General features: G+C 71.1%; 53 protein-coding genes and 1 pseudogene (2 of these 54 only partly in view). 26 read left to right on the top strand and 28 right to left on the bottom strand.

All coding sequences use genetic code 11. The annotated features are described in order from the left end of the window. A protein-coding gene (locus ACIQI8_RS08605) for a response regulator transcription factor (RefSeq protein WP_019073943.1) crosses the window boundary here: on the bottom strand, window positions 1-234 show its beginning. The gene continues 429 nt to the left of window position 1, outside the view; 234 of the gene's 663 nt are visible here — the first part of the coding sequence; its start codon is at window positions 232-234; its stop codon lies beyond the left edge, outside the window. Window positions 235-495: 261 nt separating this feature from the next. After that, the gene (locus ACIQI8_RS08600; RefSeq protein WP_123997094.1) at window positions 496-1,167 is read right to left on the bottom strand and encodes a DUF3000 domain-containing protein; all 672 of its coding nucleotides are present in this window, start codon (window positions 1,165-1,167) and stop codon (window positions 496-498) included. Between the two features lie 105 nt (window positions 1,168-1,272). Between ACIQI8_RS08600 and hemE the strand changes: the two genes are divergently transcribed. Beyond that, a complete protein-coding gene (gene hemE, locus ACIQI8_RS08595; RefSeq protein ID WP_123997093.1) occupies window positions 1,273-2,340 on the top strand; it encodes a uroporphyrinogen decarboxylase in 1,068 nt (355 codons plus the stop codon). Window positions 2,341-2,343: 3 nt separating this feature from the next. Here hemE and ACIQI8_RS08590 read toward each other — a convergent pair whose 3' ends face one another. Then, a complete protein-coding gene (locus tag ACIQI8_RS08590) occupies window positions 2,344-3,168 on the bottom strand; it encodes a rhomboid family intramembrane serine protease (protein WP_402346234.1) in 825 nt (274 codons plus the stop codon). 125 nt (window positions 3,169-3,293) lie between these two features. Here ACIQI8_RS08590 and ACIQI8_RS08585 point away from each other — a divergent pair, with 125 nt between their 5' ends. Beyond that, a complete protein-coding gene (locus ACIQI8_RS08585; protein WP_402346232.1) occupies window positions 3,294-3,617 on the top strand; it encodes a hypothetical protein in 324 nt (107 codons plus the stop codon). A 41-nt stretch (window positions 3,618-3,658) separates the two neighbouring features. Here the strand turns inward: ACIQI8_RS08585 and ACIQI8_RS08580 are convergent, their stop codons facing one another. Further along, complete coding sequence (locus ACIQI8_RS08580) at window positions 3,659-5,047, bottom strand: FAD-dependent oxidoreductase (RefSeq protein WP_402346230.1); 1,389 nt, start codon at window positions 5,045-5,047, stop codon at window positions 3,659-3,661. 27 nt (window positions 5,048-5,074) lie between these two features. Next, window positions 5,075-6,073, bottom strand: coding sequence for a DUF4349 domain-containing protein (locus ACIQI8_RS08575; protein ID WP_402346228.1), 999 nt, complete (start codon window positions 6,071-6,073; stop codon window positions 5,075-5,077). A 159-nt stretch (window positions 6,074-6,232) separates the two neighbouring features. Between ACIQI8_RS08575 and hemG the strand changes: the two genes are divergently transcribed. Both hemG and hemQ read left to right on the top strand, forming a co-directional pair. Next, on the top strand, window positions 6,233-7,687 hold the full coding sequence (gene hemG / locus ACIQI8_RS08570) for a protoporphyrinogen oxidase (RefSeq protein ID WP_402346226.1): 1,455 nt from the start codon (window positions 6,233-6,235) through the stop codon (window positions 7,685-7,687). A gap of 4 nt (window positions 7,688-7,691) precedes the next feature. Next, window positions 7,692-8,423, top strand: a complete 732-nt coding sequence (gene hemQ, locus ACIQI8_RS08565; protein ID WP_402346224.1) for a hydrogen peroxide-dependent heme synthase — start codon at window positions 7,692-7,694, stop codon at window positions 8,421-8,423. Here the strand turns inward: hemQ and ACIQI8_RS08560 are convergent, their stop codons facing one another. From ACIQI8_RS08560 to ACIQI8_RS08535, 6 genes are all read right to left on the bottom strand, one after another. Further along, complete coding sequence (locus ACIQI8_RS08560; RefSeq protein ID WP_402346222.1) at window positions 8,424-10,058, bottom strand: alpha/beta hydrolase; 1,635 nt, start codon at window positions 10,056-10,058, stop codon at window positions 8,424-8,426. It lies immediately after the preceding gene. A 97-nt stretch (window positions 10,059-10,155) separates the two neighbouring features. Next, entirely contained in the window at window positions 10,156-10,956 is an 801-nt protein-coding gene (locus ACIQI8_RS08555; RefSeq protein ID WP_402346219.1) for a TIGR04222 domain-containing membrane protein, read from the bottom strand. A gap of 112 nt (window positions 10,957-11,068) precedes the next feature. Continuing rightward, window positions 11,069-11,848, bottom strand: a complete 780-nt coding sequence (locus tag ACIQI8_RS08550; RefSeq protein WP_402346217.1) for a DUF4142 domain-containing protein — start codon at window positions 11,846-11,848, stop codon at window positions 11,069-11,071. 123 nt (window positions 11,849-11,971) lie between these two features. After that, on the bottom strand, window positions 11,972-13,573 hold the full coding sequence (locus tag ACIQI8_RS08545; protein ID WP_402346215.1) for a DUF692 family multinuclear iron-containing protein: 1,602 nt from the start codon (window positions 13,571-13,573) through the stop codon (window positions 11,972-11,974). A gap of 162 nt (window positions 13,574-13,735) precedes the next feature. After that, window positions 13,736-14,524 carry a DUF4142 domain-containing protein gene (locus ACIQI8_RS08540; RefSeq protein WP_402346213.1) on the bottom strand — a complete coding sequence of 263 codons (789 nt, stop codon included), beginning with the start codon at window positions 14,522-14,524 and terminating at the stop codon, window positions 13,736-13,738. 169 nt (window positions 14,525-14,693) lie between these two features. Then, window positions 14,694-15,278, bottom strand: a complete 585-nt coding sequence (locus ACIQI8_RS08535; protein WP_402346211.1) for a TetR/AcrR family transcriptional regulator — start codon at window positions 15,276-15,278, stop codon at window positions 14,694-14,696. 198 nt (window positions 15,279-15,476) lie between these two features. On the opposite strand from ACIQI8_RS08535, the gene ACIQI8_RS08530 reads away from it, so the two are divergent. Further along, window positions 15,477-16,364 carry an aldo/keto reductase gene (locus ACIQI8_RS08530; RefSeq protein WP_402346764.1) on the top strand — a complete coding sequence of 296 codons (888 nt, stop codon included), beginning with the start codon at window positions 15,477-15,479 and terminating at the stop codon, window positions 16,362-16,364. A 321-nt stretch (window positions 16,365-16,685) separates the two neighbouring features. On the opposite strand, the gene ACIQI8_RS08525 is transcribed toward ACIQI8_RS08530, so the two are convergent. Further along, entirely contained in the window at window positions 16,686-17,369 is a 684-nt protein-coding gene (locus ACIQI8_RS08525) for a TetR/AcrR family transcriptional regulator C-terminal domain-containing protein (RefSeq protein ID WP_402346209.1), read from the bottom strand. Between the two features lie 420 nt (window positions 17,370-17,789). Between ACIQI8_RS08525 and ACIQI8_RS08520 the strand changes: the two genes are divergently transcribed. Then, window positions 17,790-18,881, top strand: a complete 1,092-nt coding sequence (locus ACIQI8_RS08520; protein WP_402346207.1) for a polyprenyl synthetase family protein — start codon at window positions 17,790-17,792, stop codon at window positions 18,879-18,881. Window positions 18,882-18,926: 45 nt separating this feature from the next. On the opposite strand, the gene ACIQI8_RS08515 is transcribed toward ACIQI8_RS08520, so the two are convergent. Then, a complete protein-coding gene (locus tag ACIQI8_RS08515; protein WP_402346205.1) occupies window positions 18,927-19,328 on the bottom strand; it encodes a RidA family protein in 402 nt (133 codons plus the stop codon). 22 nt (window positions 19,329-19,350) lie between these two features. Beyond that, window positions 19,351-20,562, bottom strand: a complete 1,212-nt coding sequence (locus ACIQI8_RS08510; protein WP_402346203.1) for an FAD-dependent monooxygenase — start codon at window positions 20,560-20,562, stop codon at window positions 19,351-19,353. A 227-nt stretch (window positions 20,563-20,789) separates the two neighbouring features. Between ACIQI8_RS08510 and ACIQI8_RS08505 the strand changes: the two genes are divergently transcribed. Continuing rightward, window positions 20,790-21,758, top strand: coding sequence for an RNA polymerase sigma factor (locus tag ACIQI8_RS08505; RefSeq protein ID WP_402346201.1), 969 nt, complete (start codon window positions 20,790-20,792; stop codon window positions 21,756-21,758). A gap of 107 nt (window positions 21,759-21,865) precedes the next feature. Next, the gene (locus tag ACIQI8_RS08500; protein WP_402346199.1) at window positions 21,866-22,759 is read left to right on the top strand and encodes an alpha/beta fold hydrolase; all 894 of its coding nucleotides are present in this window, start codon (window positions 21,866-21,868) and stop codon (window positions 22,757-22,759) included. A gap of 221 nt (window positions 22,760-22,980) precedes the next feature. Here ACIQI8_RS08500 and ACIQI8_RS08495 read toward each other — a convergent pair whose 3' ends face one another. Continuing rightward, window positions 22,981-23,598, bottom strand: coding sequence for a PadR family transcriptional regulator (locus ACIQI8_RS08495; RefSeq protein ID WP_402346197.1), 618 nt, complete (start codon window positions 23,596-23,598; stop codon window positions 22,981-22,983). Window positions 23,599-23,805: 207 nt separating this feature from the next. Between ACIQI8_RS08495 and ACIQI8_RS08490 the strand changes: the two genes are divergently transcribed. From ACIQI8_RS08490 to ACIQI8_RS08475, 4 genes are all read left to right on the top strand, one after another. Continuing rightward, entirely contained in the window at window positions 23,806-24,381 is a 576-nt protein-coding gene (locus ACIQI8_RS08490; RefSeq protein WP_402346195.1) for a hypothetical protein, read from the top strand. A gap of 23 nt (window positions 24,382-24,404) precedes the next feature. Further along, entirely contained in the window at window positions 24,405-25,766 is a 1,362-nt protein-coding gene (locus tag ACIQI8_RS08485; protein WP_402346193.1) for a carotenoid oxygenase family protein, read from the top strand. A 168-nt stretch (window positions 25,767-25,934) separates the two neighbouring features. Further along, entirely contained in the window at window positions 25,935-26,618 is a 684-nt protein-coding gene (locus tag ACIQI8_RS08480) for an RNA polymerase sigma factor (RefSeq protein WP_402346191.1), read from the top strand. Window positions 26,619-26,723: 105 nt separating this feature from the next. After that, window positions 26,724-27,410, top strand: coding sequence for an alpha/beta fold hydrolase (locus ACIQI8_RS08475; RefSeq protein WP_402346189.1), 687 nt, complete (start codon window positions 26,724-26,726; stop codon window positions 27,408-27,410). Window positions 27,411-27,524: 114 nt separating this feature from the next. Here ACIQI8_RS08475 and ACIQI8_RS08470 read toward each other — a convergent pair whose 3' ends face one another. Then, window positions 27,525-30,362 carry an AAA family ATPase gene (locus ACIQI8_RS08470; RefSeq protein ID WP_402346187.1) on the bottom strand — a complete coding sequence of 946 codons (2,838 nt, stop codon included), beginning with the start codon at window positions 30,360-30,362 and terminating at the stop codon, window positions 27,525-27,527. A 201-nt stretch (window positions 30,363-30,563) separates the two neighbouring features. Between ACIQI8_RS08470 and ACIQI8_RS08465 the strand changes: the two genes are divergently transcribed. Beyond that, complete coding sequence (locus ACIQI8_RS08465; protein ID WP_402346185.1) at window positions 30,564-31,256, top strand: alpha/beta fold hydrolase; 693 nt, start codon at window positions 30,564-30,566, stop codon at window positions 31,254-31,256. 121 nt (window positions 31,257-31,377) lie between these two features. Here ACIQI8_RS08465 and ACIQI8_RS08460 read toward each other — a convergent pair. From ACIQI8_RS08460 to paaI, 4 genes and pseudogenes are all read right to left on the bottom strand, one after another. Continuing rightward, window positions 31,378-31,626, bottom strand: a pseudogene (locus ACIQI8_RS08460) (undecaprenyl diphosphate synthase family protein); the annotation flags it as partial. Then, on the bottom strand, window positions 31,586-32,872 hold the full coding sequence (locus tag ACIQI8_RS08455) for an amidohydrolase family protein (RefSeq protein ID WP_402346183.1): 1,287 nt from the start codon (window positions 32,870-32,872) through the stop codon (window positions 31,586-31,588). The pseudogene ACIQI8_RS08460 and the gene ACIQI8_RS08455, both read right to left, overlap by 41 nt. 211 nt (window positions 32,873-33,083) lie before the next feature. Continuing rightward, window positions 33,084-34,433: a phenylacetate--CoA ligase PaaK gene (gene paaK / locus ACIQI8_RS08450; RefSeq protein WP_402346181.1), complete on the bottom strand. Its 1,350-nt coding sequence runs from the start codon at window positions 34,431-34,433 to the stop codon at window positions 33,084-33,086. Continuing rightward, window positions 34,430-34,852, bottom strand: a complete 423-nt coding sequence (gene paaI, locus ACIQI8_RS08445) for a hydroxyphenylacetyl-CoA thioesterase PaaI (protein ID WP_402346179.1) — start codon at window positions 34,850-34,852, stop codon at window positions 34,430-34,432. The genes paaK and paaI overlap by 4 nt, the downstream gene beginning before the upstream one ends. A gap of 136 nt (window positions 34,853-34,988) precedes the next feature. On the opposite strand from paaI, the gene ACIQI8_RS08440 reads away from it, so the two are divergent. The 8 genes from ACIQI8_RS08440 (at window position 34,989) to paaE (ending at window position 41,775) form a co-directional block, all read left to right on the top strand. Beyond that, the gene (locus tag ACIQI8_RS08440; RefSeq protein ID WP_402346762.1) at window positions 34,989-36,212 is read left to right on the top strand and encodes a thiolase family protein; all 1,224 of its coding nucleotides are present in this window, start codon (window positions 34,989-34,991) and stop codon (window positions 36,210-36,212) included. Further along, complete coding sequence (locus ACIQI8_RS08435; protein WP_402346177.1) at window positions 36,209-37,078, top strand: enoyl-CoA hydratase/isomerase family protein; 870 nt, start codon at window positions 36,209-36,211, stop codon at window positions 37,076-37,078. The genes ACIQI8_RS08440 and ACIQI8_RS08435 overlap by 4 nt, the downstream gene beginning before the upstream one ends. Then, window positions 37,075-37,926, top strand: coding sequence for a 3-hydroxyacyl-CoA dehydrogenase family protein (locus ACIQI8_RS08430; protein ID WP_402346175.1), 852 nt, complete (start codon window positions 37,075-37,077; stop codon window positions 37,924-37,926). Before ACIQI8_RS08435 ends, ACIQI8_RS08430 begins: the two co-directional genes overlap by 4 nt. Window positions 37,927-38,028: 102 nt before the next feature. Continuing rightward, window positions 38,029-39,015: a 1,2-phenylacetyl-CoA epoxidase subunit PaaA gene (paaA, locus tag ACIQI8_RS08425; protein WP_402346173.1), complete on the top strand. Its 987-nt coding sequence runs from the start codon at window positions 38,029-38,031 to the stop codon at window positions 39,013-39,015. Beyond that, window positions 39,012-39,314: a 1,2-phenylacetyl-CoA epoxidase subunit PaaB gene (gene paaB, locus ACIQI8_RS08420; RefSeq protein WP_402346171.1), complete on the top strand. Its 303-nt coding sequence runs from the start codon at window positions 39,012-39,014 to the stop codon at window positions 39,312-39,314. The genes paaA and paaB overlap by 4 nt, the downstream gene beginning before the upstream one ends. A 9-nt stretch (window positions 39,315-39,323) precedes the next feature. Continuing rightward, window positions 39,324-40,154, top strand: coding sequence for a 1,2-phenylacetyl-CoA epoxidase subunit PaaC (gene paaC, locus ACIQI8_RS08415; protein WP_402346169.1), 831 nt, complete (start codon window positions 39,324-39,326; stop codon window positions 40,152-40,154). Then, window positions 40,148-40,663: a 1,2-phenylacetyl-CoA epoxidase subunit PaaD gene (paaD, locus tag ACIQI8_RS08410; RefSeq protein WP_402346167.1), complete on the top strand. Its 516-nt coding sequence runs from the start codon at window positions 40,148-40,150 to the stop codon at window positions 40,661-40,663. Before paaC ends, paaD begins: the two co-directional genes overlap by 7 nt. Window positions 40,664-40,674: 11 nt before the next feature. Then, complete coding sequence (paaE, locus tag ACIQI8_RS08405; protein ID WP_402346760.1) at window positions 40,675-41,775, top strand: 1,2-phenylacetyl-CoA epoxidase subunit PaaE; 1,101 nt, start codon at window positions 40,675-40,677, stop codon at window positions 41,773-41,775. A 22-nt stretch (window positions 41,776-41,797) separates the two neighbouring features. Here paaE and ACIQI8_RS08400 read toward each other — a convergent pair whose 3' ends face one another. Together ACIQI8_RS08400 and ACIQI8_RS08395 are read right to left on the bottom strand one after the other, a co-directional pair. Further along, window positions 41,798-42,967: an alpha/beta fold hydrolase gene (locus tag ACIQI8_RS08400; protein WP_402346165.1), complete on the bottom strand. Its 1,170-nt coding sequence runs from the start codon at window positions 42,965-42,967 to the stop codon at window positions 41,798-41,800. A 114-nt stretch (window positions 42,968-43,081) separates the two neighbouring features. Then, window positions 43,082-43,768, bottom strand: coding sequence for a TetR/AcrR family transcriptional regulator (locus tag ACIQI8_RS08395; RefSeq protein WP_402346163.1), 687 nt, complete (start codon window positions 43,766-43,768; stop codon window positions 43,082-43,084). A gap of 259 nt (window positions 43,769-44,027) precedes the next feature. On the opposite strand from ACIQI8_RS08395, the gene ACIQI8_RS08390 reads away from it, so the two are divergent. Continuing rightward, window positions 44,028-44,921: a M28 family peptidase gene (locus ACIQI8_RS08390; protein ID WP_402346161.1), complete on the top strand. Its 894-nt coding sequence runs from the start codon at window positions 44,028-44,030 to the stop codon at window positions 44,919-44,921. Between the two features lie 443 nt (window positions 44,922-45,364). Then, entirely contained in the window at window positions 45,365-46,672 is a 1,308-nt protein-coding gene (locus ACIQI8_RS08385; RefSeq protein ID WP_402346159.1) for an MFS transporter, read from the top strand. A gap of 50 nt (window positions 46,673-46,722) precedes the next feature. Here ACIQI8_RS08385 and ACIQI8_RS08380 read toward each other — a convergent pair whose 3' ends face one another. Next, window positions 46,723-47,352, bottom strand: a complete 630-nt coding sequence (locus tag ACIQI8_RS08380) for a TetR/AcrR family transcriptional regulator (RefSeq protein ID WP_402346157.1) — start codon at window positions 47,350-47,352, stop codon at window positions 46,723-46,725. Between the two features lie 93 nt (window positions 47,353-47,445). Between ACIQI8_RS08380 and ACIQI8_RS08375 the strand changes: the two genes are divergently transcribed. Further along, entirely contained in the window at window positions 47,446-49,080 is a 1,635-nt protein-coding gene (locus ACIQI8_RS08375; protein ID WP_402346155.1) for a CocE/NonD family hydrolase, read from the top strand. Here the strand turns inward: ACIQI8_RS08375 and ACIQI8_RS08370 are convergent. Further along, entirely contained in the window at window positions 49,049-49,597 is a 549-nt protein-coding gene (locus ACIQI8_RS08370; protein WP_402346153.1) for a hypothetical protein, read from the bottom strand. The two genes, ACIQI8_RS08375 and ACIQI8_RS08370, sit on opposite strands and share 32 nt — an antisense overlap. A gap of 439 nt (window positions 49,598-50,036) precedes the next feature. On the opposite strand from ACIQI8_RS08370, the gene ACIQI8_RS08365 reads away from it, so the two are divergent. Together ACIQI8_RS08365 and ACIQI8_RS08360 are read left to right on the top strand one after the other, a co-directional pair. Next, window positions 50,037-50,651 carry a LuxR C-terminal-related transcriptional regulator gene (locus tag ACIQI8_RS08365; RefSeq protein ID WP_402346151.1) on the top strand — a complete coding sequence of 205 codons (615 nt, stop codon included), beginning with the start codon at window positions 50,037-50,039 and terminating at the stop codon, window positions 50,649-50,651. 84 nt (window positions 50,652-50,735) lie between these two features. Next, window positions 50,736-51,503, top strand: coding sequence for a GNAT family N-acetyltransferase (locus ACIQI8_RS08360; protein ID WP_402346149.1), 768 nt, complete (start codon window positions 50,736-50,738; stop codon window positions 51,501-51,503). 276 nt (window positions 51,504-51,779) lie between these two features. On the opposite strand, the gene ACIQI8_RS08355 is transcribed toward ACIQI8_RS08360, so the two are convergent. The 4 genes from ACIQI8_RS08355 to ACIQI8_RS08340 all read right to left on the bottom strand — a co-directional run. Next, entirely contained in the window at window positions 51,780-52,556 is a 777-nt protein-coding gene (locus tag ACIQI8_RS08355; RefSeq protein ID WP_402346147.1) for a peptidyl-tRNA hydrolase, read from the bottom strand. Between the two features lie 106 nt (window positions 52,557-52,662). Continuing rightward, window positions 52,663-53,490, bottom strand: coding sequence for a polysaccharide deacetylase family protein (locus ACIQI8_RS08350; RefSeq protein WP_402346145.1), 828 nt, complete (start codon window positions 53,488-53,490; stop codon window positions 52,663-52,665). 101 nt (window positions 53,491-53,591) lie between these two features. Continuing rightward, window positions 53,592-54,485, bottom strand: a complete 894-nt coding sequence (locus ACIQI8_RS08345; protein ID WP_402346143.1) for a PPK2 family polyphosphate kinase — start codon at window positions 54,483-54,485, stop codon at window positions 53,592-53,594. A 117-nt stretch (window positions 54,486-54,602) separates the two neighbouring features. Continuing rightward, on the bottom strand, window positions 54,603-55,565 hold the 3' portion of the coding sequence (locus ACIQI8_RS08340) for a SulP family inorganic anion transporter (protein ID WP_402346141.1). 504 nt of this gene lie beyond the right edge of the window; 963 of the gene's 1,467 nt are visible here — the last part of the coding sequence; its start codon lies beyond the right edge, outside the window — the gene reads right to left on this strand; it ends in the stop codon at window positions 54,603-54,605.

Here is a 55,565-nt window from a genome sequence, read left to right as displayed (position 1 = left end):
GAGGCCGGAGCCGTCGGGCAGGTGGACGTCGGCGACGCAGATGTCGCGGGGGTTGCCGATGCGGGGACGAGCCTCCGCGACGGACGAGGCCTCGATGACGTCGCGCACACCGAGCGCCCACAGGTGGCGGGTGACGGTGGAACGGACGCGGGGGTCGGCCACGACCACCATGGCGGTGGGCTTGTTCGGGCGGTAGGCGACCAGGCTTGCGGGCTGCTCGAGGAGAACGGACACCAGGCCTCCTGGGGTGCGGGACGGCTTTGAAGGTCACAGACGTCTTCGGCACCCGGCAGGGAGTCCTTTAGAGAATGATCACGATCTAGTGAGTAACAATTAGTGCAATTCGGACGTGCGATCGATCATTCGGTGAATGAATCGGTTCGTTCGAGGGTTCACTCCTGACTGAAAGTGGCCGTATCGACAAAGAGACGGTCAATCGGCCACCCGTGGTGGAACCCATCGGAACTGCGTCGGAACCCGGCGCGACCCAGCGGATCAGCGGGACTGCTGCGGCCCCCGGCGCTGCGGCAGCGTGACCACCGACGCGTCGCCCGGCCCGGCCGGCGGGAGGCCCGCCACCTGCGCCAGCAGATCGCACCAGGAGGCCAGGTGCGCGGCCGTGTCCGGAACCCCGCCGAGGCCCTCACGGGGCGTCCAGGAGGCCCGGATCTCGATCTGCGAGGCGGCCGGCCGCTCGGACAGGCCACCGAAGTAGTGCGAACTCGCGCGCGTGACGGTGCCGCTCGGCTCCCCGTACGACAGCCCGCGCGCCTGGAGCGCGCCGGTCAGCCAGGACCAGCACACCTCCGGCAGCAGCGGATCGGCGGCCATCTCCGGCTCCAGCTCCGCGCGCACCAGCGTCACCAGCCGGAAGGCACCGTGCCAGGCGTCGTGCCCGGCCGGGTCGTGCAGCAGCACCAGCCGGCCGTCGGCCAGGTCCTGGTCGCCGTCGACGACCGCGGCCTCCAGCGCGTACGCGAACGGGGCGAGCCGCTGTGGCGCGCGCGTCGGCTCGATCTCGACCTGCGGCCTGAGCCGACTGTTCCGCAGGGCCTGGACCGCGGCCTGGAAAGCCGGCGGAGCCCCACCGCTACCGTCCCGGTCACCCTCCTTGGTGTCGTCCATTCCGTCAGCGCCGTCCGACAGTCGTCCTTGAGCCGCAGCCATGCGGGAAGGTTAAGGGGAACGGAGGGCTCGTGCGGGACTAGACACCCCCTCTTGGGCCCACCGGGCCGCGCGAAACGCCCTGCGCGGCCGTGCGAGACTTGCCCCGTGAGCGCCAACGAGACCCCCGCGGGGCAGCCGCCGACAGCCACGTACGACTCCGCCTTCCTCAAGGCGTGCAGGCGCGAGCCCGTGCCGCACACGCCCGTGTGGTTCATGCGGCAGGCCGGGCGCTCCCTGCCGGAGTACCGCAAGGTCCGCGAGGGCATCGCGATGCTGGACTCCTGCATGCGCCCCGACCTGGTCACCGAGATCACGCTCCAGCCGGTGCGCCGGCACGACGTGGACGCGGCGATCTACTTCAGCGACATCGTCGTCCCGCTCAAGGCCATCGGCGTCGACCTCGACATCAAGCCCGGCGTCGGACCGGTCGTCGCCCACCCCATCCGCACCCGCGCCGACCTGGCACAACTGCGCGCGCTCGAGCCCGAGGACGTCTCCTACGTCACCGAGGCGATCGGCCTGCTGACCCGCGAACTGGGCCCGACCCCGCTCATCGGCTTCGCGGGCGCGCCTTTCACCCTCGCGAGTTACCTCGTCGAGGGCGGTCCCTCTCGCACGTACGAGAACGCCAAGGCGATGATGTACGGCGACCCCGAGCTGTGGGCCGACCTCCTCGACCGGCTCGCCGACATCACGGCGGCCTTCCTCAAGGTGCAGATCGAGGCGGGCGCCAGCGCCGTCCAGCTCTTCGACTCCTGGGCCGGCGCGCTCGCCCCCGCCGACTACCGCCGCTCGGTGCTGCCCGCCTCCGCGAAGGTCTTCGACGCGGTCGCCGGGTACGGCGTCCCGCGCATCCACTTCGGCGTCGGCACCGGTGAACTCCTCGGGCTGATGGGCGAGGCCGGCGCGGACGTCGTCGGCGTCGACTGGCGCGTCCCCCTCGACGAGGCCGCCCGCCGGGTCGGCCCCGGCAAGGCGCTGCAGGGCAACATCGACCCGACCGTGCTGTTCGCCGGACCGCAGGCAGTCGAGACCAAGGCCCGCGAGGTGCTGGACGCCGCCGCCGGTCTCGAAGGTCACGTCTTCAACCTCGGCCACGGCGTCATGCCCTCCACCGACCCGGACGCGCTCACCCGGCTCGTGGAGTACGTCCACACGCAGACCGCCCGCTGACCCTCACCACGTGTGCCGGGGCCGGGCCCGCCTGCCGAACAGCAGGCCGCGCGGCTCCGGCGGCGGGGGCGTGCCGGCCTTGAGCGGCCAGGCCAGCACCATGCCGACGAGGAACCCGACCACGTGCGCCGCGTACGCCACCGTCCCCGCGGTGGAGACGCCCTCGCCGGACGAGTAGATCGCCTGCAGCACGAACCAGAAGCCCAGCACCATCCAGGCCGGCAGCCGCAGCGGCAGGAAGACCAGGAACGGGACGAGAACCCACACCCTGGCCTTCGGATACAGCACCAGATAGGCGCCCAGGACACCGGCGATGGCTCCCGAGGCACCGATCAGCGGGTCGCCGGAGTCGGCGTTGAGGAGCGCGAAGCCGTACGAGGCCGCGTAGCCGCAGACGACGTAGAAGAGCGTGAAGCGGATGTGGCCCATGCGGTCCTCGACGTTGTTGCCGAAGATCAGCAGGAACAGCATGTTGCCCAGCAGGTGCAGCCAGCCGCCGTGCAGGAACATCGCGGTGAACACCGACAGCGCGGGCGACTTGTCGTAGTCCGGCGGGGCCACCAGACAGCCGGCGCCGTTCGCGCCCACACCCACCTCGCCCGTCGGCACCAGCCGGGGCATCTGATGGTGGATCAACTCCTGCGGCACCGCCGCGTAGTGGTCCAGGAACGCCTGCAGATGACACAGCTGCGAGACGCTGCTGTCGCCCGCCACGGAGCCGGCGAGGCCGGGCGTGTACAGGAAGACAAGGAAGTTCGCGGCGATGAGCGCATACGTCACCCAGGGGGTGCGGCGCACCGGGTTCACGTCATGGACGGGGATGACCACAAGGGATAGGTGCCCGCGATGGGCCCCGCGAATCGGTGAACACGGGCGCGCGTGCGTGCGTATGTGTCCTCAACTGCCCGCGGCACGGGGAAGGCGGGTCGCGGGGACGACGTGAGGAACAGGCGATGAACGACCGAGTTACTCCTCCGATGCAGGCCACGCCGGACGGCGAGGCGGAGATCTCCCTGGTGATCCGGCTCCCCTGGGAGGACGTGGCCCGGCTGGGCCAGGAAGCGGGACGTCTTGCCGCGCAGATGCAGCGGCCGGTCACGCTCGACGAGGCGGTGAGCAACCGGTTGCGGTCCACCCGGCCCGCGGCCACGCACGCCAAGCCCTCCGGGGAGCAGCCGGTTGCCATGCCGGCGGCTGCGTCGGTGTCCTCGTTGCCGCCGAGGCCTCCGGTGGATCAGGCGCGTCAGGCTATTGAGCGGATCAACGGGACTGCCTGAGGGACATCGCCGTGGGCTGGTCGCGCAGTTCCCCGCGCCCCTTAGGTCGGCTGCTGTACGGCCCTTGTTGCTTTGCGGGCCGCTACCAGTACCGGGTCCCAGACTGGGCTGAACGGGGGTGCGTAGCCGAGGTCCAGAGCCGTCATTTGTTCCACCGTCATGCAGGCGGTGAGGGCTACGGCCGCGATGTCGACCCGCTTGCCGGCGCCCTCTCTGCCTACGATCTGGACGCCCAGGAGGCGGCCTGTTCGGCGTTCGGCGAGCATTTTCACTGTCATCAATGCCGCGTCGGGGTAGTAGCCGGCTCGGCTGGTGGATTCGATGGTGACCGTTTCGAACTGGAGGCCGGCTCGGCGGGCGTCCTTCTCGCGTAGGCCGGTGCGGGCGATCTCCAGGTCGCAGACCTTGGAGACGGCCGTGCCGACCACGCCGGGGAAGGTGGCGTAGCCGCCGCCGACGTTGGTGCCGATGACCTGGCCGTGTTTGTTGGCGTGGGTGCCGAGGGCGATGTGGCGTTCCTGGCCGGAGACCAGGTCGAGGACCTCGACGCAGTCCCCGCCCGCCCAGATGTTCTCGTGGCCGCGGACGCGCATCGCGAGGTCGGTGAGCAGGCCGTGGTGGGCGCCGAGGGGGAGGCCGGCGGCCGCGGCGAGGGTTGTCTCCGGGCGTACGCCGATGCCCAGGACCACCACGTCCGCCGGATATTCGGCGTCCTGGGTGGCGACCGCCCGGACCCGGCCGTCCTCGCCGGTCAGGACCTTGGTGACCTGGGTGTTGTTGACCATGGTGATGCCGAGGCCCTCCATGGCCTCGTGCACCAGGCGGCCCATGTCCGGGTCGAGCGTGGACATCGGCTCGCTGCCCCGGTTGACGACCGTCACCTCGTAGCCGCGGTTGATGAGCGCCTCGGCCATCTCGACGCCGATGTAACCGGCGCCGACGACCACCGCGCGTCGCCCACGCGTGCGTGCCAGCGAGTCGAGCAGGGCCTGGCCGTCGTCGAGCGTCTGGACCCCGTGCACACCCGGCGCGTCGGCGCCCGGCATGTCAGGACGGATCGGGCGGGCGCCGGTCGCGATCACGAGTTTGTCGTACGACGTCCAGGACTCGGCGCCGGAATCGACGTCACGCGCGCGTACGCGTCCGCCGGCCACGTCGATCTCCGTGACCTCGGTGCGCATGCGCAGATCGATGCCCCGCGCGCGGTGCTCCTCGGGCGTACGGGCGATCAGTTCCTCGGGAGCCGAGACGTCGCCGCCCACCCAGTACGGGATGCCGCAGGCCGAGTACGAGGTGAAGTGGCCGCGTTCGAACGCGACGATCTCCAGCTCGTCCGGACCCTTCAGGCGGCGGGCCTGCGACGCTGCGGACATTCCCGCGGCGTCGCCGCCGATCACTACCAGTCGTTCGCGCGCAGGGCTCGTGTCCATGCGAACACGCTACGGGCAGACGGCACTTCAGTCCTGCTCGTCGCCCTTCCGAGGGGCGGTGGTGTCGGGGACGGGCGGGGCCGCCGGCAGCGGGCCCAGCGCGGTCGTCAGGGGCGCGGTGGCCGGGCGGCGCGGCAGCCGGGGCCGGATCAGCCGCAGCCAGGCCAGCACGAGCAGTCCCGCCACCGCGAGGAACGGCAGCACCGCGCCGAACGCCACCGCCAGCCAGCGCAGCATCGTCACGAACGCGTCCCAGCCGCCGGCCAGCGCGTCCATGAACCCGGTGTCGTCGTCCTTCGCGACCGCCTTCACGGGCGTCTGGGTCAGCGAGAGCGTGATGGTGGCCAGGCTCGTGCGGTCCTTCAGGGACGCCTGCTGGGCCAGCAGCGCCTCCAGGTCCGACTCCCGGCTGCTCAACTCGCCCTCCAGCTGGACCACATCGCTCAGCCTGGTGGCCTGGTCCATCAGCTCCCTCACCCGGGCCACGCTGACGCGCTGGGTCTTGATGCGGCTCTCGACGTCGACGACCTGATCGGTGACGTCCTGGGCCTTCGCGGTGCGCTCCAGGAGCTTGCCCGCGCCCTGCAGGTCGGCGAGGACCTCGTCGTATTTCTCGACCGGCACCCGCAACGTCACGCGCGTGTGCTCGCTGCCCTCCTCGCCCCTGTCGGTGGTCTCGTTGCCGACGTAGCCGCCCGCGTTCTCGGTGGTGGTGCGGGCCTCGTCGAGCGCCTTCGGTACGTCCTTGACCTGCACGGTCAGCGAGGCGGTGCGGATGATGTGGCTCGCGGAGAGCTTGGGCGCGGTCGACGACTTGCTGCCGCTCGCGCTCTTGTCGCCCGAGGTGTCCTGCTCGCCGCCCGGAGCAGCCTCGGCCGCGTGCGGGGCACCCTTCGCGTCGCCGCCGGCGTCACTGGCGGTGCTGTCGTCGCCGTCCGGGCCGCCGCAGCCGGCGAGTGCGAGCGTCGCGGCGAGCAGGATCCCGGTCAGGGCGTGGACCGGCCGTACGGAATGTCGTGTGCGCATGAGGCGTACCCCCGAGTGTCATGACCGACTGATGCTCCTTCGACGCCGGGAGGGGTCAGGACGTTGGGGTGGATCGGTTCCGATGAGGTCACGGTCGGGACTCGCGGCGGACACCGGGGCCCGGCGGGAGTGTCAGTGGGGTCTGCGAGAGTGGAGGGCATGAGCGCAACGGGTAGGAGTGCGGGGCACGTCGTCGTCATCGGAGCCGGCATCGCGGGTCTCGCCGCGGCCCACCGGCTGCTGGAGCGCGGCGCGACGGTGACCGTGCTGGAGGCGTCGGACAGGGTCGGCGGCAAGCTGCTGCCGGGCGAGATCGCGGGCGCCCGCGTCGACTTCGGCGCGGAGTCCATGCTGGCCCGCAGACCGGAGGCCGTCGCCCTCGCGCGCGAGGCCGGACTGGGGGACCGGCTCAAGGCGCCGGCCACCGCGACCGCCTCGATCTGGACCCGCGGCGCCCTGCGCCCCATGCCCAAGGGCCACGTCATGGGCGTACCCGGCACCGCAGCCGCCCTCTCCGGAGTGCTGTCCGACGAGGGCCTCGCGCGCATCGAGCGGGACGCGGACCTGCCGCGCACGGAGGTCGGCGACGACGTGGCGGTGGGGGAGTACGTGGCGGAGCGGCTGGGCCGCGAGGTCGTCGACCGCCTCGTGGAGCCCCTGCTCGGCGGGGTGTACGCGGGCGACGCGTACCGCATCTCGATGCGCTCGGCGGTCCCGCAGCTCTACCAGGCCGCGTTGACGCACGACTCGCTCACGGAGGCGGTCCGCGAGATCCAGGCCCGGGCCGCCGCGGCCCGGCAGACGGGGCCGGTCTTCATGGGCATCGAGGGCGGAGTGGGCCAACTGCCGCTCGCCGTAGCGGAGTCGGTTCGCGCGCGCGGCGGCGAGATCCTGACCGGGACGCCGGTGCGGGAGCTGCGCCGTAACGGGGCGTCGGGCTGGCGGGTCGTCGCCGGAGAGCGGGTGCTCGAAGCCGACGGTGTGGTCGTCGCCGTACCCGCGCCGGCCGCCGCCGGCCTGCTGAGGGCCGAAGCGCCCGCCGCCGCGGCCGAACTCGCCGCCGTCGAGTACGCGTCCATGGCCCTGGTCACCCTCGCCTACCGCCGCACCGATACCGCTCTCCCCGAAGGCAGCGGCTTCCTGGTGCCGCCGGTCGACGGGCGGACCATCAAGGCGTCGACGTTCGCCTCGCAGAAGTGGGGCTGGATCGCCGACGAGAACCCCGACGTGGTCGTGCTGCGCACGTCCGTCGGGCGGTACGGCGAGACGGCGGTCCTGGAGCGGGACGACGCCGGTCTCGTCGACGTCTCGCGGCACGACCTGAGCGAGGCCGTCGGCCTCACCGCCACGCCCCTGGAGACCCGCGTCACCCGCTGGACCGACGGTCTGCCCCAGTACCCGGTCGGCCATCACGCGCGCGTGGCCCGCGTCCGCGAGCACGTCGCCAAGCTCCCAGGACTCGCGGTCTGCGGCGCGCAGTACGACGGCGTCGGCATCCCGGCCTGCATCGCGAGCGCGTACGCGGCCGTGGACCAGCTCGGCGGCGACCTGGCAGCGGGCCGGGAGCTCACCGCCAACCCGGTGCAGAGCCTGCACGGCGGAGCGGGAGAATAGCCGCATGAGTGACGACGCCCCCACCACCGAGCCCGGCCGTGTCCCGAACAAGGGCAAGCTGGCCAAGGACCTCAACGAGGTCATCCGCTACACGCTGTGGTCGGTCTTCAAGCTGAAGGACGTGCTCCCCGACGACCGCGCCGGTTACGCCGACGAGGTCCAGGAGCTGTTCGACCAGCTCGCCGCCAAGGACGTGACGGTCCGCGGCACCTACGACGTGTCGGGCCTGCGTGCCGACGCCGACCTCATGATCTGGTGGCACGCCGAGACCGCCGACCAGCTGCAGGAGGCGTACAACCTCTTCCGCCGCACCAGGCTGGGCCGCGCCCTCGAGCCGGTCTGGTCGAACATGGCGCTGCACCGCCCCGCCGAGTTCAACCGCTCGCACATCCCGGCGTTCCTGGCCGACGAGACCCCGCGCAACTACATCAGCGTGTACCCGTTCGTGCGCTCCTACGACTGGTACCTGCTGCCCGACGAGGACCGTCGCCGCATGCTCGCCGACCACGGCAAGATGGCCCGCGGCTACCCGGACGTGCGCGCCAACACGGTCGCCTCGTTCTCGCTCGGTGACTACGAGTGGATCCTGGCCTTCGAGGCCGACGAGCTGTACCGCATCGTCGACCTCATGCGCCACCTGCGTGCCTCCGAGGCCCGCCTGCACGTCCGCGAGGAGGTCCCGTTCTACACGGGCCGCCGCAAGGAGATCGGCGAGCTCATCGCGGGCCTTGCCTGATCAACGGGTGGGGCGGGCGGCCGACTTCGCCTGGGGTTCGTCCTTGGTGCGGTCGTCCGCCGCGATCGGCTGGGGCTCCTTGTGCGGGGCGCAGGCCGCGCGCCGCACCGGGAGGCGGCCTTCCAACAGGTAGGCGTCCAGGTAGCCGTTGACGCAGCGGTTCGGGCCGCCCGCGATGCCGTGCGTGCCCGCGTCCCGCTCGGTCACCAGCACCGACCCGGACAGCCGCCGGTGCAGCTCCAGCGCACCGTCATAAGGAGTCGCCGCGTCCCTCTCGGCCGCCAGGATCAACGTCGACGGCAACTCACCCGGCGCGGTCCTCACATCGACCACCTGCTGACGCGGCGCGGGCCAATACGCGCAGGGCAGGTTCATCCACACGTTGTCCCAGGTCTCGAACGGCGCCACGCGCGCGAGGCGCGTGTTGTCGCGGTCCCAGACCTTGAAGTCCGTCGGCCAGGACGCGTCGTTGCACTCGACGGCCGTGTACACCGCGTTGGAGTTCTCCGCCTCGGCCGCCGCCTCCGGATGCGGTCCCGCCTGCTGGATCAGCGGCTTCGGGTCGCCCTTCAGATACGCCGACAGCGCCTGCGCGCGGTGCGGCCAGTAGTCGTCGTAGTACCCGGCCGTCAGGAACGCGCCCTGCAACTGGGCCGGCCCCACCTTGCCGCCGGCCGGCTCCGCCGCGAGCTGGGCCGCCGCCTTGTCGTAACTGCCCTGCACCGCCTCGGCCGTGGCCCCGAGCCCGTACACCTCGTCGTGCTCGGCCATCCACTCCCGGAAGTCCGTCCAGCGGCCCTCGAACGCGGCCGACTGGTCGAGGTTGTTGCGGTACCAGATCTGCTCCGGGTCCGGGTTCACCGCCGAGTCGAAGACCATCCGCCGCACGTGCGAGGGGAACAGCGTCGCGTACAGCGCCCCGAAGTAGGTGCCGTAGGACGCCCCCATGAACGTCAGCCTGTCCTCGCCGAGCGCCGCCCGCAGGACGTCCAGGTCACGGGCGTTGTTGAGAGAGGTGTAGTAGCGCAGCGAGCTGCCGGTCCGCTGGGCGCAGCCGCGCGCGTAGGCCTTCGCCTGCGCGATGCGTTCCCGCTTGTACGACTCCGAGGGGTGCGTCGGTGACTGCGAGGGCGCCTTGCCGAAGTGCTTGGGGTCCTGGCAGGAGACGGGGGCGGAGCGGCCGACACCGCGCGGGGAGTAGCCGACCAGGTCGTACGCGGAGCCGATGCGCTTCCACTCCGGCAGCAGGCCGATGAGCGGGAAGTAGAACCCGTCGCCGCCGGGCCCGCCCGGGTTGTAGACCAGGGCGCCCTGGCGCGGCACCCGGCGCTTGCTGTTGCGCGGGTCCTTGTGGGTGGCGCGGACCCGGCTGACGGTCAGTCGGATCTGCTTGCCGCCGGGGTGCGCGTAGTCGAGCGGGACGGAGACCGTGCCGCACTGCATGCTGCCGGGCATGTCCTGCGCCTGTGAGCACTTCCCGAAGTCCACGCCGGCGGCAGCGGCGCGCGCGGCGGCCACGGCGGTGCCCCGCAGTTCGGCCGCGCCCGGTGCACCGGGCAGACCGGTGGCGGGGGCGGTGGCGAGGGTGGTCAGGAGCAAGGATCCGGCGGCCGAGTAGAAGGCGGCTGCTCTCATGGCGTATCCCTTCGGTGCACGGCGGCGACAGAAGGGATGTTTCGTACGACTTAGGGCGAAGGCAAGCACCGCCCGCCGGTGTCGGGCTCAATGCCCCCTATGCGCCCCCGGCGTGTGGTTCGCGCCACGGCTGGTCCCGGTGCTCGAATGCCTCGCGCAGGTCCGGTTCGCCGATCGCGCGGACCCCTCGGACGGCGACGGAGGTGAGGTACGTACGGTCGTCGCCGCCGGCGGAGCGCCGGGTCAGGGCGCCCAGGAGGCGCTGGCCGGCCGGGGAGGCCCAGCGGGAGTACGGGTGGACCTCGACGCGGGCGATCGCCAGGCAGCTCAGGGTCAGCGCCAGCGGCAGTGCGAACCAGAGGGCGACCAGGCCGCGCGGCATGTCCGGCGGAGCGGGCAGCAGGAGCGCCGCCGCTCCGAGGCCGAACACGACGAGCGCCGCGAACTGCACCTGGCGGATGCCCGCCGCGATCCCGCCCCGGCCGTCGGCGGGCACCGCGAGGCCCGCGCTGACCAGCCGGTCGCCGAGGCTGCCCACGGCGTCCGCCGAGGCCGTCGCGGCGCGCACCGGAGCGATCCGGCTCTGCCCCTCGGGCCCGATCGCCCCTATCACCGAGCGCTCCATCTCGTCGCGCCCGCGCGGGTCGACGACCGTCGCCCAGCCGGTGCGGGCCAGCAGCAGCCGCTGCTGCCGGGCCATCGAGACCATGGTCAGATCGGCGACCCGCCCCGGGCCGCCGGACAGGAAGGCCGCCTCGTAGAGCGTCAGACCGCGCCCCCGGACGTCCGTGTCGGCATCCGTGTCCACGGCCGCCACACGTACGGCGGCGAGACACAGCCGGGTACAGGCCGAGCCGGCGACGGCCCAGGCCAGCAGCAGGAGCAGGACCCAGAACATGCCGCGTTTCTATGCCAGGGGCCCGGGGAAGCGCCATGCCCTGTTCACAATCCGGACGGAGTGTTGTCGGTATGTGACGTTCCGATTGGCGCGAAACAGCCTGTGGATACGGCTACGGCTGCGCGGGCGGCGGGCTGGAGGCGGGCGGTGGGAGCGTGTACGAGGACGACGGCTGCGGCCGGAAGGTCGGGGCCGCCGGTGCCGGGTCGAGGGTCGCCGCCGGCGTGCCGGCGAGCGAGGGAGGAGGCGTGGCGGCCATGTCCCGGGCCAGGGCGTCCCAGTCGACGTACCCCGTGGCCTCCAGCACCTCGATGTGGTCGAGGACGGTCGTGTTCGCGTCGTCGGCGAGCGTGCGCACCAGCGAGTTCTGGGTGCTGGCGCGGACCTGGGCGACGACCGAGAACACCTTGCCGTGCGCCACCCGCAGGATGTTGGCGAACTTGCTGTCGTAGTCGACGCCTTGGGCCGCGGCGAGCGTCGCGAGCCACTGCTTCTGCTGGTCGTTGGGCTCGTTCGGCAGCGCGAGACCGAGCTTCGCGGCCACGTCCCGCACCCGCTGGTCCAGGAAGGTGTGCCCCTCGACGAGGTGCTGCCCCGCCGTCCGTACGGCCTGGGTTGTGCCCTTCTGCTCCGCCTCCTGCCCGGCGGGCAGCTCCCACAGGCCGGCCAGCCGCACCTTGGTGATGAACTCGCGGTCGAGCGCGGACAGCGGACCGTAACTGGTCGACACCGTCTGGGCGTTGAGGACGTTCGCGTCCGTGCCGACCCCCGACCGGTCGGCGTACGACCAGATCGGAAAGACCAACGCCAGCAGCGTCGCGGTCAGGCCCACGATGATGAGCCCGGTGCCAGTGAAGATGCCCCGTCCTCTGACAGGGGGTCGCGGTCGCATGGCGCCTCCCGGTACGGCACCGCACGGGTGTGTGCTCAGGGTGCGGATGTGTGCGGAAGGTGCAATGTTACCGCCCGGTCTGCACCGCGATGCCGCACGGCCCCCTCGCCCGCGGCCTCCGGCTCAGCGCCGCAGCAGCACCCGCCGTGTCGCCCTGGCCAGCCGCACCCCCGGCCGCCGCGAGTGCGGCACCGGACCCGACCGCTCCAGCCACCACTCCCGCAGTTCCTGCCGCGCCCCCGCCTCTTCGACCAGGTCGCCCACCAGCAGATGCTCGGCGAAGTCCAGGGCGTCCCGCCGGTAGCCGCCGGTCATCGGGTGCCCGTGGGCGTACGCGAGGAAGTGGCCGCGATAGTCCCCGCCGAGGATCTCCGGCAGCTCCGGTGCGACCTTCGCCACCACATCGGCCCGCTTCCCGTCCAGCGCCCGCGCCTGCACGCCCAGCCGGACCCGGTCGAAGCCCTCGGGCACGGGCGTACCGGCGACGAGCGCGGAGAGCAGGGCGGCCTGGGCCAGGGCGAGGCGCTGGCGGGCGGGGGTGACCTGGGTGGTGGGGTTCGCCGGGGTGAGGTCGGCGGGGTCGGTCGGGACGTGCGCTGCCGTTTCGGCGGGGTCGGCCGGGACGTGTCCTGCCGGGGCAGGGCCGGCCATGGCGACGGCCGACGCTTGCGCGGCGGGCCTTTCTCGGCTCCCGCGCTCCGTGCCGACGGCCTCCGGCCGGACGCGCGGGGCCCCGACGGCCTCCGGCCGGACGCGCGGGGCCCCGCCGGCCTCCGGCCGGACGCGCGCGGACCCGCCGGCCTCCGGGCTGCCGGGGACCGTCTCGACAGCCCCCTCGCCGCCGCGTGCGCTCGCCGCCGCTCCCCGGATCTCGCGTGCCACGGCCTCCCGGAACCCTCGGTCCAGCGCCCCTTTGATCGACGCCAACTCCCGCTCCAGCTCAGCCGGTTCGGGGAAGTTCTCGTCCCGTTCCAGCAGGATTCCCGGCGGCGACACCCGGGACGCGAGGTCGGTCAGGATGTCGAGAACCGGGCGCGGGACGGGGTGGGCGTGGCTGTCGTGCCAGACGCCGTCCCGCTCGAAGCCGCCCGCGACATGGACGTAGGCGATGGCCTCCAGGGGAAGTTCGGCGAGCGCCTTGGCCGGGTCCTCGGCCCGGTTGACGTGGTTGGTGTGCAGGTTGGCCACGTCGATGAGGAGCCGTACGCCCGTCCGGTCGGCCAGCTCGTACAGGAACTGCCCCTCGGTCATCTCCTCGCCGGGCCAGGCGATCAGTGCGGCGATGTTCTCGACGGCGAGCGGTACCGGCAGTGCGTCCTGGGCGATGCGGATGTTCTCGCACAGCACGTCGAGGGCGTCCCGGGTGCGCGGGACGGGCAGCAGGTGCCCGGCCTCCAGCACCGGGGTCGCGGTCAGTGGGCCGCCCGCCCGGACGAACGCGATGTGCTCGGTGACCAGCGGCGATCCCAGTGCCTCGACCCGCTCGGCCAGCGCGGCCAGACGGTCGGCGCCGGGCCGGTCGGCGCCCCCGAGGCCGAGCGAGACGCCGTGCGGAATCACGGTCACCCCACGCTCGCGCAGCCGCCGCAGCGACTCGGGGAGGTGCCCGGGGCACACGTTCTCGGCCACCGCCTCGACCCAGTCGATCCCCGGCATCCGCTCCACGGCGTCCGCGATCTCCGGCCGCCACCCGATGCCCGTCCCCAGCCTCGTCACTCGCTCCATCGCCCGTCCCCTCCTCGGCTTCCTCCGCGTGTCCGTGCCGTCCCCGTCGACGTGGAGGGGGTATGGCCCCCGCCGGCGGGGCCGAACCGCCGCCCGCCCACCTTCAGAGCAACATTTGAGGTTCGGACGCGGCCGGTTCGGACGCGGCCGGGGTCCACGGACTCACTGGAGAACGCCCGCCGTGTCCACCGGGTCCGGGCGGCCGGTGTTGACGGTGCCGGGTGCGCCCGGCGACGGGCGGGACGTCGTGTCGATCTCCCCGCTGGCCTCGGCGGCCGGGGCCGAAGGCGCCACCTGGCCGGGGACGGGCGCGGGCGGGCCGGTCGGGCTGGCGGTGGTGCCGGCCACCGCCTCGTTGGCGATGGCGTCGAAGTCGACTTTGCCGGTCTTCTCCAGGATCGTGATGTGGTCGAGGACGGTCTGGTTGGCGTCCGAGGCGAGCTGGCGGACGAGGGTGTTGCGGGTGGTGTTCCGTACGGCGCCGATGGCCGGGAAGATCTTGCCGTGCGCGGACCTCAGCAGGTTCACGAACTTGTACTCGTACTCCGCGCCCTGCGCCGCGCTCATCTCCTGCAGCCACCCCTGCTGCTGCTCGTTGGGCACGTTCGGCAGCGCCACGCCGAGCTGGGCCGCCACGATCCGTACCCGTTTGTCCAGGTCGGTGTGGCCGACGATGAGATGGTCACCCGCGTCCTTGATCGCCTGGCTGGGCGCCCGCTCGATCGCCTGCTGCCCGGCCGGCAGCTCCCACAGCCCGGCCAGCCGCACCCGCACGATCAGGTCGCGGTCGGCCGCGGTCAGTGGCCCCCACTGGGTGTTCACGGTGCTCGCCGCCACGTTGGCCTGGCCCGTGCCCATGCGGTCGGCGTACTGCCACATGGGAAACGCGACCGCGCCGAGGGTGGCGACGAGGGACGTGATGAAAATGGCTGTGCCGTTGATGCGCGGCAAGACTGCCTCCCGGATGAGACCGACGGGTGCCAGGAGGTACGGGTGGGACGATCGCGATGTTCAAAGAAAGGGTAAAGATCTAAAAGATCGGCAAAGAGGGCAGGTCAGGGAGTCGAGAATCGCCAGGTCGGGGGCTTGAGGGGTGAGTCGGCGACTCAGGACTCGGGACTCAGGACGATTTCGCGCCGACCCGCAGACCGTCCATCAGTAGCCCGATCAGCCGGTCTCCTTGGGCCCTCCAGTCGCCGGCCGCGTCCAGTCGGAGCAGCCCGCTCATCGCCAGCACCACGTCGGCCGTCTTCAGGTCGGAGCGGATCGTTCCGGCGGCGACGCCCGCGGCGAGGAGGGTGCCGATGGTGTCGGAGATCCGGGCGTAGGACTCGGACGCCCAGGTCTCGCCGACGCCGATGGTCCGCAGGGCCTCGGACATGTGCTGCTTGGTGACCAGCAGGCTCGCCAGGTGTCGCATCCACTCCTGCAACGCCCGGTCCGGCGGCAGGGTTTCGAGGAGTCGGTCCGCGGCCGAGCAGAGCTGCTCCACCTCGTAGTCGTAGGTGGCGAGGACGAGTGACTCCCGGTTGGGGAAGTGCCGGTAGAGCGTGGCGATGCCCACCCCGGCGGCCTTGGCGATGCTGCCCAGCGAGGCGTCCTTGCCCGCGTGGTTGAACTCCTCGATGGCCGCGGCCAGCAGCTTCTCGCGGTTGCGTACGGCGTGGGCGCGTACCGGCTGCGGCGGCCCCTGACGTTCCTGCATGTGTGCTCCCCGGGATCGGTGGCGCCGCCCGGCGGACGGCGAATGACGACCCTGCTTGCTTACCGGAGGTTCCTCCGTTAACGTTGTTACTACCGGAGGGTCCTCCGGTATCTCCCTCACGATACAACCGAACGGAGACTTCCCGTGAACACGATTTCACTCGGCGACCTCACCACCTCCTCCCAGGGTCTCGGCTGCATGGGGATGAGCGAGGGGTACGGCCCGACCAGCTGGGACGACGCGATCGCCACCGTCCACCGCGCCCTCGACCTGGGCGTCACCCTCATCGACACGGCCGATGCCTACGCCTTCGGGCACAACGAGGTGCTCGTGGGCCGGGCCATCGCCGGCCGCCGCGACGAGGTCCAGCTGGCGACCAAGACCGGCATCGACCGCACGGGCAGCGACACCTGGGTCTACCGAGGCGAGCCCGGCTACATCAAGCGCGCGTGCGACGCCTCCCTGATGCGCCTCGGTGTCGACCACATCGACCTCTTCTACCTGCACCGGGTCTCGCCGAACACCGAGATCGAGGAGTCGGTCGGCGCCATGGCGGAGCTGGTCAAGGAGGGGAAGATCCGGCACATCGGTCTCTCCGAGGTCAGCACCGAGCAGCTGCGGCGGGCGTATGCCGTGCACCCGATCACGGCCGTGCAGAGCGAGTACTCGATCTGGTCCCGTGACATCGAGGAGACGGTGGGGGAAGGGCTGCGCGAGCTGGGCGTGGGCCTGGTGGCGTACTCGCCGCTCGGCCGCGGCTTCCTGACCGGCACGGTGGACGTGTCGGCGCTGCCCGCGGGCGACGCCCGCAGGCGGCTGCCGCGCTTCCAGACCAGCGAGAACGAGGTCGTCGCGGACGGCGTCCGCTCGCTGGCCGAGCAGAAGGGCGTCACCGCGGCGCAGCTGGCCCTGGCCTGGGTGTCGTCGCGCAGCGAGCACTTCGGCGTCCCGGTCGTCCCGATCCCGGGCACCAAGCGCGTGAAGTGGCTGGAGCAGAACGTGGCCGCCGCGGACATCGAGCTCACGGCCGACGAGATCGCCACGCTGGACGGCCTCTCGGCCCACGTGGTGGGCGGTCGCTACTGACCGAGGTGAGTGCCGTGGCCCGAGACCGGCGCGTGGACCGGGCGGAGGGGACCGGCCCGAGGGTCGGCTCGTGGGCCACGGCGCTCGTGGTTGGCGGGGGAGCTGGCTTCCCGGTTGGCGGGGGAAGTGGACTCCTGGGCGGGGTGGACCGAGTCGGTCGGGGCCGGTCCGAGTCGGGCTGGGCCGGTCCGAGTCGGGCTGGGCCGGGTCGGTGACAGGCGGCGGGGCTTCAGGCCGGTCGTCGACTTATCCGCCCTCGGGGTGCGGCGGACTGGCCGTCTGCTGATTCCGACCCGCTCGGCGGCACATCCGCACCGTCGTCTACTGACCCCGCCCCGCCGCGCCAGCGCCCCGCAAGCGCTCGCGCAAACCGCCGAGGATCAGCCCTAGTCCGAACTCGAAGCGGCCGTCGAAGTTGACGAACTCCTCGACGGGGGTGGCGTACAGCTGGGGGTAGGTCTGGCGTGCGCCGGCGAAGTCGAGCTTCTCGACGGCGCCTTCGGTCCGGCCCTGTTCCTCCAGGGCCTCGCCCAGGACGTAGCAGACGACCGTGGAGGTCGCCCAGAGTGCCGCCACCCCGGTGAACCCCGCCTGCTGCATGACGCCGACGAGGCGATCCGCGAACGCCAGGCTGTGCCGCTGTGCCGCGTAGCTGCCGCCGACGATCCTGGCCCCCTCCCGCTGGGCCAGCAGGGCCCGCCTCAACTGCCGCGCGAGCAGGGTGACTTCGGCCTCCCAGTCGCCCGCGCGGCTGTCCACCAGCGCCTCGGCGAGAATCGCTTCCGCCATCTCGTCCAGGAGCGTCTGCTTGTTGCTGAAGACCCGGTAGATGGCGGGCAGTTGCAGCTTGCTCGCATCCGCGAGCCGTCTCATGGTGAGTGCTTCCAGCCCGCCGGCGTCGACGATCTCCAGGGCCGCGGTCACCAACGCCTGGGCGCGGGTCGCGGGCGGCGGGGGGCCGGTCGGTGCGGCGGGGGAGTCTGAATCCTGGGAACCCTTGGGCATGTTAACAATGTTATCGTCATTGTTCCGGTGAGGCGACAACGGGCCGAGCATGCCAGTTTCGCGGACGCTCCGCACCCCGCCTGGCCTCGCGGGGTGCCATGCCGAACTCCTCCCGGAACGCGGTGGAGAAGCCCGCGTGGCTGCGGGGCCGTGCGATCCGGCACGCTGATCCGGCTCGAGCCGTGCAGGTCGGTGAAGATCTCGTCCCACGCACCGACCGTGGGGATGTCGACAGCGTCAGTCCAGGAATACACACCTCGACTCCAGCCACAGGGCTGCCGGCCCGGCGCGGGAGACGTCGGGGCGCGAGACGGCGGGACGGGCCGGGACGGCATGGAACCCTGTACGGGTGGTGACGGCGCGGACGCCGTCATCCTTGTGACCTTCCTTCGTGGCCTTCCTCGTAACAGGAGTTCCGGCATGCCCGACGCCGACGGTGTCAGTGACCCGTTGATGACTCGCCTCATCGGCCACACGCGGAGCTTCGACAAGCTCTTCGAGGAGTACTTCGACACCCTGGACGGTGTCCTCGACACACCGTCGTTCGGCACCTTCACCCCCGAATGCCTTCGCCTGCTGCGGGAGTTGTCGCTGCGCGGCGGCAAGCGGATGCGGGTGGTGGTGCTCCACGAGGCGGCGCGGCTGGTGACGGACGAACCCGCGCAGGGCCTCGACGCCGCGGCCCTGAGCCTCGAACTCCTGCAGACCCACGGCCTGATCCACGACGACCTCATCGACGACAGCGACACCCGGCGAGGCGGCCCGACCACCTACTACGCCTACCGCGAGAGGTTCCCCGACCACCCCCGGACGGCCCTCGGTCTCACCGTCCTCGCGGGAGATCTAGCGCTGGCCCTGTCCCTGCGGGTGCTCCTCGACGCGAGGGCGAGCCTTCCGGTGCGGCAGGCCATGATCGAGGTGCAGACCCGCGTCACGGCGGAGACGGTCATGGGCCAAGTCATCGACCTGGAAAGGGACTTCACCGCCGTACCTCCGGACATCGACGTCATCCACGAGGTGGCGGACTACAAGTCCGCGCGCTACTCGCTGCTGGCGCCGCTGCAATTGGGGCTGCTGGCGGCGGGTGAGCAACCGGGCTTTTATGACGGGGAGTTGCGGAGCTACGCGCGGCTGGTGGGGATCTGCGGGCAGATGCGGGACGACTGGCTGGACCTGTTCGGGGACGAGCACGTCATGGGCAAGTCGACCGGCACGGACTTCCGTGACGGGAAGCGCAGTTACGCCGTGACCGCGCTGCTGGCCGCCGTCGGCGGACCGGAGCGCGCGGTGGTGGAGTCGGCTCTCGGCGATCCCTCGTGCACCGCGGACGCCGTCGCCACGGTCCGCGGGATCGCCGAGCGGCACGGTGTGGCCGAGCGCATGCGGGTGGACATGCGCCGGCACGCGGAGGAAGCCGCCCTGGTGGCCGCCGGTTGGCGGTCCCGGTGGCGCGCCGAGGCGGTCGACTTCTTCGAGTTGTTGCCGCACTGGGCCGTCGAGCGGTCCACGTGAGTGGCACGCCCGGACCCCTGCCCGGTCGGCCGGTCCGCCGTCGGGTCAGAGCGTCGCCACCACTTCGATCTCCACGAGGAAGCCGTCCTGGAAGAGGGTGGAGACGCCAACGGCGGTGCTGGCGGGCGGTGTCGGACAGCCTCTGCGCGCCGCGGTGAGCGCGGCTACCAGCTCGCCGGCCTGGTCGGTGGTGTAACCCGCCAGGTAGACCGTCTCCTTGATGATCTTCTCGCGGGAGGACCCGGCGGCCCGGAGCGCCGCCTCCACGTTCTCGTAGGCCTGCTCGAACTGTGCCACGAGGTCGTCCCCGCCCACGAGTTGGCCGTCCTTGTCCCAGGCGACCTGGCCGGAGGTGTAGACGAGTCCGAGGGCCGGCACGGTCACCGCGTGGGAGAGGACACCCGGCAGCGGGGGCAGTTCAGGGGGATTGACAGCATGGACCGACATCTTGATTCCCTTCCGCTGGTGGCTACGCCGCCACCAGGTGCCGTGAGTAGTCGTCGAGCAGGAACGCGTTCGACCTGTTGACCTGGCTGCGCAGCAGAAGTTCCTTGCCGGGCAGGTGACTTGCCAAGCGGACGACCCCGTTGCGGAACGCGATGCCGAGTGAGGTCCGGGGCGTCATCACCTTCCCCTGGTCGGGGGCCCACTGCTGGATCTCTCCGATCCACGGGCGCAGTTTCACCTCGTACCGGGTGAGCGCCCCCGCGATGTCGTCCGGGGTGGCCGCCAGTTCGCCCGCGAGGACATAGGCGCCCACCATGGCGATCGTGGTGCCGTGACCCGACAGCGGCGAGGCCGAGTAGGCGGCGTCTCCCACCAGACCGACGCGTCCGGTGGACCACTTGGGGAGCCTGACCTGACTGCAGGTGTCGAAGTAGAAGTCGGGGGCGGTGTCGATCTGCGACAGCAGGGCGGCGGCCTCCCAGGCCATGCCGGAGGCCCTGGCCTTGACGATGCGCTGCTGGGCGTCGACATCCCGCCAGTCGTAGGAGGGCCGGCCCGCGCGGAAGCTGAAGAACGCCATCACCTTGGAGTTGTCGAGGATGGAGCGCATCCCGATGGTCCTGCCGGGTTCGCTGTAGGCGACGGTCCAGTCCTTGACGCCGATGTGGTTGCGGGCGGTCCAGAAGGAGACGTACGTGCCGAGGTGGTGCAGGTGGTCGGTCTCCGGGCCGAAGAGCATCTCGCGCAGTTCGGAGTGGAGTCCGTCGGCACCGATGACCACGTCGAACGACTCGGCGGGCGCGGACTCGAACTCGACGTGCACCTTCGTACCGTCGTCGTGGGCCGAGGTGATGCGATCGCCGAACCGGTACTCGACGCGGTCCCGCGACTGTTCGTGGAGCACCCCGGACAGGGCCCCGCGCAGGATCTCGATCTCGGCGACCGGCCCGTCCCCGCCGAACTGGTCGGCCCGCAGCGCCCCCTTGGTACGCCCTTGGCCGTCGACGAAGGACAGGCCGTAGTTGCTCTCGCGTGCGGCCCGTACCTCGGAGTCGACCCCCATCCTGCGCAGGACCTCCCGGGAGACCCCGCGGAGATCGACGAGTTGGCCGCCGGCCCGCAGTTCGGGCCAGCGCTCCACGACCGTGACGTCCGCGCCGTACCTGGCCAGCCACAACGCGAGGGCGGGGCCCGCGATGCTCGCGCCGGAGATCAGAACCTTGAGTCGCCCCATCGGCTGCCTCACCTCGCTGAAAGTGCCGCCGTCGTGAGTGTTAACGGCGTTACCATCGACGGTAACGTTAACGGCGTTATCGCGTCAATGGGCAGCGAACACCGGCGTCGACGGCCCACGGAACGCCTGACCGAATCCCGCCGCACCTGCCCGTCCCGCCCCCGCCGGCGCCCATGCCGGGTGAGGTGTCGTGGACCATGGACCGGAGGGGCGCTGGAAGGGGTCGCATGATGCGGGAAGTTGCCGAGGTGGCACGCGTCGAGGACGCGGCGCTGACGCGCGCGGCTCAGGCGGGGGAGATCGCGGCGCTGGGTCTGCTGCTGGAGCGGCACCGGGCGGGGATGCGTGCGGTGGCGTTGAGCATCCTCGGGCCGGGCGCGGACGCCGACGACGTGATGCAGGACGCGGCGCTGACAGCGCTGCGGCGGATCGGTGACGTACGCGATCCGAGTGCGGTGGGGGCCTGGCTGCGGATGATCGTACGAAACGCCAGTCGTTCCCTGCTGCGGGGCGCGGTCGCCACGCGTCCGGTCGACGACCTGCGTCTGCCGTCAACGGCTGCCGGGCCCGAGCAGTGGCTGGAGCGGAACGCCATGCGGGACTGGGTCTGGGAGGCGCTGGAGGAGCTCTCGCCGGTGCTGCGCATGCCCGTGGTGCTGCGGCACTTCACCACCGGTGTCTCCGCGTACGAGCAGATCGCCAAGGCGTGCGGGGTTCCCGTCGGTACCGTGCGCAGCCGGCTCAGTCAGGGGCGGGCCAAGCTCGCGGCGGCGCTCGCCGCCACGGCGGACGCCCCGCACGCCGATGTCGAGGAGCGGGTCCGGGCCAGCCGGATCGAGGCGCGGGAGACCCTCGACGCCGCCGAGAGCGGACACTTCGGCAAACTGCTCACCGAACGCTGGTCTCCCGAGGTCGCGCTCCTGCGGGGGAGCGACCGGGTCGGGGGCCGGGACGTCCTCGTACGAGCCATGGACAACGACATCGAGGACGGTGTGCGGCAGAGTCTCGCCCACGCCGTCGCCGGACGGTCGATGTCCATCTGGGAGATGGACATCATCAACCCGACCACCGATCCGGAGCACTGCCCGCCCTCCGTGGCGTGGCTGATGACGCTGGACGACGCCGGTCGGGTGCGGCATCTGCGCCTCTTCCATCCCAGGCCGGTGCAGGTTCTCGAAGCCCTTCCTGTCCTGTGAACGCCCCGCGCACTGCCATGTGACACACGCCACACAACAAGGGCGAACTTCGCCCTCCGCGCCGCGTCCTGTCCGTGTCATCGACCCTTTCCTGACACGGAGTTCCCATGGCCACCCCTCTTGTTGACCCCTTGGCGACCGGTACGCACACCGTCGACGTCGACGGAGTGACGCAGCGCTATCACGTCCACGGATCCGGACCGGTCTGCGTCGCACACTCCGGCGGACCCGGCATCGACTGGGGGTACCTGCGCATGCCCGCGCTGGAGCGGCAACTCACGATCGTCTACTTGGAGCCGGTCGGCACGGGCGGCTCCGGCCGGCTTCCCTCCCACCCGCACGGGTACACCCGGGACCGCTACAGCCGGTCCCTGGAGGTGCTGATCGAGCACCTCGGTGTGCCGAAGGTGCATCTGCTGGGCCACTCCCACGGCGGCTTCGTCGTCCAGTACCACGCCCTGCGCCGCCCTGAGCAGGTCGCCGGTGTGATCCTCTACGAGAGCGCGCCGCTCACCGGCCCCGAACACTCCGCCGAAGCCATGCGGCTGGTCCAGGAGTTCGCCGCGGGCCACTCCGACCAGCCCGAACTCCCCGCGATCCTGGCCGGGTTCGAGGCCCTCGGCGGCACCGAGGACGACGCCGGGATCACCGAGGTGCTCAAGGCGCTGGTCCCGGTGTACTTCGCCGACTACTGGGGCCGCGAGAAGGAGTTCGCGCCGTTCCGGGCCGCCGTGAGCGCCGCGTACATCTCGGGACAGGACGAGAACCGTCAGCCGATCGTCATCGACGACCGGAAGGAACTCGGGTCGCTCGCCGTGCCGGCCCTGGTCGTCGTCGGCCGGCACGACTTCATCTGCGGGATGAAGTGGGCCGACGAACTGCACGCGTTGATCCCCGGGTCGCGCCTGCTGGTCCTGGAGAACAGCGGGCACTTCGGCCACGTCGAGGAGCCGGAGGAGTTCGCCGGGGCGGTCGCGGGATTCGTCGCCGCCGCCTCGTAGCGCCCGGCCCCCCCGTTCCGCAAGGCAACCCTGCTCGGCGCGGTCTTTCGAACCTGGACAGTGCCCGTACGGGCTGTTCAGGTTTGACTCCGCCACGGCCAGGAAGGAGCGGTGATAGTCTCCAAGCGGAGATATGTTCTCCGCTTGTAGGGAGTCCCCATGGCAAGCCGCAGGACGTTGGGCAGGACCGCGGAGGGGCGGGCCGCCCGGTCGGGAAGGTCCTACCGTCCAGGGTGCGCGGGGCCGGTGGCGTCGGCCGGGTCCGCGTCCGGTGCGTCGGGGTCTGTCGTCGCCCCTGCCTTCCCGCCGGGCTCCGGGACGTGTCCCGCCAGGAGTTGGTCGGCGGCCCAGCGGGCCCACTCCTGTTCCAGGACGCGCTGGCGGATGCCGTGCTCCAGGACCAGCCTGCCGCACACATTGAGCATGTCCCGGTCCCAGTTCTCCGAGTCCCGCAGGGCGACCAGGGCGTCGTGCTCCTTGGCCGAGGTGTCCGCGTGGTCGAGGAGTCGCTGCACGGCTTCGTCGCGCGGCAGGAGTCCGAGGAAGAAGGTCTGCAGGAGCATCGGGTTCCGCTGCGGCCGGGTCTCCTGGACCTCGGTCAGCCAGCGCACCGTCTCCGCGTGCCCGTCGGGGGTGAGCGAGTACTGCTTACGCCCCCGCGGGCCCTCCTCGGTGACCTTGATCAGGCCTGTCGCGTCCAGCTTCGTCAGCTCGCCGTAGATCTGACTCTGCTTCGCGGGCCAGACGTACCCGAGAGAGGTGTTGAAGATCTTCAGCAGGTCATAGCCGCTGCCGGGGCGGAAGACGAGGAGTCCCAAGAGGGCGTGACGAAGGCTCATGTTCACAACCATAACCCCCGGCCTTCCAAAAGTGACAGGTCGAAAACTACCCCTCCGGAGCCTGCCGATCCGGGGCTCCGCGGGCCCTGCGGGTTCTGGATCGACTTCTGTTCAATATTCCGGTCTTGACATGTTGGTTTCTGAGCTTCTAGCTTTCACCTGTCAAAGTTGGAACATCGAGATGCGAGGTAACACGACGTGGGTGTCATGAGTTATCTGCGTGGTTTCACCCCATGGATCGCGGCAGGGGTCGTCTCCGCCTTCGACTGGCGCTGGGGCGCCGTGGCCGGCTTCGTCACCGGCGTTCTACTGCTCCTTCAGGACCGGAGCCGGGGCGTGGCGCTGGACGCGATGGTCCTGGAGATCAGCACGATCGTCTACTTCGTCATCATCGGGTCGATCGCCTTCAGCTCGCCCGACTCCTCCGTCCAGGACCACAGCGACGTCCTCTCCTTCGTCTGGCTCGCCCTGACGGCCTGGGGCAGCATGGCGATCAAGAGCCCCTTCACGATGGGCATCGCCCGCAGGCAGACGCCCGAGGAGTACTGGAACACCCCCGGCTTCCTCGCCGTCAACAACCACATCACGGCTGCCTGGGGAGCCGGCTTCACCTTCATCGCCGTCTCGCTGGCCATCGGCGACGCCACCGACGCCCCGGCCTGGGTCGGTATCACCGCACACGTGGTCGGTCTGGTCGCCCCCGCGGTCTTCACCTCGATCTATCCCCGTCGGGTCCAGGCCCGTCTCGAAGCCCTGATGGCCGCGAACGCGGCGAACGCCTGACCGTCCTCCCGAAGGAACTCCCAGTGAGCACAGACGAACACCCTCCGCACCTCGCCGGAAACTTCGCCCCGGTGCCCGACGAGATCACGGTCGCCGAACTGGCAGTGACCGGCTCCATCCCGCCGGAACTCACCGGCTGGTACCTGCGCAACGGCCCCAACCCGCACGAGGCGAACTCGGCCCACTGGTTCACCGGTGACGGCATGGTCCACGGAGTCCGCCTCGAAGGCGGCAGGGCCACCTCGTACCGCAACCGCTGGGTCCGCACCCCCACCTTCGAGTCGGGTGCACAGGTCTACGGCCCGGACGGTCAGATGAACCTCACCGCCGGCGTCGCCAACACCCACGTCGTCCGGCACGCGGGCCGCACGCTCGCCCTCGTCGAGACGTCCTTCCCCTACGAGTTGAGCTGCGAGGCCGGACGCGAGCTGGACACCGTCGGGCCCTTCGACTTCGGCGGCCGGCTGCGCACCCCGATGACCGCCCACCCCAAGACCTGCCCGGTCACCGGCGAACTGCACTTCTACGGCTACGGCGGTCTGTCGGCGCCCTACCTGACCTACCACCGCGCCGACGCCGGTGGGGAGTTGACCGTCAGCCGGCCGATCGACGTACCGGCGCACACGATGATGCACGATTTCTACCTGACCAGGAACCATGTCGTCTTCATGGACCTGCCGGCCGTGTTCAGCATCGAGCGCGCCATGGACCCCGACGGGGGCATGCCCTACGTCTGGTCCGACACCTACGGCGCCCGGCTCGGCGTGCTGCGCAGGGACGATCCGCACGGGGACATCCGCTGGTTCGACATAGAGCCCTGCTACGTCTTCCACACGCTCAACTCGTACGAGGAGAACGACGGTCGGCGGCTCGTCCTGCTGGGCATGCGCTACCCCTCCCTGCGTGACGGCGTGGCCGTGGCGGACCCGGCCCAGCTGTGGCGCTGGACGATCGACCTCACCACTGGCGCGGTCGCCGAGGAGCAACTGGACGACCACCCGGGCGAGTTCCCGCGCATCGACGACCGACTCCAGGGCCTGCACTCGGATTTCGGCCACGCCACCGCGGCGCCGGTGCCGGAGCTGCAGCAGTACGACCCGGACGAGGCACGTGCCGCGATCCACCGGTACGACCTGCGCAAGTCCAGTGTCGCCAGCCACTACTTCGCCCCCGGACGCCTGCCGGGCGAGGCGGCCTTCGCGCCCGCCGACGACCAACCGGGCGGCCCCGGCTGGCTCATGACCTACGTCTACGACGCCTCGACCGACCGCAGCGACCTGGTGATCCTCGACGCCGACAACCTCACCCAGGAGCCGGTGGCCACCGTCCACCTGCCCCGCCGGGTGCCCGCCGGCTTCCACGGCAGCTGGCTCGCGGACGCCTGACACGCGGCACACCCGTCGACGGGGAGCCGTTCCTCCGGGCACCCGTGCTCGGAGGGCGGTGCCCGCCAAGTGCCCGGTCGAGAACGGGTGGTGACCGCCGCGAACGTCCCGGCGTCCTGACGCCGTCACGCGACCGACGAGGGACAGACGGGTGCGAGAAGGGTTCTCATGATGCGGGAAGTTGCCGAGGCGGCACGCGTCGAGGACGCCGCCCTGACACGGGCGGCCCAGGCGGGTGAAGTCGCCGCGCTGGGCCTGTTGTTGGAGCGGCACCGGCCGGGGATGCGTGCGGTGGCGTTGAGCATTCTCGGGCCGGGTGCGGACGCCGACGACGTGATGCAGGACGCGGCGCTCACGGCGCTGCTGCGGATCGGCGACGTACGCGATCCGGGTGCGGTCGGTGCGTGGCTGAGGATGATTGTGCGCAATGCCGGCCGTTCGGTGCTGCGGGACTCGTTCGTCGTCCGGCCGGTGGACGATCTGCATCTGCCGTCGACCGACGTGGGCCCCGAGCAGTGGCTGGAGCGGAACGCCTTGCGGGACTGGGTGTGGGAGGCGCTGGAGGAACTCTCACCGGTGCTGCGCATGCCGTTGGTGCTGCGGCACTTCACCGCGGTGGTCAGCTCCTACGAGCAGATCGCGGACGCGTGCGGGGTGCCGGTGGGCACGGTGCGCAGCCGGCTCAGTCAGGGGCGGGCCAAGCTCGCGGCGGCGCTCGCCGCCACGGCGGACGCACCGCACGGCGACGCCGAGGAGCGCATCCGGGCCAGCCGCGACGAGGCCCGGGAACTGCTCGCCGCCGCCCGCGGCAGGGCGCATCGGCCGGCCGCCGACCGCACGCTCGTCTCCTGAAGCCGCCCCCTCACCACTAGGTCATTTGGCTGTAGCCGGGGCGGACTGCCCGCTCTACGTTGGAGCTGTCTCACAGTTTTTCAAAGACAAACGGGAGCCACCTCCATGACCACCGTGAAGAACGTCGTCCTCGTGCATGGCGGATTCGTCGACGGTTCCGGCTGGCAGCCGGTCCACCGTCTCCTCACCGGTGAGGGTTACCGGGTCGTCGTCGTCCAGAACCCGACCCTCTCCCTCGAAGGCGATGTCGCGGCCACCCACCGGGCCCTGGACGCCCTGGACGGGCCGGCCGTACTGGTGGGCCACTCCTACGGAGGTGCCGTGATCACCGAGGCCGGCCGGCACGAGAAGGTCGCCGCGCTCGCCTACATCGCCGCGTTCGCCCCGGACAAGGGCGAGTCCGTCGGATCGCTGGTCGCCGACCCCGCGCCCGGCGCCCCCGTTCCGCCGATCCTGCCGCCCCAGGACGGTTTCCTCTTCCTGGACCGGGAGAAGTTCGCGGCCTCCTTCGCCGGCGACATCCCGGCCGCCGACGCCGCGTTCCTGGCCGACGCGCAGGTTCCGTGGGGTCTGGACGCCCTCAACGGCGCGATCACCGAGCCCTCTTGGGGCACCAAGCCGAGCTGGTACCTCGTCGCCGCCGACGACAGGATGATCCCGCCGCCGGTGCAGCGGATCATGGCGGAGCGCGCGGGCGCCACCGTGACGGAGACTCCCGGCAGCCACGCCGTCTACGTCTCCCACCCCGAGGCCGTCGCGGAACTGATCAAGCAGGCCGCGGCCCAGGGCTGACCCAGACCCTTCATGAGTCCACCTTCGGGTGGCGCACCCCGACAGCCCGCCCCGCCAAGGCGGGCTGTCCGCGTGCGCGGCCAACCCCCTTCGCAGCGGCGGGAGTTGAGGCGGTCAGGGCTGGCCCAGGCCGGTGAGCGCGTCGCGCAGGCCGGCCCGGGAGGTGACGTTCAGCTTCGGGAAGACGCCCCGCAGATGCGCGGCCACCGTGCGGGGCGAGAGGAAGAGTTGGGCGGCGATCTGCTTGTTGGTCAGCCCGGTGGCCGCCAGCTGCGCGATCTGCCGCTCCTGCGGGGTCAGCAGCGCGTACCGGTCGTCACTGGGCACCGCCGTCCTGATCGGGATGCCGCTCGCCCGCAGTTCGTTCGCGGCCCGTGCGCTCCACGGCTCGGCCCCGAGCCGCTGGAACGTGCTGAGCGCGACCGCCAGATGGACACGCGCCGCGCCGCCCGCCCTGGCCCGACGCAGCCGCTCGCCGTACGCCAGCCGGATCCGTGCCGAGTCGAACGGCCACCGCTCGGCGTCGGGTGCGGCGATGGCCCGCTCGAACAGGTCGTGGTCGATGGCGTCAGGGTTCGCCATGGCCTCGGCGGCATCGGTCATCATGGCCAGCCGCGGCGAGACGGAGGGGATGTCGGACTTCCGGACCGCCGCGACATGCCGGACGGCTTCGGCGTGACGGCCGGTGCGCGCCGCGGCCTCCGCGAAGTCCAGGAACAGCAGCAGGGCGTGCGGCATGTGCGGAGGCAGCGTGCCCGGGGTGCCCACCGACCGCAGCTGCCGGTAAGCGCCCTCGAAGTCGGCGCCGCCGAGCGCGGACAGGGCCCGGATGTGCGCGGCGTACACACGCAGCGCGCCCAGCCCCCGGGGGTTCCCCCACGACACCAGCCGGTCGGCGATGTCCTCCGCGGACCGGCTGTCACCCCGGGCGGCCGCCAGCAGACCTTGCAGGAACCGGCCCGACCACGACGACAGCCGGTAGTTGTACGTCCCACACCAGCGCAGTCCCTCGCCGGTGAGGTCCGGCACGTCGTCCCACTGGCCGCTTGCGTAGGCGTCGTTGGCCAGGATGAAGAAGGCCTCGATCGCCATGGCGATGGCCCCGCCGCCGCGGCCGTCCTCGATGACGCGCCACAGGGCGCTGCGACAGCCGGGCACCCGATCGACGTACGCGGCCGACTGGGCGGTGCGCACGATGCGCCGGGGGTCGGTCTCCCGGTGCAGGTCGAAGACGAGGCCGTCGAGCGTGTCCAGTACGGACGACGCCGCGTGGGCGGGGTCGCCGAAGGCGCCGCGCCGCACGGCCAACAGGGAGTCGGGGGAGCGCTGGTCGATCTCCGCGACCACGCGGTCGAAGGACTGCCACAGCTCCGGTCTGCCGCCGAAGAAGCAGACCAGGAGCAGGGTGTGCAGGGATTCGCTCAGGATGTTGGTGCAGGTGGAGCTCGGCAGCGAATGGTTGCGGATCGCGGCCACGAGCAGCTTGTGGGCGGTGTCCACGTCGCCCTCCCCGTTGAGGAGATGGCTGGCCGCCGCTGTCGCCGCCGCGAGGGACTCGGTGCCCGCGCCCGCGGGATCGACGAGCAGCGCGTTGTCCAGCAGCGCGCGGACGTTGCGCAGGTCGCCGGTGATGTTGGCGCCCAGACAGGCGGCCTCGGCCAGCATCCGTGCCTTGGCCGTCGCCTCGCCGCTCAGCTCGGAGGCGCGCAGCAGGGTGGTGAGGGCACCGACGGCGTCGCCCCGGCGCAGCGTCCGATAGGCCACTTCGTGCAGCAGGGACGCGACTTGGTCGTCCGGGCCGACGGCCGCGGCGGCGAGGTGGCGGGCCCGGCGCTCGGACCCTTCCGGGAACTCGCCGGCCAGGGCGAGGTGACCCCGCCGGCGCTCCGCGCTCGTCGACAGTTCCATGACCGCGGAGCGGGTGAGCGGGTGCCGGAAGACGAGCCGGCCCGTCACGGAATCGACCCGCACCAGCCCCGCCTTCTCGGCCGGGCCCAGCTCGGTCAGGGCGTCCGAGCCGATCGTCGCCCGCTCCAGGACATGCAGATGGCCCGAGGCGTCCAGCACGGCCAGCAGCAGCAACTCCCGTGTCGCGTCGGGCAGTCCGCTCACCCGCACGGAGAAGATCCCCTTGAGCCGTTCCGACAGCGGCAGTACGGCCGGCAGCGGCCCGCGCTCCGTCTGCTGCGCCTCGTTGAGCGCGGCGGGCAGCTCCAGCAGGGCCAGCGGGTTGCCGGCGGCCTCCGCGACCAGCCGCTGCCGGACCCTGGCCGCCATGGCCGGGAACCGCTCAGCCACCAGCTCGTTCGCGGACTCCTCGTCCAGCGGCCGCACCTCGTAGGTGGGTATCCCGGTGCTGCTCAGGAAGGACTCGTCGCCGGTACGGGAGGCCGCGAGCAGGGCCAGGGAGCTGCTCCGGATGTAGCGGGCGACGGTGCCCAGGACCACCGCGCTCGGCCGGTCGAGCCAGGCCACGTCGTCGATGACCAGCGCGACGGGACCTTTCTCGAGGGCCGTCCGGGACAACAGGACGTGCACGGCGTTGGCGATCGCGAGCAGTTCGGCGGGCTGTTCCTCGGAGAGTCCGCGCACCGCCTGCAGCGTTTCCGCCTGCCGGGACAGAAGCGCGGGAATTTCTCCCGTCAGCGGCTGCAGTAATTGATTCAGGGCCGAGAAGCTGACGCTTTCCTCGAATTGTGAGCCCACTACGCGCAGAACTCGGAAACCCTCTTCCGAGGCCCGCCGCGCGGCGGCGTCGAGGAGTGCGCTCTTTCCCACGCCCGGCTCTCCGGTCAGCATCAGCGCGACGCCCCGGGTGGTCGCCGCTCCGAAGAGTTCGTCGAGGAGCTTCAGCTCCGCCGATCGTCCGACGAGGCGTCCGACCGAGCCTGTTCCGGAGTCGTCGGCGAGGTGCTTGTCGCCTTCCCTGCCCGGTGGTGCGGGGGATGACATGAAGCCTCCCATCGTGGTCGAACCGAATCAGCGACATGACGGGATTGCCGTCGAAAAGTTCGAACCAGATGGAGTGTCCTGCATCACATCATCCAACTCCCCTGACTCCCTAGGTCATTTGGCCGTAGCTGTGCGGATGGCCGGTTCATAAAGTGGGAGCGACCTGAGAGTTGGACCTGGCGCAGGGGAACGGAGGCCGTCGTGGCCGCGGACATTTCCGTACGGAATGTTGTTCTCGTCCATGGCGGATTTGTGGACGGATCCGGCTGGCAGGGTGTCCACGGGCGTCTGGTGGCGGCCGGTTACCGCGTCAGCGTCGTACAGAATCCGACGCGATCCCTGGCCGGCGATGTCGCCGCGACCCGTCAGGTCATCACCGCGCAGGACGGTCCGGTAGTGCTGGTGGGGCACTCCTACGGCGGGGTCGTCATCACCGAAGCGGGTCTGGACCCCAGGGTCTCCGCGCTCGTCTACGTCGCGGCCTTCGCCCCGGACAAGGGCGAGTCCGTCGGCTCGCTGATCGCCGACCCGCCGGCGGGTGCGCCGGTTCCGCCGATCCTGCCGCCGCGGGACGGCTGCCTGTTCCTCGACCGGGACCGGTTCCACGCCTCCTTCGCCGGTGATCTGCCGCGGGCGCAGGCGCGGTTCATGGCCGATTCGCAGGTGCCGTGGGGGCTGGAAGCCCTCAACGGCGAGGTGGGCGAGCCCGCGTGGCGGACCAGGCCCAGCTGGTACCTGGTCGCGGCCGACGACCGGATGATCCCGCCGCCGGCCCAGCGGGCGATGGCCGCGCGCGCCGGTGCCACGGTCGCGGAGGTGCCGGGCAGCCACTCCGTCCACGTGTCGCAGCCCGACGCGGTCGTCGACCTCATCAAGCAGGCCACCACCGGCTGACCCGTCACGGTCGCCCCCGACGCTCCGGTCCGCGCCGCAGACCCTCCCCCCGGACTGCACGCGGGCCGGAGTTCTCTCACGGGGTCGTGGGATTCCCCGCGATGTCCCGCTCCATGGCCAGCAGGTCCTCGTCCGGCATGTCCGGGTAGTACAGGTACTTCGCCAGGGTCTTCTCATTCACCTTGGACGGGTCCAGGCGGCCGGCCTTCACGTCCTCGATCCCGCCCTTCAGCATGTCCAGCACCCGCTCGGCGCCGACCTTGTGACCCTCGGTGCGCGGCAGCCCGCGCTCCTTGAACCACCGCCCGTTGCCGTCCATGACGTGCTCCTCAGCTGATGTGGGCGGTCGATCGGGCCGCGGCCCGCTGGGCGGCCACGCGGTCGACGCGGACGGTCTCGCCGTCCACCACGACGGGTTCGCCCGCCACCCAGACGTCGTTGACCGCGCGGGAGCCGGCCGCCCACATGAGGTTGGAGACGAGATGGGTGTCGGAGACGTCCAGGCCCGCGGCGAACTGGGGCCCGTCCACGGAGACATGGACCAGATCCGCCCAGTTGCCCGCGCGCAGCGCGCCGATGTCGGTCCTGCCGAGGGCCGCGGCTCCCGCGGTCGTCGCCATGAGGAACGCGTCCTCGGCAGTGAGCGCCAAGGGGTCGGCGGTGGCGAGGCGGGCGAACATCATCGCGAGCCGGGCCTCCTCCCACAGATCGAGGTCGTCGTTGCTCGCGGGTCCGTCGGTGCCGAGGCCGACCGGAACCGAGGCCGCGCGCAACTCGTGCAGCCGGGCCGTGCCGGAGGCGAGCTTGGCGTTCGAGCCCGGGCAGTGAGCTACGCCCGCGCCCGCCTGCGCGAGCAGTGAGATGTCGTCGTCGGAGAGGTGGACGGCATGGGCGGCCAGCAGCCGCCCGTCCAACAGCCCGGTCTCCTTGAGGAGTTGAGGAACGGATCCGAACCGCTCCCGCGTCGCGACGTCCTCGGCGATCGTCTCGGCGGCGTGGATGTGGACCAGCGCGCCGCGCTGAGCGGCCTCCTGTGCGACGACGCGCAGGGCCTCCGGCGGGAGGGTGTAGGTCGAGTGCGGCCCGTAGCAGAGCTCGATACGGTCGCCCGGTCCGAAGCGGAGGCCGTCCGCGTCGATCCACTTGCCGATCGCGGCGACATCGCCCCGCCAGTCCATGCCGGGCAGATCGAAGACGGCGGGGGCGACCAGGACCCGGCTGCCGGCCTCCAGGGCCGCGTCGACGACCTGTTCGGCGTGCGCGTACATCTCGGCGCTCGTGGTCACACCGAAGCGCAGCATCTCGACGCAGCCGAGCAGCATGCCGGCGCGGGCGTCCTCGGGCCGCATCCGGGCCTCGGCCGGCCAGATGGCGTCCTGCAGCCACTGCAGCAGCGACAGGTCGCCGCCGAGGCCCCGCAGCAGGGTCATCGGGGAGTGCGCGTGAGTGTTGACCAGTCCGGGCGTGAGGATTCCGGTCAGGTGGGTGCGGGGGACCCCGGCGGCGAGCGGGGGAGCCGTGTCGGCCGTACCGCAGTACGTGATGCGGCCGTCCGGGCCCACGTCGAGGACCGCGTCGCGGATCACGGAGCAGGACGGGTCGGCGGGCAGGGCCACCGGGGCATGGAAACGTCGTGACGTCGACATGGGACGGGGTGGATCCAATCTGGTGCGGGGGGAGACGGAGGGGGGACGGACGGGTGTCGCCGCACACAAGACGGTAGGCCCGCGCGGGAGTTCGCTCCGCACGGCGTGACCCCTCTCACAAAAAGCCGTGGCCGGTGACGACATCTGTCGCCACCGACCACGGCCGGGCCCGTACGTGTCCTCAGTCGCGCAGGTCCTTGACGCGGCGCAGCTTGCCCAACGACCGCTCCAGGGTCTCCGGGTCGACGACGGCGACCTCGACACTCACGCCGATCGCGTCCTTGATGCCCCGCGCGATGTCCTTGACCGCGGCCTCGCGCTGCGCGGGCTCGCTGGTGGGACGCGCCTCCACCCGGACGGTCATGTGGTCCATCCGGCCGCGGCGGCCGATCTGGATCTGGAAGTGCGGGGCCACCCCCGGCGTGCGCAGCACGATCTCCTCGACCTGGCTGGGGAAGACGTTCACCCCGCGCAGGATGATCATGTCGTCGCTGCGGCCGGTGATCTTCTCGATCCGGCGGAAGCCGGGACGGGCGGTGCCGGGCAGCAGCCGGGTCAGATCCCGGGTGCGGTAGCGGATGATCGGCAGCGCTTCCTTGGTGAGCGAGGTGAAGACCAGCTCGCCGCTCTCGCCCTCGGCGAGGACCTCGTCGGTGAGCGGATCCACCACCTCGGGGTAGAAGTGGTCCTCCCAGACGTGCAGCCCGTCCTTCGTCTCCACGCACTCCTGCGCGACGCCGGGGCCGATCACCTCGGACAGTCCGTAGATGTCGACCGCGTGGATGTCGAGGCGCTCCTCGATCTCGCGGCGCATCTCCTCCGTCCAGGGCTCGGCGCCGAAGATGCCGACCTTGAGGGAGGTGGAGCGGGGATCGACGCCCTGGCGCTCGAACTCGTCGAGGAGGGTGAGCATGTACGAGGGCGTGACCATGATGATCTCGGGTTTGAAGTCCTGGATGATCTGCACCTGGCGCGCGGTCATGCCGCCCGAGGCGGGGATCACCGTGCAGCCGGCCCGTTCGGCGCCGTAGTGGGCGCCGAGCCCGCCGGTGAACAGGCCGTATCCGTAGGAGACATGGACCTTGTGGCCGGGGCGGCCGCCCGCGGCGCGGATGGAGCGGGCCACCACGTCCGCCCACATCGAGAGGTCGTTCTCGGTGTAACCCACCACGGTCGGGCGGCCCGTGGTGCCGCTGGAGGCGTGCACGCGCCGCACCTGGTCCATGGGCACGGCGAACATGCCGAAGGGGTAGGTGTCCCGCAGGTCCGCCTTGGTGGTGAAGGGGAAGCGGGAGATATCCGCCAGGGACTTGCAGTCGTCGGGACCCACCCCGGCCGCGTCGAACTTCCTGCGGTACAACTCGACATGGTCGTAGGCGTGCCGCAACGTCGCGCGCAGCCTGGTGAGCTGGAGGTCCCTGACCTCTTCGCGCGACATGCGCTCGGCGTCGTCCAGCAGTGCCTCGGGAAGCGGGTCACCGCGGCGGGCTCCCGAGGGCGCGGTCACTTCGCCGATCACTTCGCTGCTCATTGCGGCTCCTCATGTTGTGTGCTGCGGAGGGTGCGACTGCGCCCGCGGAACTCGGCGATCACTTCGTCACCACGCAGGACACTCACGTCGTAGATGCCGCTACGGCCGAACCGGATGCGCTCGCGCGCGGTGGCCACCAGAACGTCGCCCTCGCGCGCGGGGGCGATGAAGTCGACATCGGCGGCCGCGGCGACGGTCACGGGTCCGTGACTGTTGCAGGCGCAGGCGAAGGCCGTGTCCGCGAAGAGGAACAGGTAACCGCCGTGGGCGATCCCGTGTCCGTTGACCATGGCGGACGTCACGGTCATCCGCAGTACGGCGGTCCCTTCGCCGTACCGCACCAGCTCGATGCCGAGCCGTCGTGAGGCCTCGTCCGCGGCGAACATCTGCTCCACGGGACCAGGTGCCTGGGTCGTCATTTCCACCACCTTGTGGACCGACCGAACATTCGGTTAGCGTGCGACACGGCCAAGTAATCCAGCAACACTCCTGCATGTCAAGAGGTGGATCGCAGGCCGCACAGACGCCCCCGTTCACCGATGCCGAGGAGTCCGCCTGATGTCCGACGTCTATCTCGTCGACGGGGCCCGTACCCCGCAGGGCCGCTACGGCGGCGCCCTGGCCTCCGTACGCCCCGACGACCTCGCGGGCCTCGTCGTCGGCGAGGCGGTCCGCCGTGCCCGCGTTCCCGGCGAGGCCGTGGACGAGGTCATCCTGGGAGCCGCCAACCAGGCGGGCGAGGACAACCGTGACGTGGCGCGGATGGCGGTGCTGCTCGCCGGGCTGCCGCACACCGTGCCCGGCTACACCGTCAACCGCCTGTGCGCCTCCGGCCTGACGGCGGTCGCCTCGGCCGCCCAGGCGATCCGCGCCGGCGAGGCGGACCTCGTGGTCGCCGGGGGTGTGGAGTCCATGACCCGGGCGCCCTGGGTGATGGAGAAGCCCGGCACGCCCTGGGCCAAGCCGGGCCAGGTGCACGACACCGCACTGGGCTGGCGCTTCACCAACCCGCGCTTCACCGCCGCGGACCGGGCCGTGCCCGCCGGGGCCGACCCGCAGACCACCAAGCTCACGCTGACCATGGGGGAGACCGCGGAAGAGGTCGCCGCCCTGGACGGCATCACCCGCGCCGAGTCCGACGCCTTCGCCCTGCGCAGCCACCAGCGCGCCGTGGCCGCGCGGGACGCGGGCCGCTTCGACCGCGAGATCGTGCCGGTCCCGGTGGGCGACGGCGAGGTGACCCGGGACGAGGGCCCGCGTCCCTCCACCACGCTGGAGAAGCTGGGCTCGCTGCGGACCGTCTTCCGTGAGGACGGCATCGTCACGGCGGGCTCGTCCTCACCGCTCTCCGACGGCGCCGCCGCGCTGGTGGTGGCCAGTGCCGAGGCGGTGGAGCGCTACGGGCTCACGCCCCGCGCGCGGATCATCGCCTCCGCGTCGGCCGGCGTACAGCCCAACCTCATGGGCCTGGGCCCGGTGCCCGCCAGTGAGAAGGCCCTGGCCATGGCCGGCTGGGAGGTCGGCGAGCTGGACGCCGTGGAGCTCAACGAGGCGTTCGCCGCCCAGGCGTTGGCCGTCATCCGCCGCCTCAAGCTCGACGAGGACAAGGTCAACGCCGATGGCGGTGCCATCGCCCTTGGCCATCCGCTCGGCTGCTCCGGCGCCCGCATCCTGCTGACCCTGCTCGGCCGCCTGGAGCGCGAGAACGGCCGCCGCGGCCTGGCCACGCTGTGCGTGGGCGTCGGCCAGGGCGTCGCCCTGCTGGTGGAGCGGGTATGACGGCCACGAGCGAGGGAGCGGGTGTGACGGCCACGAACGGTGGACCGGGTGCGACGGCCAGGACCGATGCGGCGGGCGTGACGGCCACGACCGATGCGGCGGGTACGACGGCCACGACCGAACTCCGTTCCTACGAGACCCTGTTGGTGGAGGAGCGCGCCGACCGGGTCGTCGTCACCCTGCACCGCCCCGAGGCCCGCAACGCCATCAGCGGCCACATGATCAGCGAACTGCACCAGGTGTGCGAGCTGCTGGAGCGCGAGCCCAAGCTGCTCCTGCTGACCGGCCACGGCGGTGTCTTCGCGGGCGGCGCCGACATCGCCGAGCTGCTGGAGCGCGGTCGCGACGAGGCGCTGCGGGGCATCAACAGCCGCCTGTTCGAGCGCGTGCGGCGGCTGCCCATGCCGACCCTCGCCGCCGTCGACGGCTGGGCCCTCGGCGGTGGCGCCGAACTCGCCTACGCCTGCGACCTGCGGATCGCCGGCCCCGACGCCGTCTTCGGCAACCCCGAGCCGGGCCTCGGCATCATCGCGGCGGCCGGTGCCTGCTGGCGCCTGCCCGAGCTGGTCGGCGAGTCGGTGGCCAAGCAGATCCTGCTCGCCGGGCGCCAACTGGACGCCCGGGAAGCGCAGTCGGCGGGCCTGGTCATGGACGTCGTACCGGCCGAGAAGCTGTTGGAGCAGGCGCACGCGCTGCTCGACCGCATGGCGCGTCAGTCGGCCGCGGCCCTGCGGCTGACCAAGCTCGTCGTCGACTCGCCCGGCGCCCACCCCGTCGCCGACGACCTGGCGCAGGCCGTGCTGTTCGAGGGCCAGGACAAGAAGGACCGGATGACCCGCTTTCTCGAACGAAGGAGCCGCGCATGACCTCCGCACCCAAGACCGTCGGTGTCATCGGCGGCGGCCGTATGGGCGCGGGGATCGCCCAGGCCTTCGCCGCCGCCGGCTCGGTGGTGACCGTGGTGGAGAGCGGGACGGAGGCCGCCGCGGCGGCCCTGGAACGGATCGGCGCCGGGCTCGGGCGGGCCGAGGAGCGCGGTCACCTCGGGGAGTCCGCGGAGCGCGTGATCCGGCGCGTCTCCGTCGTGGACACGGTCGGTGACCTGCCCGCGGACACCGAACTGGTCGTGGAGGCCGTGCCCGAGGACGCCGCGCTCAAGGCCCGCGTGCTGAAGGCGGCCGAGGAAGCGGTGGGCGGTACGACGGTGCTCGCGACCAACACCAGTTCGCTGTCGGTCGCCGATCTCGCCGCCGTCCTGGACCGGCCCGACCGTTTCCTCGGCATGCACTTCTTCAACCCGGTGCCCGCCTCCGCGCTGGTCGAGATCGTGGTCGCCCCGGCCACCGCCGCGCACACCGTCGAGGCCGCGCTGGAGTGGACCAAGGCGCTGGGCAAGCACGACGTCGTCGTCAAGGATTCCCCCGGCTTCGCCAGCAGCAGGCTCGGGCTCGCCCTCGGTCTGGAGGCGATCCGCATGGTCGAGGAGGGCGTCGCCGCGCCCGAGGCCATCGACGACGCGATGCGGCTCGGCTACAAGCACCCGATGGGGCCGCTTCGCCTGACGGACCTGGTCGGACTCGATGTCCGGCTCGCGATCGCGGAGTACCTGCACGCCACCCTGGGTGAGCGTTTCGCCCCGCCGCGGCTGTTGCGCGAGAAGGTGGCGCGCGGGGAACTCGGGCACAAGACGGGACAGGGCTTCTACACATGGTGAACGGCCGCATCCGCGGAACCCGGGGCGCAGAGCTTGCCAGCCCGTGGGGGGTTCACCGTATGATGAACCGAACGAATGGTCGGTAGGGGAAAGGTGGTAGAGATGGCCACGGCACACGCCGCCGCGTCGCCCGACAGCGACGCCGTGCAGGAGCTGGAGTCGCAGTTCGACGCGACGATCGCACGGGACCAGCGGATCGAGCCGCGTGACTGGATGCCGGAGGGCTACCGCAAGACGCTGGTCCGGCAGATCGCCCAGCACGCCCACTCTGAGATCATCGGCATGCAGCCCGAGGGCGAGTGGATCACCCGGGCGCCCTCGCTGCGCCGCAAGGCGATCCTGTTCGCGAAGGTCCAGGACGAGGCAGGGCACGGGCTGTACCTGTACTCGGCGGCCGAGACCCTCGGCGTCGACCGGTCGGAGCTGACGCAGCGACTGCTCGAAGGGCGCCAGAAGTACTCCTCGATCTTCAACTACCCCACGCCCACCTTCGCCGACGTCGGCGTCATCGGCTGGTTCGTCGACGGCGCCGCGATCTGCAACCAGGTGCCCCTGTGCCGCAGTTCGTACGGACCCTACGCGCGCGCCATGGTGCGCGTCTGCAAGGAGGAGTCCTTCCACCAGCGCCAGGGCTACGAGTTGCTGCTGACGATGATGCGCGGCACCCAGGAACAGCGGGACATGGTGCAGGACGCGGTCGACCGCTGGTGGTGGCCCTCCCTGATGATGTTCGGGCCGCCCGACGACGACTCGCCCAACTCCGCCCAGTCGATGGCCTGGAAGATCAAGCGGCACAGCAACGACGAACTGCGCCGGCGCTTCGTCGACATGACCGTGCCGCAGGCCGCCAAGCTCGGCGTGACCCTGCCCGACCCCGAGCTGCGCTGGAACGAGGAGCGCGGCCACCACGACTTCGGCACCCCCGACTACTCCGAGCTCAAGCGTGTGATCAGCGGCGACGGGCCGTGCAACACCGAGCGGATGGAGCGGCGCCGCACCGCCCACGAGGAGGGCGCCTGGGTGCGCGAGGCGGCAAGCGCCCACGCGGCCAAGCAGGCGGCCCGGGCCCGTCAGGAGGCGGCGGCATGAGCGACACCCGGCACGGAACACCCGAGTGGCCGCTGTACGAGGTGTTCGTGCGCGGCAAGCGCGGACTCAACCACGTCCACGTCGGCTCGCTGCACGCGGCGGACGACCGGATGGCCCTCACCCACGCCCGCGACCTCTACACCCGGCGCAACGAGGGCGTGAGCATCTGGGTCGTGCTCTCGGAGCACATCTCCGCCTCCACCCGCGACGAGAAGGACCCCTTCTTCGCGCCCAGCGCCGACAAGGTCTACCGGCACCCGACCTTCTACGACATCCCCGACGATGTCCCGCACATCTAGGAGCCGGGTATGAGCGACGACCACGTCTACATGACCCTGGCCGAGGGGCACGACGACAGCGACGCCCGCTGGGCGTTCGGCACCGGCTTCGAGGACCCGCTGCGCGGGGTGGACACCACCGTCCCCGAGGGCGTCGACGCCGTCGAACTGGCCGCCCTGTGCACGGCGTTGGGCGACGACGCCCTGGTCCTGGCCCAGCGGCTGGCCGAATGGGTCACCCGGGCACCGGAGTTGGAGGAGGAGGTAGCGCTCGCCAACATCGGCCTCGACCTGCTCGGCCAGACACGTCTGCTGTACGCGCGCTGCGGCCAGGTCGACGGCACCGGGCGCGGCGAGGACGCCTACGCCTACTTCCGCGACGCCGACGAGTTCCGCAACGTACGCCTGGCCGAACTGCCCAACGGGGACTTCGCGTTCTCCGTCGTGCGGCTGCTGGTGCTCTCCAGCTGGCGCCTCGCCCACTTCGTCGAACTGTCCGCCTCGCCCGACCCGGTGCTCGCGGCCATCGCGGCCAAGGGCGTCAAGGAGCTCACCTACCACCGGCAGTACGCCGCCGAGTGGACCGTGCGCCTGGGCGACGGCACGGCGGAGTCCCGCGCGCGCATGGTCGCGGCGCTGGAGTCGCTGGCGCCGTACTGGGAAGAGCTGTTCGCCGCGCACGACGTGCGTGATGCGGTGATGGGAGACCTCCGCCAGGTCCTCGACGCGGCCGGACTACCCATGCCGCAGGCCGAGTCGCTGCCCGGTGCCGGCCGGCAGGGGGAGCACACCGACCATCTCGGCCCGCTCGTCGCCGAGTTGCAGAGTGTCGCCCGCGCTCATCCGGAGGCGACATGGTGACCGTCCTGGACGACGTCCGACGCGCCCGGCACCTCGCCGAACAGGTGCCGGACCCGGAGCTGCCGATGCTCACCCTGGCCGACCTGGGTGTCCTGCGCACCGTCACGATCGAGGACGACGGGACGGTCGTCGCGAGCCTCACGCCGACCTACTCGGGCTGCCCGGCCATGGCCGAGATGCGCGCCGGCGTCGACGCGCGGCTGCGCGAGGCGGGCTTCGACCGGGTCGAGATCCGCACGGTCCTGGACCCGCCGTGGACCAGCGACTGGATCACCGCCGCCGGGCGCCGCAAGCTCGCCGAGCACGGCATCGCCCCGCCGACGCCGGCCCCGCGGCACGCGGCGGGCCCCGTCCCGCTGAACCTGTCGCCGACCCGGCGCACGATCGCTTGCCCGCGCTGCGGTTCGGTCGACACCGAGGAGACCTCGCGCTTCGCGGCCACCTCCTGCAAGGCGTTGTGGCGCTGCCGCAGCTGCCAGGAGCCGTTCGAGTACGTCAAGGAGATCTGATGGCAGAGGTGATGACACCGACCGCCGGTGCCCCCGCGGCGACCGTGCGTCGGCGCCGGGCGGCGTTCCACCCGCTGCGGGTCGCCGGGGTGGAGCGTCTGTGCGAGGACGCGGTCGCTGTCAGCTTCGAGATTCCGGACGCGCTCGCGGACGAGTTCGCCTTCAGCCCCGGCCAGTCGCTCACCCTGCGCCGTGACATCGAGGGACGCGACGAGAGGCGTTCGTACTCGATCTGCTCGCCGGCGGGCACACAGCCGCGCATCGGCGTCCGGGAGGTCCCCGGAGGCCTCTTCTCCTCCTGGCTCGTCCACGAGGTCAAGGCGGGTGACACCGTCGACGTCATGGCCCCCGTCGGCGCCTTCACCCCCGACCTCACCGCGCACGGCCACCATGTGCTGATCGCGGCCGGCTCGGGCATCACCCCCATGATGTCCATCGCCGAGTCGGTCCTGGCCGCCGACGACCGCTCCCAGGTCACGCTCTTCTACGGCAACCGCCGCACCGACACGGTGATGTTCGCCGACGAGCTGGCCGACCTGAAGGACGAGTACCACACCCGCTTCCAGCTCGCCCACGTCCTCTCCCGCGAACCCCGCGAGGCCGACCTCCTCTCCGGCCGCCTCGACGGCGAGCGCCTGGCCGCCCTCGTCGACGGCCTGGTCGACGTCAAGGGCGTCGACCACTGGTGGCTGTGCGGCCCCCACGGCATGGTCCTCGACGCCCAACAGGTCCTCGGCGCCCTGGAGGTGCCCGGCGAGCGGATCCACCAGGAGCTCTTCTACGCCGATGAGCCGCCGCAGCCCGTCCACCACGAGGACAAGGTGCTCAGCGGCCCGGTCAGCCAGGTCACCGTCACCCTCGACGGCCGCTCCACCACCGCCGGACTCTCCCGCGAGAGCACGCTGCTCGACTCCGCCGCCCGCATCCGCCCCGATCTCCCGTTCGCCTGCAAGGGCGGGGTCTGCGGCACCTGCCGGGCGCGGATCACGGACGGCGAGGTGGACATGCGCCGCAACTACGCGCTCGAACCCGCCGAGGTGGACGCCGGCTATGTGCTGACGTGCCAGTCCTTCCCGGTGTCCGAGAAGGTGACGGTCGACTACGACAGCTGAGGGCCTCGCGGGCCCAGGGCGGTCACTTGCGCAGCTTCCGGTCCAGGAACCCGGTGATGATGCCCATCACCTCCTGCGTGGACCAGGGCAGACCGGCCTTCGGGTCGCCCAGGAACGACATGTCCCCGTGGTCGGCGCCCTTGATGACGTAGCGCGTGGCCTCAACTCCCTTGGCCTTGAGGGCGTCCAGCAGGATCAGCGACTGGCTGGGGGAGATGATCCGGTCCTTGTCCCCCTGGAGCAGGATGAAGGGGGCCGAGGCCGAACTCAGGTGAGTGGCGGGGTCCGCCGCCTTGTTCGCGGCCGGGTCCGTGACGACGGTCTTCTCGGATCCGGGACCGAAGACGTAGGCGTTGAGGAAGCTGCCGGGGGCCAGGTCCTTCTCCCTGGTCGCCGCGTCGAAGTCGTCGGCGATCCTCGCGAGGTCGGAGGCCCCGAACTCGTCGACCACGGCCCGGACATCGCTGCTCTCGTCGAGGTCGTCCCCCGAGACGAAGTCCTTCGTCCCGCTGGTCGCGCCGACCATGGCCGCGAGATACCCGCCGGCCGACTGGCCCCACACGGCCACCTTCCCCGTGTCGATCCCGTACTCGCCGGCGTGGGCGCGCAGATAGCGGATCGCGCTCTTCACGTCGGCGACGCCGTCCCTGTAGGTGGAGCCGGTCGTCGTCGTGCGGTACTGGACGCTCGCGACCGCGTACCCCTGCTCGGCCACATAGGTGCGCTCGCCGAGGTTGGCCGACTTGTCCGCCATCACGAAGCCGCCGCCGGTGATGTAGACCACCAGGGGCTTGGTGCCTGACGTCTTCGGCACCTGCAGATCCAGCTTCAGGTCGAGCCTCTTGCCGTCGGTCGTGGGGGACGCGTACGTGATGTCCTGCCGCAGGGTCACCTCGGCCCTGCCGCACTCGATCTGCGGGCCGTCCGGAGTGACGACGGTGCTGGTGCTCGTGTCGGTCTGCCTGACCGTCCTGGCCACGAGGATCGTCGCGGGGGAGCTGCCGCTGGGCGCGGCGCTGGACGCCTCGCCGGTCCGGTCGGTCGAGGACTGCGGGCAGGCGCCGGTCTTCGCCAGGGCGGCGGCCGTCGCGGTCCGGGTGGGCGCGGTGGACCCCGAGGAGGAGCATGCCGTGGCTCCCAGACCCAGCAGCGCGATCCCCGCGACCACGCCGCGCGTGCTGCGCGCAACCATGTGAGCTCCTTCTCTGAGCGGAATAGGTGCCTCCGCTCAGAGAACGTATGACCGTCCGAGCTCCCGTGCGGTGTGGGCGTAGCCCATCCGGTGGCGGGCGCCGCCGGCGGGTCGCTACTCCGGTTCCGGCGCGGGCCTGACCAGACCCATCACCTGCTCCACCAGCTCATTGCCCAGGCTGGGGGTCGTCAGCGGTGGATTGTCGGGACGCTGCCTGAGGCCGTTGAGGAGGATCTCGATGTAGCGGCGCCAGATGTCCGGCCGTCGGCCCTGGGTGAACTGGGAGGCCTGACTCAGCATGTGCACCATGACGGGGATGTCGGAGGGAGTGACCTCCTCGCGCAACTGGCCGCTCTCCTGGGCCCGGCGGATCAGCCCCTCCAGAAAGGGGAGCATGCCGCCGCGTGCCGTCTCCAGGGGCGCGGAGCTGTGACTGCCCAGCATGATCACTTCGTGCAGGCCGCGGTTCTCGGCGAGGTCGGCCGTCATCCGCATGAGGAAGTCGACCAGGCCCTGCCAGGGGTCGGGCTGGGCGAGCGCGTCCTCGGCCGACTTCTGCCGGATGGCCAGGTCGTGCTCGAACAGGGCACGCACCAGTGCTTCCTTGGTGGGAAAACGGCGGTACACCGTGCCCACGCCGACTCCGGCATGACGGGCCACGTCGTCGAGGGTGACCCCGAGCCCGTGCCGGCCGAAGACCTCGCGGGCGGCGATCAGGATTCGTTCCCGGTTCAGGGCGGCGTCCCGCCTCAAGGGGCGGCCGTCGTCCGGCGGCGTACTTCCCCGGGAACTCTCAGTCATAACCGTATGGTAACCCCGGTGATCACGACCCAGTGATCACCGCCCGTCGGGTGCCCCGGATATGATCGCCGGATCGCGGCGCGAAAGCGCGCACCGAGGAACCCCGCTTGTGCGAAGCCAGTTAAGCCACGGAGCAGCCGTGACCCACGACCCGGCAGATGTGAGTGACTTCGAGCCCTTCGTGGACGAGTCACGTCTGCGTCGTGATGTCGAGTTCCTCAGCACACACCCACGAAGCCGACGCAGGACGCCGGACATCATGGCGCGCGCCGAGTCATATGTGTCCCAGGAGTTGGTCTCCGCCGGCTGGCAGGTGGAGCGGCAGCCCTTCGATCTGCGGTGGCGGCTGGGTGCGACCGACCAACAGGGCCACCGGGCGCTCGCGTTGAAGCCGCGGCTGCACCGACGGCTCCAAGGGGCCAACCTCATCGCGTCGTTGCCCGGTGCCGACAACGCCGGCACCGTGCTGATCGGGGCGCACCTGGACAGCGTCGACGGCAGCCCCGGCGCCGATGACAACGCGTCAGGAGTGGCCGCCGTACTGGAGATCGCGCGCCTGCTGGCGCGGCTGCCCGTCGCGCCCTCGGTGACGCTCGCGGTGTTCGACATGGAGGAGCTCGGCCTGATCGGGGCGCAGTACGCCGCGCGCCAACTCACCGCCCGGCAGCGGGTGTTGGGGATGATCTGCCTGGAATCGGTCGGCTACTTCGTGGACGAGCCCGACACCCAGCGCCTTCCGGCCGGCTTCGCCGCCGCCTTCCCCGAGGCCGCCGCGGCCACCAAGGCCGATGACTCCCGGGGGAACTTCGCCCTCGTCGTCCACCGCGGGACCTCCGTCGCCGCCGCCAGGTCCTGGGAGCGCGCGGCGGCAGCGACCTCGACCGCGCTGCCGAGCATCCTGCTGCGCGACCCGAGGCCCGACGGACTGCTGGGCATGCTCATCGGGTTGGTCGTCCCACCGGCCAACCACTTGGGCCGCAGTGACCACGCACCCTTCTGGAACCGACGTGTGCCCGCAGTCATGTTGACGGACACAGCCAACTTCCGGAACCCGAACTACCACCGGCCGACCGATGTGCCGGACACACTTGACTTCGGCCGGCTGGCCGCGGTCACCGCGGCGACGGCCACCACCGCGGTCAACTGGGTCTGACCATGTGCACCGGCAAACAGCCGGGCCGGCCCACCCTGCCTGACATGTGAGTCCTGTGGCGCCCGAGGTGCCGAGGGATGACGTTCAACGGTTGCCCTGGGCACGGTCTTTCGCGGGCAAAATTCCATCCGTACAGCTCCCTTGACACCGGCTGCACGGCTCCCTTTACTTACCAATCACCAAACGACCAATCGTTCGGTCGGGTGGTCTTCAGCCGAGGGGAAGGGCCCGGGCGCCACCGTGTCCCCGCCTTCCGTCGGTCAGTACTGGCGCTGCCGGTTCACCCATCCCGTGACCCCACGGATGCCAGTCGCGCTGCGCCCTGTTTGAGCCGCGAACTCAGCTGAGTGAGTCCGTCCGTGGCTTCGCTTCGGCATGCATTCCTCTCCCCAAGCCCCGTTGAACAGCGTCTGCGGCACCGCTCACCCTGTCAGGAGACAAAAGTGACCATCGACCGAAATCTGTCCGAGGCGGTCACGCCACAGCGGGTCCGTCCGCTGCGGGTGGCCACGGCCAGCTTCATCGGAACGGCCATCGAGTGGTACGACTACTTCATCTACGGCATGGCCGCGGCCATCGCGTTCGGGCCACTGTTCTTCCCGACCGTCTCCCCGGCGGCGGGCACCCTGGCCTCGTTCGCCACCTACTCGGTCGGATTCGCGGCCCGGCCCATCGGCGGCATCGTCATGGGTCACTTCGGTGACCGGGTCGGCCGCAAGTCGATGCTGGTGATCTCCCTGCTCACCATGGGTCTCGCCACGGTGGGCATCGGCCTGCTGCCCACCTACGCCACCATCGGTGTCTGGGCGCCGGTCCTGCTGGTCACCCTGCGTTTCATCCAGGGCCTGGGGGTCGGCGGCGAGTGGGGCGGCGCGGTCCTGATGGCCGTCGAGCACGCCCCGGACCGCAAGAAGGCCTTCTACGGAAGCTTCCCGCAGATGGGCGTGCCGGGCGGGTTGATCATCGCCAACCTGGTCTTCCTCGGACTCACCACCAACCTCAGCAGTGACGCCTTCCTGTCCTGGGGCTGGCGCGTGCCGTTCCTGGCGAGCGCCGTCATGGTCATCGCCGGCCTGGTGATCCGGCTGACCGTCTCCGAGAGCCCCGACTTCGAGGCGGTCAAGCAGACCAGGACCGAGCAGCGCATGCCCTTGCTGGTCGTGCTGCGGGAGAGCTGGCGCGAGGTGAGCCTGTCCGCCGGTGCCTTCATCGGCATCAACGCGATCGGCTACATCTTCATGGCCTACCTGCTGGCCTACACGACCGCGGGGCTAGGGCTGAACCGGAACCTCATCCTCACCTTCACCCTCATCGCGTCCTTCGTGTGGCTGGTGGTCATCCCCTGGGCCTCGGCCTACTCGGACCGCAACGGCAAGCGCGGGGTGCTCATGGTCGGTTCCGTCGGCCTGGTGGGCTGCGCGGTCGTCCTGTTCCCGCTGGTCGACACCGCCGAATCACCGTTGATCCTGCTCGCACTGCTGGTGACGGCGGTGTTCATGGGCCTGGTCTACGGTCCGATAGCCGCGCTGTTCTCCGGGCTCTTCAAGGCCGAGGTGCGCTACAGCGGGGCCTCGCTCGGCTACCAGCTGGGAGCCATCCTGGGCGGCGGCCTCGCCCCGACCGTCGCCACGGCCCTGTACGACAACTGGAAGTCGACCACGCCGATCACCGTCTATCTCACCGGGGTGACCCTGGTCAGCCTCGCCTGCGTCTGGGTGCTCATGCGCAGGGAGCGGGCCGACCTCACCTAGAACCGCAGGTCGGCATGTGTACGCGGGGGCGGGGCGCACCCGGTGCGTCCCTACCTCGGAGGTGTCCCCGGGCCCGCGGACCGCAAGCCGTCGAAGACCAGCGTGGCCACGGCGTCGGCGAGCACCGGCACGGGCAGCTCCCCGTCCGGCCGGTACCACTCGATCAGGGAGTTCACCGTGCCGAAGATCAGCCGGCTCGCGAGATGCGGATCGATGTCCGCGCGGATCCCGCCCTCCCGCGCCGCGAGCACGACGAGTTCGGCGACCCGGTGGTCGAACTCACGCCGTCGCTTCAGGGCCCGCTGTTCGGTGGCACTGTTTCCGTGCACCCTCAACAGCAAGGTGACATACGGCAGTTCGGCCGCGAGCACCTCGACGCTGCCCCGCACGATGTGCTCCAGCCGGGCGGTCGGGGTGAGCCCCGCGGCGGCGGGTTCGTCGATGAGGGCGAAGAGGGCGTCCAGGGCCCGGCCCACCGCGAGTCCCAGCAGCTCCTCCTTGCCGGAGACGTGGTGGTAGATGCTGGATTTGCTCAGGCCCAGCCGCCTGGCCAGCTCCTCCATGCCGGTGCCGTCGTAACCGCGTTCGTTGAACACCTCGACCGCGATGCCGAGGATCGTTTCGCGGTCGTAGTTGGGTCTGCCGCGGCGACCCCGGTCCTGTGCTGACACGTCGTTCACGCACCCATTGTGGCAAGGGTGGCGTCCAGGGCTTCCCGGCGAGAAGAAGTGGAGATATATTCTCCACATAGTGCAGACCGAGGGGAGAAGTCCATGGCGGCATCCAGGGCGGCCGGCCCGCTGGCCCGAGCGCTGGGCGCCCTGCACGGCAAGGCCGTGGGACTGCCTCCGGCCCGTACCCGGTACCGCATCCGCACGGCGCTGCGTGTGCCGACCCGTGACGACGCCGAACTGCTCACCGATCACTACATGCCCGAGGGGGAGGCGCGGGGCACGGTGCTGATCCGGTCGCCGTACGGCCGAGGTGTTCCGGTCAGCTGGATGCAGGGCCGGATGCTGGCCGCCCGCGGTTATGACGTACTGGTGCAGAGCGTCCGTGGCACGACCGGATCGACGGGCACCCTGCGGCCGTTCGTCCAGGAGGCCGAGGACGCGCAGGACACCGTGGCCTGGTTGCGGACCCAGCGGTGGTTCGACGGGCGGCTCGCGACGTTCGGCGGGTCCTACTCCGGCTGGGCGCAGTGGGCCCTCCTGCAGGATCCGCCGCCGGAACTGCGGGGCGCGGTCATTGCGGTGGGCCCGCACGACATGCAGAAGGCGATCTACGGCACAGGTGCCCTCGCCCTCGCCGACTTCCTAGCCTGGAGCGCGACGGTCGGCGCGCAGGGCGACGGCGGACTGCGGGGACTGCGCGCCCAGTTGGCCGCGCGCCGGCAACTGGCCTCCGCGTGGCAGGAGTTGACTCCCGAAGCCGCTGCCGCCTCGGTGCTGAAAGGCGATGCGGCCGACTGGTTCGGCGAGTGGCTCGCCCATCCCGACGCGGACGACCCGTTCTGGACCGACTACCGGGCCGACTCCACACTCGACCATGTCGACGTGCCGATCCTGCTGATCGGCGGGTGGCACGACGTCTTCCTCGACCAGACCGTCCACCAGTACCGGACGCTTCGCCGCCACAACCAGTCCGTCACCTTGACCATCGGCCCGTGGACCCACATGGGCACCGCGGCGAAGGCGGCCCGGGTCATGGACCCGCAGTTGCTGGGCTGGCTCGACCACCACCTGGCCGGCGACAAGGCGGCTGCCGCAGAAGCCCCCGTGCGCATCCACCACACCGGTGCCCGTACCTGGCTCGACCTGCCCGACTGGCCACCGCCCGGAACCGAACGCGCGCTGTGGCCGCAACGGGACGGCGGCCTCGGGCCCCGCCCGGGCAGTGGGTCGGCGGGCTTCCGCTACGACCCGGCGGACCCCACTCCCGCGGTGGGCGGCCGTTACATCGGCACCAGGTCGGGCACGGTCGACAATCGCGGTCTCGAACAGCGCCCGGACGTCCTGACGTTCACCACCGGCATGCTCGCGGAGCCGATCGATGTCGTCGGAGCGCCCGCCGTGGAGTTCGACCTCGTCGTCGACAACCCGCACGCGGACGTGTTCGTCCGGCTCTGCGACGTCGACCGGCGCGGCCGTTCCCGTGTCGTCACCGAACGATTCGCGCGACTCAAGCGGGCCACGCTCGAATCGACCGTGGTCCGGCTGGAGTTGGGGGCGTGCGCGCACCGCTTCGCCGCCGGCCACCGGGTGCGGCTCCAAGTCAGCGGCGGAGCCCATCCACGCTTCGCCCGAAACCCCGGGAGGGACACATCGGGGGGCTTCGCCCCTGTCACCTATCGCGTCGGCCTCGCCGGCTCGGTGCTCACTCTTCCTGTGCCGAAGGGGACGCAGTGACTGTGCCCGACACCTCGGGCGCGGTGTAGAAGACCGACGAGCCCTGCTTCGTGCGCTGTACATGGCTCCTGGCGACCAACCCTTCGAGGGTGGTGCGCACCACGGTCGTCTTGATGGTCCGGTCCGGATGCCGCTCACTGAGCGCGGTGGTGATCTCGGCCGCGGAACGCGGCTCACCCTCGGCCGTCAGGTAGTCGCGGATCACGCTGACCAGCGTGGGCTGGGCCGTCGCCGAGCTGCCCGACCCCTTCTTCGCCGCGGTCTTCCGGGCGGTCGTGCCGGCCCTCTTACGAGGTGAGGGCGCCGAAGCCTTGGCGGTCTTACGAGGCGAGGACGCCGAAGCCTTGGCGGTCGAGGTGACACCCAGCGCCTTCTGTACGTTGCTCAGGACCGCGTGGTCCTGCTGCAGCGTGGCCAGCTGCTCCTGAAGCGCGGCGATGTCGGCGCCGACGCGCTCCTGCTCCTTGAGGTTGCTCTCCAGATCGCCGGCCACCTGAGCCGCGTACTGCGATGTCAACCCGGAAACCCCAGTGCTGGTTTCGGACATAACGCTCACAACCCTTCCCGAATGTCGCCACCTGTGAGGGCGACGGCAGTTACTGCCGCAAACCTGCCAGCTCGATACTACGGAACGAGTCGGTGAACTCACCTCATGAGACCTGCTTCAACGCCCTGGTCCTCGGTGTGCGGGAGGTACTGCGGGAGCAGCAGGACCGGAGTCGCTTGAGAGTCACCCAAAGCGCGCCAAAGACCGACGCATGCGCCGAAGCTCCACTCGGTCATTTGACGGAAGCTTCGCACGACAGCGCAGCCCTATCGTGCTGATGGGCCGCAACGGCCTCATGCGCGGGACCCCGCGCCCTCGCGCCATGCGGTCAGCTCTGTTTGGGGTATGCCAGGTGTGTGAAAATCGAGCGGACGGAACAGGTGACGCGTCGGGCGCTCCGGTCTCTGTCGTGCTGAGGGCGAGTGACGCCATCCTGGAGCATGCGGCCACCGCCTACCTGCAGTCGTGTTCACGCATTGACGTCGCTTCCCCGGAAGGGCCACCCGCGGCGGACGTCTCCGTCCTGCTGCTGAACACCCTCGACGACGAGTGGATGAGGGTCCTGAGACAGGATGCCGCGCGCGCCCCGGGTCCTCCGGTCCCGGTGGTGGTGATGGCGGACCGCATCACCGAGCGACAACTCGCGCTCGCCATCGAGTACGGGCTCACCAGTTTCCTGTATCGGGGTCACTCCAACCTCGACCAACTGGTCGACGCGATCGTCAAGGCGAGCGCCGGCCGCAGCCACATGCCGGACGACCTGTTGGGTCATCTGATCGCCGAGTTGGGATACCGGCAACGACAGCAGACGCTCACGGATCTGGCGAAGAAGGGCGGACTCCTCATGCGCGAGATCGAGGTGCTCCGCATGCTGTCCGAAGGGCTCAACACCGTCGAGATCGCCGACAGGATGAGCTACTCGGAGCGGACGATCAAAGGGATCATCCATGACGCCGTGAAGAGGTTGAAGGTCAAGAACAGGACGCAGGCCGTCGCGTACGCGATACGGGTCGGGATCTTCTGAACGGCGCGGGCCGACTCCGCCGAGCTGTGGCGCAGGTCACACGCACGGCTTCGAACTTTGCGTCGGAACTCGTGTCTTGCAGGCATGAAGACGGACACAGACCTCGCACCCCAGCTCGCCAACTGCCGTGACTACTGGCTGGGCTGGGGCTCGGCCGAACGAGTCGACGGTGAACTGACCTACTACCGCAGCGGAATCCCGAACGGTCAGGTCAACGGAGTCCTCGGCCTGCGCGACAGCGCCAAGGTGGAGCAGTCGATCGCCTACGCGGCCGAACGGCTGGCCGGCGTCCCCTGGATGTGGTGGGTGGGCCCGGACAGCGCCCCCGGTGTCGCGGCCGAACTGGCCGACCACGGCGCCGTCCGGCTCGGCGCCATGCCCGTCATGGCCATCCGGACGGACAAGGTGACACCGGCCGAAGGCCCCTCGGACCTCGACATCGACGTGGTACGGGACGCGGACGCGCTCAAGGAGTGGGTGCACACCTTCGCCTCCTCGTTCGGCCTCCCGCCCGAGACCCACGACGACCTCCTGCGCCGCGAGTCCGAACGGCACGACGCCGACCGGATCGTCCGGTTCATCGGCCGCCGCGACGGCCGGCCGGTGGGCACCTCCCTCCTCTACGACGCCCACGGCGTGGCCGGCGTCTACGTGGTCGCGACCGCCGAGGACCAGCGCCGCCAGGGCATCGGCACGGCCCTCACCACGGCCGCCCTCACCGAGGGTGGGAAGCGCGGACTGGCCGTCGGCACCCTGCAGTCCAGCGCGCTCGGATTCCCCGTGTACCAGCGCATGGGATTCGAGCCCGTCACCGAGTACGAGCTCTTCCGGCTCCCCGATTCCGAGGCCTAGTCACGACGACGCCCAGCCGTCGCGGGCTGGGCGTCGCTCTCCCCGCTGCCGCGTCCACGTAGGTGGCTCCGGCGCGATGTGCCTGCTTCCTCAGCGTCGCCCTCGTTTACTTGGCCTTGCAGGGCGCCCCGGCGGGATCGTGGCCGCCACCGTCGCGCAGGTCCCGATGATCGTGCTGGCCGTCGGGGATCGCCGGCCCGGAGGCCGCCGAGTCCCCGAGCGTGACATAGGTTCCACGTGGGGCCTGTGTCGGCGATCGCAGTCGGACCGTCGAGGTCAGCTCCAGGTGGCCGGTCGGCGGACCTGGTCCGGCAGAGCGCCGACCCGGTCGTATCCCTCGACCGCGACCGTCAGCCCGGGCGCGATCTCCGTGAAGCCCGCGTCACGCACCAACGGCAGCCCGCTCGTGGTCAGTTCGGGCCAGCGGGCGGGGTCGGCGGTCCGTACGGCGAGCGGGAAACCGGCCGCGCGCCAGGCGTCCCGTTCCTTGTCCGACAGTTCCCACCAGGCCAGTTGGGCGCCGTGACCGGCCTGCGCCATCGTCTTCCCGGCGGTCATGTCCAGGTCCGGGTTCAGCCAGATCACGGGCTGTGCCGTCGGGTCGACTGCCAACGGCGGCTCAGGGTCGTCGAGTTCGGTGCCGGACACCTGGAGCTTGGCCAGGTCCTTGGGCCATCCGTCCAGCGGCACCGGCGGGAAGGCGCGCACCTCTGCCGACTCCCCGGTCACGGTGATCCCGGGCAGCGCCTCGGCTCGCCGCCACTCCGCGCCACGGGCCCGCCGCACGACCTTGCGGATCCGGGCGTCCTGCCAGTCCCGCACGGCCTGCGCCCACTCGCCCTCGCCGAGGGACCGCTCGTCACTGAGCATCACCAGCACGGCCCGCGCGGCGGTCTCCAGGGCGTCGGTACGGGCGGGCGGCGCGGCCTTCTCGATCCGCACGACGAGGGGCAGCACGAACTGCGGCGCCTCGTCACGGGAGGTGGGCTCGTTGCGGAAGGGACTGGCGTCCGGGGAGGGACCCGCGTCGGGGGAAGGGGAATCAAGGCTCACAACAACCAACCCTAAGCCTGTCACCCGCCACCCAGGAGCCCGCCCGCCGCCCCATCTGGCGGCCCCCCCAGCGCCCCACCTGGCGGCCCCCCCCCCCGCGCCCCGCCTACGACCCGATCAGCTGCGACACCTTCACGAACCGGTAACCCCGCGCACGTAGCTCCGGCACGATCGTCCGCACCGCCCGCTCGGTCGCCGGCGCCGCACTCCGCGTGCAGTGCATGACGACGACCGACCCCGGCCGCACCCCGTCAAGGACCTGCCGGGCCACCGCGTCCGCATCGGTGGCGAACGCGTCCCCGCTCACCACGTCCCACTGCACCGCGGTGACACCGGTCGCGGAGAGCGCCCGCAGGGCCTGATGGTCGTAACACCCGCCGGGGAAGCGGAAGTACGGCATCGCGTCCGGCACGCCGGCCCGGCGGAACGCGGTGTACGCGCGCTCCACGTCCGCCCGCATCCGGTCCTCGGACACCGTCGGCAGGCCGTAGCAGTCACCGGTGAAGGCGTAGTGGCTGTAGGAGTGGTTGGCGACCTCGAAGAGCGGGTCCCTGCCGATGGAACGGGCCTGGACCGGGTACTGCTCGGCCCACCGCCCCGTCATGAACACGGTCGCCGGCACCTGCAGCGCCCGCAGTGTCGCGATGAGCCGCGGATTGTCGAACCGTTCACCCGACGCCGCCCGGGCCCCCTGGTCCGCGGTCATGTCGGCGTCGAAGGTGAGCGCGACGGTCTTCCCGTGGTCGCGCGAGCCGTTCTTGAAGACGGGCGTGAGCCCTGCGGGCCCGGGGGCGAGCGTGGGCGGCCGGGACGGGACGGCGGAGGTCGCGGAGGGGGCCGGCCGGGCGGCGGGAGGCGCCGCGGGGGCACCACAGGCGGTGAGCGCGGCGCCGAGCGCACAGGCGGCGGCTGCATGGCGTACTCGAATGATCACCGTACGAAAGTAAAGGTACTAATCAGGCAAATCGGTCACCGCCGCGCGCCCTCATCCGGGTCACGCCCGAGCCGTGCCCGCCTGGGTCAGGCCGGGGTCGGTCATCGCTCCTTCAGCAGCCGCTCCCGGTACTCCGCCGCGTCGAACCCCGCCTTCGGGTACTGCGGGTCCAGGGCCTCCAGGTGTTCGAGGAGGAGCCTGCTGATCGCCCAGTTGCGGTACCACTTGCGGTCGGCCGGGATCAGGTGCCAGGGGGCGTACGGGGTCGAGCAGCGGTCCAGGACCTTCTCGTAGGCCTTCTGGTAGGCGGGCCACAGGGCGCGGTCGTCGATGTCGCCGGGGTTGAACTTCCAGTGCTTGTCCGGGCGGTCGAGCCGGGCGAGCAGCCGGCGGCGCTGCTCCTCGTAGGAGATGTGCAGGAAGCACTTGATCACGGTCACGCCGTCGTCGGTCAGCGACTTCTCGAACTGGTTGATCTCGGCGTAGCGGCGCTTGATCCCGGCGCGCGTGATGATCCCGCGGACGCCGGCGGCCAGGACGTCCTCGTAGTGGGAGCGGTCGAAGATGCCCAGTTCGCCGGGGAAGGGCAGCGGCTTCCACACGCGCCACAGGAAGTGCTGCGCGAGCTCCTCGGGGGTGGGGGCCTTGAACGCCTTGATCCGGCAGGCGGACGGGTTGAACAGGCCGATGACGTGCTTGACCGTGCCGCCCTTGCCGCTGGTGTCCATGCCCTGCAGCACCAGCAGAATCCGCCGCCGGTCACCCGCGGTGCTCGCCGCGAACAGACGTTCTTGCAGGTCGGCGAGGTGCTCCGCCATGACGGCGGTGGCTTCGAGCCCCGCCTCCTTGTCCTGCGGACCGCCCGGGGTCGCCCGCGCGTCGAAGGCCGCCAGCTCTATCCGCTTCCCGCCCGGCACCCGCAGCAGCTCCCGCACATCGGCCGCGTCGGCGCTCCAGATCCCACTCTGCTTCTTGTGCTTGCCGTCCTTGGCCATGAGCACCCCTTCCGGTCCGGTTCCTCGATCCTCGGGCGCGGGGGTGGGGCGCGCCAGTCCTGCTCCGGGGCACGGGCGCCCCGGAGCAGAACAGCGGACAGGACAGGCGCTACGCGCTCACGCCGCCGTGACCACCTTCACTGGCTCGGTACCGGCCGCGCTGTGCCGCTCGGCCCAGTTCTCAAGGGCCGTACGGCAGGCGTGGTCGAGGTGGTGCAGACCCGACAGGTCGAGCTCGACCGGCCGGTCCTGGGGGAGTGCCTCCAGGTCGTCGAGGATCTTCGGCAGCCGCAGGAAGGTTGCGTTGCCCGACAGATACGCGTGGACCGGTCCCGCGCCCTTGTCGACGACCTCCATCTTGAGGTGCGAGGCCTCCCAGGCGGTCTTCGCGACGGCCAGCGCGAGCCCGATGAGCACGCCCTCGAACATGCTGACCGCGACGATCGACACTGCCGTGACGACCAGAATCAACGCCTCGCCGCGGTGCTCGCGCCACAGCGACACGATCTCGCGTACGGGGATCAGCTTGGCGCCCGAGTAGACGAGGATGCCGGCCAGGGCCGGGATCGGTATGTAACCGAGGGCACCGGGCAGCAGCGCCGCGAACAGCAGCAGCCATACGCCGTGCAGCACCCGGGACGCCTTCGTCCGCGCGCCCGCCTGGACGTTCGCCGCGCTGCGCACGATCACCGCGGTCATGGGCAGCGCGCCCAGCATCCCGCAGAGCGCGTTGCCCGCACCCTGCGCCACCAGCTCCTTGTCGTACTCGGTGCGCGGCCCGTCGTGCAGCCGGTCCACGGCCGCCGCGCTGAACAGCGACTCGGCGGACGCGATCAGCGTGAACGCGACGATCGTACCGAGCAGCCCGATGCCCGCCAGCTCACCGAAGGCGCTCAGCGAGGGCGGCTGGACGGAGTCCAGCAGACCCTTCACCTCGACCATGGCGACCGGCATCGAGAGCACCGCGGCGACGAGCGTGGCAAGACCGACCGCGGCGAGCGGTCCGGGGACCGTACGCAGCCGCTTCGGCATGCGCTTCCACAGCACGAGTACGGCGATGGTGCCGATGCCGAGCCCGAG

Origin of the sequence: Streptomyces sp. NPDC092369, from assembly GCF_044755245.1 — a bacterium.
Taxonomy (GTDB): Bacteria; Actinomycetota; Actinomycetes; order Streptomycetales; family Streptomycetaceae; genus Streptomyces.
Note: the sequence above shows the minus strand (reverse complement) of the source record. Positions and strands in the feature narration are given on the sequence as shown.

What these genes read in the sequence shown, in the direction of transcription:
- ACIQI8_RS08600 (WP_123997094.1), bottom strand. Translation starts at nt 1,167, where the DNA reads ATGGCTGCGGCTCAAGGACGACTGTCGGACGGCGCTGACGGAATGGAC.
- ACIQI8_RS08585 (WP_402346232.1), top strand. Translation starts at nt 3,294, where the DNA reads ATGAACGACCGAGTTACTCCTCCGATGCAGGCCACGCCGGACGGCGAG.
- ACIQI8_RS08580 (WP_402346230.1), bottom strand. Translation starts at nt 5,047, where the DNA reads ATGGACACGAGCCCTGCGCGCGAACGACTGGTAGTGATCGGCGGCGAC.
- ACIQI8_RS08575 (WP_402346228.1), bottom strand. Translation starts at nt 6,073, where the DNA reads ATGCGCACACGACATTCCGTACGGCCGGTCCACGCCCTGACCGGGATC.
- hemG (WP_402346226.1), top strand. Translation starts at nt 6,233, where the DNA reads ATGAGCGCAACGGGTAGGAGTGCGGGGCACGTCGTCGTCATCGGAGCC.
- hemQ (WP_402346224.1), top strand. Translation starts at nt 7,692, where the DNA reads ATGAGTGACGACGCCCCCACCACCGAGCCCGGCCGTGTCCCGAACAAG.
- ACIQI8_RS08560 (WP_402346222.1), bottom strand. Translation starts at nt 10,058, where the DNA reads ATGAGAGCAGCCGCCTTCTACTCGGCCGCCGGATCCTTGCTCCTGACC.
- ACIQI8_RS08555 (WP_402346219.1), bottom strand. Translation starts at nt 10,956, where the DNA reads ATGTTCTGGGTCCTGCTCCTGCTGCTGGCCTGGGCCGTCGCCGGCTCG.
- ACIQI8_RS08550 (WP_402346217.1), bottom strand. Translation starts at nt 11,848, where the DNA reads ATGCGACCGCGACCCCCTGTCAGAGGACGGGGCATCTTCACTGGCACC.
- ACIQI8_RS08545 (WP_402346215.1), bottom strand. Translation starts at nt 13,573, where the DNA reads ATGGAGCGAGTGACGAGGCTGGGGACGGGCATCGGGTGGCGGCCGGAG.
- ACIQI8_RS08535 (WP_402346211.1), bottom strand. Translation starts at nt 15,278, where the DNA reads ATGCAGGAACGTCAGGGGCCGCCGCAGCCGGTACGCGCCCACGCCGTA.
- ACIQI8_RS08530 (WP_402346764.1), top strand. Translation starts at nt 15,477, where the DNA reads ATGGGGATGAGCGAGGGGTACGGCCCGACCAGCTGGGACGACGCGATC.
- ACIQI8_RS08525 (WP_402346209.1), bottom strand. Translation starts at nt 17,369, where the DNA reads ATGCCCAAGGGTTCCCAGGATTCAGACTCCCCCGCCGCACCGACCGGC.
- ACIQI8_RS08520 (WP_402346207.1), top strand. Translation starts at nt 17,790, where the DNA reads ATGCCCGACGCCGACGGTGTCAGTGACCCGTTGATGACTCGCCTCATC.
- ACIQI8_RS08515 (WP_402346205.1), bottom strand. Translation starts at nt 19,328, where the DNA reads ATGTCGGTCCATGCTGTCAATCCCCCTGAACTGCCCCCGCTGCCGGGT.
- ACIQI8_RS08510 (WP_402346203.1), bottom strand. Translation starts at nt 20,562, where the DNA reads ATGGGGCGACTCAAGGTTCTGATCTCCGGCGCGAGCATCGCGGGCCCC.
- ACIQI8_RS08505 (WP_402346201.1), top strand. Translation starts at nt 20,790, where the DNA reads ATGATGCGGGAAGTTGCCGAGGTGGCACGCGTCGAGGACGCGGCGCTG.
- ACIQI8_RS08500 (WP_402346199.1), top strand. Translation starts at nt 21,866, where the DNA reads ATGGCCACCCCTCTTGTTGACCCCTTGGCGACCGGTACGCACACCGTC.
- ACIQI8_RS08495 (WP_402346197.1), bottom strand. Translation starts at nt 23,598, where the DNA reads ATGAGCCTTCGTCACGCCCTCTTGGGACTCCTCGTCTTCCGCCCCGGC.
- ACIQI8_RS08490 (WP_402346195.1), top strand. Translation starts at nt 23,806, where the DNA reads ATGAGTTATCTGCGTGGTTTCACCCCATGGATCGCGGCAGGGGTCGTC.
- ACIQI8_RS08480 (WP_402346191.1), top strand. Translation starts at nt 25,935, where the DNA reads ATGATGCGGGAAGTTGCCGAGGCGGCACGCGTCGAGGACGCCGCCCTG.
- ACIQI8_RS08475 (WP_402346189.1), top strand. Translation starts at nt 26,724, where the DNA reads ATGACCACCGTGAAGAACGTCGTCCTCGTGCATGGCGGATTCGTCGAC.
- ACIQI8_RS08470 (WP_402346187.1), bottom strand. Translation starts at nt 30,362, where the DNA reads ATGTCATCCCCCGCACCACCGGGCAGGGAAGGCGACAAGCACCTCGCC.
- paaK (WP_402346181.1), bottom strand. Translation starts at nt 34,433, where the DNA reads ATGAGCAGCGAAGTGATCGGCGAAGTGACCGCGCCCTCGGGAGCCCGC.
- paaI (WP_402346179.1), bottom strand. Translation starts at nt 34,852, where the DNA reads ATGACGACCCAGGCACCTGGTCCCGTGGAGCAGATGTTCGCCGCGGAC.
- ACIQI8_RS08435 (WP_402346177.1), top strand. Translation starts at nt 36,209, where the DNA reads ATGACGGCCACGAGCGAGGGAGCGGGTGTGACGGCCACGAACGGTGGA.
- ACIQI8_RS08430 (WP_402346175.1), top strand. Translation starts at nt 37,075, where the DNA reads ATGACCTCCGCACCCAAGACCGTCGGTGTCATCGGCGGCGGCCGTATG.
- paaA (WP_402346173.1), top strand. Translation starts at nt 38,029, where the DNA reads ATGGCCACGGCACACGCCGCCGCGTCGCCCGACAGCGACGCCGTGCAG.
- paaB (WP_402346171.1), top strand. Translation starts at nt 39,012, where the DNA reads ATGAGCGACACCCGGCACGGAACACCCGAGTGGCCGCTGTACGAGGTG.
- paaC (WP_402346169.1), top strand. Translation starts at nt 39,324, where the DNA reads ATGAGCGACGACCACGTCTACATGACCCTGGCCGAGGGGCACGACGAC.
- paaD (WP_402346167.1), top strand. Translation starts at nt 40,148, where the DNA reads ATGGTGACCGTCCTGGACGACGTCCGACGCGCCCGGCACCTCGCCGAA.
- paaE (WP_402346760.1), top strand. Translation starts at nt 40,675, where the DNA reads ATGACACCGACCGCCGGTGCCCCCGCGGCGACCGTGCGTCGGCGCCGG.
- ACIQI8_RS08400 (WP_402346165.1), bottom strand. Translation starts at nt 42,967, where the DNA reads ATGGTTGCGCGCAGCACGCGCGGCGTGGTCGCGGGGATCGCGCTGCTG.
- ACIQI8_RS08395 (WP_402346163.1), bottom strand. Translation starts at nt 43,768, where the DNA reads ATGACTGAGAGTTCCCGGGGAAGTACGCCGCCGGACGACGGCCGCCCC.
- ACIQI8_RS08390 (WP_402346161.1), top strand. Translation starts at nt 44,028, where the DNA reads ATGGCGCGCGCCGAGTCATATGTGTCCCAGGAGTTGGTCTCCGCCGGC.
- ACIQI8_RS08375 (WP_402346155.1), top strand. Translation starts at nt 47,446, where the DNA reads ATGGCGGCATCCAGGGCGGCCGGCCCGCTGGCCCGAGCGCTGGGCGCC.
- ACIQI8_RS08360 (WP_402346149.1), top strand. Translation starts at nt 50,736, where the DNA reads ATGAAGACGGACACAGACCTCGCACCCCAGCTCGCCAACTGCCGTGAC.
- ACIQI8_RS08345 (WP_402346143.1), bottom strand. Translation starts at nt 54,485, where the DNA reads ATGGCCAAGGACGGCAAGCACAAGAAGCAGAGTGGGATCTGGAGCGCC.